Origin of the sequence: Shimia abyssi (genome assembly GCF_003014475.1) — a bacterium.
In the GTDB taxonomy this organism is placed as follows: Bacteria; Pseudomonadota; Alphaproteobacteria; order Rhodobacterales; family Rhodobacteraceae; genus Shimia; species Shimia abyssi.
This window is the reverse complement of record NZ_PYGJ01000001.1, coordinates 398,863-456,278: the sequence shown is the minus strand read 5'-3', so window position 1 is coordinate 456,278 and position 57,416 is coordinate 398,863. Positions and strand designations below refer to the sequence as shown.

The 57,416-nt window shown below is 57.5% G+C and carries 52 protein-coding genes and 1 pseudogene (2 of these 53 only partly in view); 13 read left to right on the top strand and 40 right to left on the bottom strand.

Annotated elements, in window-relative coordinates; genetic code table 11:
* The 7 genes from alr to CLV88_RS02190 all read right to left on the bottom strand — a co-directional run.
* On the bottom strand, nt 1-516 hold the 5' end (the start) of the coding sequence (gene alr, locus CLV88_RS02220; RefSeq protein ID WP_106606725.1) for an alanine racemase. The gene continues 522 nt to the left of window position 1, outside the view; the window shows 516 of its 1,038 coding nt (coding positions 1-516); the start codon lies at nt 514-516; its stop codon lies off the left edge, out of view.
* A gap of 44 nt (nt 517-560) precedes the next feature.
* On the bottom strand, nt 561-1,436 hold the full coding sequence (locus CLV88_RS02215; RefSeq protein ID WP_106606724.1) for a pentapeptide repeat-containing protein: 876 nt from the start codon (nt 1,434-1,436) through the stop codon (nt 561-563).
* A 59-nt stretch (nt 1,437-1,495) separates the two neighbouring features.
* On the bottom strand, nt 1,496-2,308 hold the full coding sequence (locus CLV88_RS02210; RefSeq protein WP_106606723.1) for a DUF2182 domain-containing protein: 813 nt from the start codon (nt 2,306-2,308) through the stop codon (nt 1,496-1,498).
* 2 nt (nt 2,309-2,310) lie between these two features.
* A complete protein-coding gene (locus CLV88_RS02205) occupies nt 2,311-2,946 on the bottom strand; it encodes a DUF1326 domain-containing protein (RefSeq protein ID WP_106606722.1) in 636 nt (211 codons plus the stop codon).
* Nucleotides 2,947-3,152: 206 nt separating this feature from the next.
* Nucleotides 3,153-4,655, bottom strand: coding sequence for a replicative DNA helicase (locus CLV88_RS02200; protein WP_106607060.1), 1,503 nt, complete (start codon nt 4,653-4,655; stop codon nt 3,153-3,155).
* Between the two features lie 275 nt (nt 4,656-4,930).
* Nucleotides 4,931-6,940: a phenylacetic acid degradation bifunctional protein PaaZ gene (gene paaZ / locus CLV88_RS02195; protein ID WP_106606721.1), complete on the bottom strand. Its 2,010-nt coding sequence runs from the start codon at nt 6,938-6,940 to the stop codon at nt 4,931-4,933.
* A 10-nt stretch (nt 6,941-6,950) separates the two neighbouring features.
* A complete protein-coding gene (locus tag CLV88_RS02190) occupies nt 6,951-8,177 on the bottom strand; it encodes a cytochrome P450 (RefSeq protein ID WP_106606720.1) in 1,227 nt (408 codons plus the stop codon).
* A 109-nt stretch (nt 8,178-8,286) separates the two neighbouring features.
* Here CLV88_RS02190 and paaI point away from each other — a divergent pair, with 109 nt between their 5' ends.
* The 4 genes from paaI to CLV88_RS02170 all read left to right on the top strand — a co-directional run bounded on the left by paaI (nt 8,287) and on the right by CLV88_RS02170 (nt 11,146).
* Complete coding sequence (gene paaI, locus CLV88_RS02185) at nt 8,287-8,712, top strand: hydroxyphenylacetyl-CoA thioesterase PaaI (RefSeq protein ID WP_106607059.1); 426 nt, start codon at nt 8,287-8,289, stop codon at nt 8,710-8,712.
* 30 nt (nt 8,713-8,742) lie between these two features.
* Nucleotides 8,743-10,053, top strand: coding sequence for a phenylacetate--CoA ligase PaaK (gene paaK / locus CLV88_RS02180; protein WP_106606719.1), 1,311 nt, complete (start codon nt 8,743-8,745; stop codon nt 10,051-10,053).
* Nucleotides 10,054-10,056: 3 nt separating this feature from the next.
* Nucleotides 10,057-10,653 carry a TetR/AcrR family transcriptional regulator gene (locus CLV88_RS02175; protein WP_106606718.1) on the top strand — a complete coding sequence of 199 codons (597 nt, stop codon included), beginning with the start codon at nt 10,057-10,059 and terminating at the stop codon, nt 10,651-10,653.
* 109 nt (nt 10,654-10,762) lie between these two features.
* Nucleotides 10,763-11,146 (top strand): hypothetical protein, encoded by a 384-nt coding sequence (locus CLV88_RS02170; RefSeq protein WP_133169902.1) that lies wholly within the window; start codon nt 10,763-10,765, stop codon nt 11,144-11,146.
* Between the two features lie 23 nt (nt 11,147-11,169).
* Here the strand turns inward: CLV88_RS02170 and CLV88_RS02165 are convergent, their stop codons facing one another.
* From CLV88_RS02165 to CLV88_RS02090, 16 genes are all read right to left on the bottom strand, one after another.
* Nucleotides 11,170-11,934, bottom strand: a complete 765-nt coding sequence (locus tag CLV88_RS02165; protein WP_106606716.1) for a Phenylacetic acid catabolic protein — start codon at nt 11,932-11,934, stop codon at nt 11,170-11,172.
* A 12-nt stretch (nt 11,935-11,946) separates the two neighbouring features.
* Nucleotides 11,947-13,023, bottom strand: a complete 1,077-nt coding sequence (locus CLV88_RS02160) for a 2Fe-2S iron-sulfur cluster-binding protein (RefSeq protein WP_106606715.1) — start codon at nt 13,021-13,023, stop codon at nt 11,947-11,949.
* Between the two features lie 82 nt (nt 13,024-13,105).
* Entirely contained in the window at nt 13,106-13,567 is a 462-nt protein-coding gene (paaD, locus tag CLV88_RS02155) for a 1,2-phenylacetyl-CoA epoxidase subunit PaaD (protein WP_106606714.1), read from the bottom strand.
* A 4-nt stretch (nt 13,568-13,571) separates the two neighbouring features.
* Nucleotides 13,572-14,333 (bottom strand): 1,2-phenylacetyl-CoA epoxidase subunit PaaC, encoded by a 762-nt coding sequence (gene paaC, locus CLV88_RS02150; protein WP_106606713.1) that lies wholly within the window; start codon nt 14,331-14,333, stop codon nt 13,572-13,574.
* Complete coding sequence (paaB, locus tag CLV88_RS02145) at nt 14,333-14,617, bottom strand: 1,2-phenylacetyl-CoA epoxidase subunit PaaB (protein WP_106606712.1); 285 nt, start codon at nt 14,615-14,617, stop codon at nt 14,333-14,335. Before paaB ends, paaC begins: the two co-directional genes overlap by 1 nt.
* Before the next feature lie 31 nt (nt 14,618-14,648).
* Nucleotides 14,649-15,641: a 1,2-phenylacetyl-CoA epoxidase subunit PaaA gene (gene paaA, locus CLV88_RS02140; RefSeq protein ID WP_106606711.1), complete on the bottom strand. Its 993-nt coding sequence runs from the start codon at nt 15,639-15,641 to the stop codon at nt 14,649-14,651.
* Between the two features lie 16 nt (nt 15,642-15,657).
* Nucleotides 15,658-16,875 carry a 3-oxoadipyl-CoA thiolase gene (pcaF, locus tag CLV88_RS02135; protein ID WP_106606710.1) on the bottom strand — a complete coding sequence of 406 codons (1,218 nt, stop codon included), beginning with the start codon at nt 16,873-16,875 and terminating at the stop codon, nt 15,658-15,660.
* 177 nt (nt 16,876-17,052) lie between these two features.
* The gene (locus CLV88_RS02130; protein WP_106606709.1) at nt 17,053-18,975 is read right to left on the bottom strand and encodes a HEAT repeat domain-containing protein; all 1,923 of its coding nucleotides are present in this window, start codon (nt 18,973-18,975) and stop codon (nt 17,053-17,055) included.
* Between the two features lie 12 nt (nt 18,976-18,987).
* Complete coding sequence (locus CLV88_RS02125) at nt 18,988-20,268, bottom strand: BatD family protein (protein WP_106606708.1); 1,281 nt, start codon at nt 20,266-20,268, stop codon at nt 18,988-18,990.
* The gene (locus tag CLV88_RS02120) at nt 20,265-21,800 is read right to left on the bottom strand and encodes a VWA domain-containing protein (RefSeq protein WP_106606707.1); all 1,536 of its coding nucleotides are present in this window, start codon (nt 21,798-21,800) and stop codon (nt 20,265-20,267) included. The genes CLV88_RS02125 and CLV88_RS02120 overlap by 4 nt, the downstream gene beginning before the upstream one ends.
* On the bottom strand, nt 21,797-22,789 hold the full coding sequence (locus tag CLV88_RS02115) for a VWA domain-containing protein (RefSeq protein ID WP_106606706.1): 993 nt from the start codon (nt 22,787-22,789) through the stop codon (nt 21,797-21,799). The genes CLV88_RS02120 and CLV88_RS02115 overlap by 4 nt, the downstream gene beginning before the upstream one ends.
* On the bottom strand, nt 22,786-23,265 hold the full coding sequence (locus CLV88_RS02110) for a DUF4381 domain-containing protein (protein ID WP_106606705.1): 480 nt from the start codon (nt 23,263-23,265) through the stop codon (nt 22,786-22,788). Before CLV88_RS02110 ends, CLV88_RS02115 begins: the two co-directional genes overlap by 4 nt.
* Entirely contained in the window at nt 23,262-24,230 is a 969-nt protein-coding gene (locus CLV88_RS02105; RefSeq protein WP_106606704.1) for a DUF58 domain-containing protein, read from the bottom strand. Before CLV88_RS02105 ends, CLV88_RS02110 begins: the two co-directional genes overlap by 4 nt.
* Nucleotides 24,231-24,239: 9 nt before the next feature.
* The gene (locus tag CLV88_RS02100; protein WP_106606703.1) at nt 24,240-25,220 is read right to left on the bottom strand and encodes an AAA family ATPase; all 981 of its coding nucleotides are present in this window, start codon (nt 25,218-25,220) and stop codon (nt 24,240-24,242) included.
* A gap of 10 nt (nt 25,221-25,230) precedes the next feature.
* Nucleotides 25,231-26,238, bottom strand: coding sequence for an HAD family hydrolase (locus CLV88_RS02095; RefSeq protein WP_106606702.1), 1,008 nt, complete (start codon nt 26,236-26,238; stop codon nt 25,231-25,233).
* 109 nt (nt 26,239-26,347) lie between these two features.
* Entirely contained in the window at nt 26,348-27,946 is a 1,599-nt protein-coding gene (locus tag CLV88_RS02090; protein ID WP_106606701.1) for an arylsulfatase, read from the bottom strand.
* Nucleotides 27,947-28,229: 283 nt separating this feature from the next.
* Between CLV88_RS02090 and CLV88_RS02085 the strand changes: the two genes are divergently transcribed.
* The 5 genes from CLV88_RS02085 to CLV88_RS02065 all read left to right on the top strand — a co-directional run bounded on the left by CLV88_RS02085 (nt 28,230) and on the right by CLV88_RS02065 (nt 35,106).
* Nucleotides 28,230-29,903: a sulfatase-like hydrolase/transferase gene (locus tag CLV88_RS02085; RefSeq protein WP_106606700.1), complete on the top strand. Its 1,674-nt coding sequence runs from the start codon at nt 28,230-28,232 to the stop codon at nt 29,901-29,903.
* Nucleotides 29,903-31,162 (top strand): alkyl/aryl-sulfatase, encoded by a 1,260-nt coding sequence (locus CLV88_RS02080; RefSeq protein WP_106606699.1) that lies wholly within the window; start codon nt 29,903-29,905, stop codon nt 31,160-31,162. Before CLV88_RS02085 ends, CLV88_RS02080 begins: the two co-directional genes overlap by 1 nt.
* Nucleotides 31,159-33,243 carry a TRAP transporter permease gene (locus CLV88_RS02075; protein WP_106606698.1) on the top strand — a complete coding sequence of 695 codons (2,085 nt, stop codon included), beginning with the start codon at nt 31,159-31,161 and terminating at the stop codon, nt 33,241-33,243. Before CLV88_RS02080 ends, CLV88_RS02075 begins: the two co-directional genes overlap by 4 nt.
* 58 nt (nt 33,244-33,301) lie before the next feature.
* Nucleotides 33,302-34,279 carry a TAXI family TRAP transporter solute-binding subunit gene (locus CLV88_RS02070; protein WP_106606697.1) on the top strand — a complete coding sequence of 326 codons (978 nt, stop codon included), beginning with the start codon at nt 33,302-33,304 and terminating at the stop codon, nt 34,277-34,279.
* Nucleotides 34,280-34,341: 62 nt separating this feature from the next.
* Nucleotides 34,342-35,106: an SDR family oxidoreductase gene (locus tag CLV88_RS02065; protein ID WP_106606696.1), complete on the top strand. Its 765-nt coding sequence runs from the start codon at nt 34,342-34,344 to the stop codon at nt 35,104-35,106.
* Here the strand turns inward: CLV88_RS02065 and CLV88_RS02060 are convergent.
* Nucleotides 35,091-35,897, bottom strand: coding sequence for a helix-turn-helix domain-containing protein (locus CLV88_RS02060; protein ID WP_106606695.1), 807 nt, complete (start codon nt 35,895-35,897; stop codon nt 35,091-35,093). The two genes, CLV88_RS02065 and CLV88_RS02060, sit on opposite strands and share 16 nt — an antisense overlap.
* Nucleotides 35,898-36,954: 1,057 nt before the next feature.
* Here CLV88_RS02060 and CLV88_RS02045 point away from each other — a divergent pair.
* Together CLV88_RS02045 and CLV88_RS23720 are read left to right on the top strand one after the other, a co-directional pair.
* Nucleotides 36,955-37,328, top strand: a pseudogene (locus CLV88_RS02045) (urocanate hydratase); the annotation flags it as partial.
* A 12-nt stretch (nt 37,329-37,340) separates the two neighbouring features.
* Nucleotides 37,341-37,520 (top strand): hypothetical protein, encoded by a 180-nt coding sequence (locus tag CLV88_RS23720; protein WP_106606692.1) that lies wholly within the window; start codon nt 37,341-37,343, stop codon nt 37,518-37,520.
* A gap of 257 nt (nt 37,521-37,777) precedes the next feature.
* Here the strand turns inward: CLV88_RS23720 and CLV88_RS02035 are convergent, their stop codons facing one another.
* On the bottom strand, nt 37,778-38,293 hold the full coding sequence (locus tag CLV88_RS02035; RefSeq protein ID WP_243403539.1) for a DUF3299 domain-containing protein: 516 nt from the start codon (nt 38,291-38,293) through the stop codon (nt 37,778-37,780).
* A gap of 25 nt (nt 38,294-38,318) precedes the next feature.
* Entirely contained in the window at nt 38,319-39,362 is a 1,044-nt protein-coding gene (locus CLV88_RS02030; protein ID WP_106606690.1) for a hypothetical protein, read from the bottom strand.
* 257 nt (nt 39,363-39,619) lie between these two features.
* Here CLV88_RS02030 and betC point away from each other — a divergent pair, with 257 nt between their 5' ends.
* On the top strand, nt 39,620-41,152 hold the full coding sequence (gene betC, locus CLV88_RS02025; RefSeq protein ID WP_106606689.1) for a choline-sulfatase: 1,533 nt from the start codon (nt 39,620-39,622) through the stop codon (nt 41,150-41,152).
* Between the two features lie 22 nt (nt 41,153-41,174).
* On the opposite strand, the gene CLV88_RS02020 is transcribed toward betC, so the two are convergent.
* A complete protein-coding gene (locus CLV88_RS02020) occupies nt 41,175-43,772 on the bottom strand; it encodes a hybrid sensor histidine kinase/response regulator (protein WP_106606688.1) in 2,598 nt (865 codons plus the stop codon).
* A gap of 17 nt (nt 43,773-43,789) precedes the next feature.
* The gene (locus CLV88_RS02015; protein WP_106607058.1) at nt 43,790-44,281 is read right to left on the bottom strand and encodes a putative pterin-binding protein; all 492 of its coding nucleotides are present in this window, start codon (nt 44,279-44,281) and stop codon (nt 43,790-43,792) included.
* A gap of 298 nt (nt 44,282-44,579) precedes the next feature.
* Between CLV88_RS02015 and CLV88_RS02010 the strand changes: the two genes are divergently transcribed.
* The gene (locus CLV88_RS02010) at nt 44,580-45,179 is read left to right on the top strand and encodes a response regulator transcription factor (protein ID WP_106607057.1); all 600 of its coding nucleotides are present in this window, start codon (nt 44,580-44,582) and stop codon (nt 45,177-45,179) included.
* Nucleotides 45,180-45,233: 54 nt separating this feature from the next.
* Here CLV88_RS02010 and CLV88_RS02005 read toward each other — a convergent pair whose 3' ends face one another.
* The 12 genes from CLV88_RS02005 to CLV88_RS01950 all read right to left on the bottom strand — a co-directional run.
* The gene (locus CLV88_RS02005) at nt 45,234-45,878 is read right to left on the bottom strand and encodes a sugar transferase (RefSeq protein WP_106606687.1); all 645 of its coding nucleotides are present in this window, start codon (nt 45,876-45,878) and stop codon (nt 45,234-45,236) included.
* A 25-nt stretch (nt 45,879-45,903) separates the two neighbouring features.
* Nucleotides 45,904-47,961 (bottom strand): SMC family protein, encoded by a 2,058-nt coding sequence (locus CLV88_RS02000; RefSeq protein ID WP_106606686.1) that lies wholly within the window; start codon nt 47,959-47,961, stop codon nt 45,904-45,906.
* Between the two features lie 4 nt (nt 47,962-47,965).
* Nucleotides 47,966-48,814, bottom strand: coding sequence for a glycosyltransferase family 2 protein (locus CLV88_RS01995; RefSeq protein WP_106606685.1), 849 nt, complete (start codon nt 48,812-48,814; stop codon nt 47,966-47,968).
* Complete coding sequence (locus tag CLV88_RS01990) at nt 48,811-49,353, bottom strand: glycosyltransferase (RefSeq protein ID WP_106606684.1); 543 nt, start codon at nt 49,351-49,353, stop codon at nt 48,811-48,813. The genes CLV88_RS01995 and CLV88_RS01990 overlap by 4 nt, the downstream gene beginning before the upstream one ends.
* 27 nt (nt 49,354-49,380) lie before the next feature.
* Nucleotides 49,381-49,848, bottom strand: coding sequence for a glycosyltransferase family 28 protein (locus CLV88_RS01985; RefSeq protein ID WP_106606683.1), 468 nt, complete (start codon nt 49,846-49,848; stop codon nt 49,381-49,383).
* Between the two features lie 92 nt (nt 49,849-49,940).
* Complete coding sequence (locus tag CLV88_RS01980; protein ID WP_243403538.1) at nt 49,941-51,221, bottom strand: glycosyltransferase family 4 protein; 1,281 nt, start codon at nt 51,219-51,221, stop codon at nt 49,941-49,943.
* On the bottom strand, nt 51,188-52,123 hold the full coding sequence (locus CLV88_RS01975) for a glycosyltransferase family 2 protein (protein ID WP_165798786.1): 936 nt from the start codon (nt 52,121-52,123) through the stop codon (nt 51,188-51,190). The genes CLV88_RS01980 and CLV88_RS01975 overlap by 34 nt, the downstream gene beginning before the upstream one ends.
* Nucleotides 52,124-52,146: 23 nt before the next feature.
* Entirely contained in the window at nt 52,147-53,454 is a 1,308-nt protein-coding gene (locus CLV88_RS01970) for a hypothetical protein (RefSeq protein WP_106606681.1), read from the bottom strand.
* Nucleotides 53,455-53,457: 3 nt separating this feature from the next.
* Nucleotides 53,458-54,435, bottom strand: a complete 978-nt coding sequence (locus tag CLV88_RS01965) for an acyltransferase family protein (RefSeq protein ID WP_165798785.1) — start codon at nt 54,433-54,435, stop codon at nt 53,458-53,460.
* A complete protein-coding gene (locus tag CLV88_RS01960) occupies nt 54,432-55,691 on the bottom strand; it encodes a Coenzyme F420 hydrogenase/dehydrogenase, beta subunit C-terminal domain (protein WP_106606680.1) in 1,260 nt (419 codons plus the stop codon). Before CLV88_RS01960 ends, CLV88_RS01965 begins: the two co-directional genes overlap by 4 nt.
* Complete coding sequence (locus tag CLV88_RS01955; protein ID WP_106606679.1) at nt 55,688-56,926, bottom strand: oligosaccharide flippase family protein; 1,239 nt, start codon at nt 56,924-56,926, stop codon at nt 55,688-55,690. The genes CLV88_RS01960 and CLV88_RS01955 overlap by 4 nt, the downstream gene beginning before the upstream one ends.
* Nucleotides 56,927-56,930: 4 nt before the next feature.
* Nucleotides 56,931-57,416: the end of a polysaccharide pyruvyl transferase family protein gene (locus CLV88_RS01950; protein WP_106606678.1), read on the bottom strand. 762 nt of this gene lie beyond the right edge of the window; only the last 486 of its 1,248 coding nucleotides appear in the window; the start codon falls outside the window, past its right edge — the gene reads right to left on this strand; its stop codon occupies nt 56,931-56,933.

Genomic DNA, 57,416 nt, shown 5'->3' with positions numbered 1-57,416 from the left:
GGCGGTGAGCTGTTGGCCGTTCATCGGGTGGCTCGGATCGTCGGCGCAAGCAAGGTGCGACATGACCAGTGTCGGGTTTTGCGACAGAAGAAGATCGCGCACGGCCTCCCATTCGGTGGCCTCAAGCCCGAGGCGGTTCATGCCGGTATCAAGCTGAACCCCAAAAGGATGGCCCGGCAATGCTTCGACATGGCGTACGATCTGGTCCATCGAGTTGAGCATCGGTGTGAGGCCAAGATCGCCGATCATGTCGGTATCGCCCGCCATGTGGCCGGAAAAGACGTTGATCTCAGCGTCCTCACCAATGGCATTTCGCAGCGCTGCGCCCTCCTCGGCCACAGCCACAAAGAAACGTCGCACGCCAGCGCGCATCAAGGCGCGTGCCACACGGTCGGCGCCAAGGCCATAGCCGTCGGCCTTGACCACGGCGGCGGTCTCGCTCGCAGAGTGGTCATTCAGAGTGCGCCAGTTAGAGATCAGCGCATCGAGGTCAATTGTCAGGGTCGCAGTAGCCATGCGGTGTTTGTTGTCGGATGGGGGGCAGAGGTCAAGGGGAAAGGCTATTGTCCGGATCGCGGATCGGCGCCGTTTTGCTCTGCCCACTCCTGAAATCCGTCGGGCGCATTTTGCATCCCGTAGATTTTGGCATCTGTGATCGCAATGGTTCGCCAGTTCTGGACGCCATCGAAATTGGCAAACCGCAAGTCGGCGCGCACCATGTTGGCGCCGTTCAGGTCCGCGTTCTGAAAATCAGCCGTCGTGAGATTGGCGCTGTCCCAGAAAGTATTTGAAAGGTCGGAATTGTAGAAATTGGCCTGTTCCAGTTTGGCAAAACGGAAGGCTGAGCCGGTCATATCGATCCCGGCAAGCACGGCTTGCCGTAGATTGGCGTTACGGAAGCTGACATTGCGCAGATCGAAGTTTTCGATGTGAATTTCCGCGAGGTTCGCGTCGTGCAGATTGACATAATTGCTTTCAAACACGTTTTCTTCGTTGGCAATCAAGCTTCGTTCAATGACAACAAGAGTGCGCACGGCTTCGGCTTTGACGCGGGGATTTTTTGTAAAGTTTGGGCCATAGATAACTTCGATGGCGCGGGATCGATCGTTTTGTAAAGATACGCGGTTTTGATCCTGAATCTGGCGTTGCTGTTGAGAAATTTGCTCGCGGAAATAAGTGTTTTGCTCAACGATCAGCGTGTTTTGCCACACCAAAACAGCGAGTGTTGCCAAGCCGATCAAACTTCCGGCGACCGCGACAGTTCCGGGAGAAAAGAACAAGCTCCAGATGAGGGCCTTGGCAGCGGCGTCGCGACGCGGATCACCGGTTGGCCATTTCGGGCGTTCCACAAAGAAGTTCTGCAAGATGGTGAAAAGGCGATGCTCTTGTGCCACGAGACGTGTCTCGACGTCGATGAGGCGTTCTTCGGGGGACATTCGGCAAATTTCCTGAAACCAATTGGTTTAAAGAGTTTATGCCGCGCGGCGGTGCAGGGTCAATTGATCAGCCAGAGCGCTAATACGATGAGACCCAAGCCAGTCACTTGTGAAACTGGCCAGTGGCGGGGCGCGAGCTTTTCTACCGCTACGTAAACCGCCAAGCCAACAATCCAGTAAAGGTTCATGATGCCGCCTACGAACAAAAGCGCCATCAGCGCCCAGCAACACCCCGTGCAGTAGGCGCCGTGCAGAACACCCATTCTGAATGCGCCCCACAAGCCGGGCTTTTGGTGCGTTGTCAGAAACTTGGCTGGTGATTGGCAGTGGCGTAAGCAGGCCGTCTTGGCCGGTGTGAGTTGATAGAGGCCGGCGGCCGCGATAAGCGCGGCGGCGAGCTGTGGTGAGGCGAGTGTCATCATCGCGTTGGCCATGAGGCCGTAGTGGCTGAGTCCCCATTGCAGGATGGTTGCAACGATTGAAAACACGCCCCAGATCGCGAGATAGCCAGAGAGGAAGCAGAGTGTGGCGGTGTTGGCTTGGTCGCGCGCGGGGCCTTGGCGTTTGAGGGCGCCAAAGAGCAGGACAGCTGGGGCAGCGCTGGGGGTCATCATGGCGACCATCATCACCGCCCACATGAGAAACACAAGCAGCGCATAGGTGGGCGTCCAGACAGGCCCGGCACCCATCAGCATGGGCTGGCCAACTGGGCGGGCCATGGCTGTCATCTCGATCGAGGTCATAGACATGCCAATGCCCAACACCGTGTAAAGTGCGGCAAGCGAGGTTATCGCAATGAGGGCGGCGGTCACCACCCAGCCTTGTCGGCGCAGCAGACGTTCCGCTGCGCCGGGGCGTTCTACGTCAGCCATTGTCAGGCAGCGACGCCCTGGCCGGTCAGGTGCAACGCTGCAAAATGCGCGTGCGTGTCGCTGTTCTTGGTCAGAGACAGTGCACCGTTGCCGGTTTTGGTGCGCCCGCTGGCCATTTCGGCATGACGGAATTCGAACCCGTGCGGCAAGTTGATACCAATACGGTGCGGATCGCCGGTGACAATATTGGGGATCGGTTTGGCCGATATTTCAAAGAAATCGCCAACGGTGGCGGACCCCTGACGCGCATCCCTGTCCAGCGATGCGGTGATGGGTGCGCGCAATGTGGCGTGTTTGGTCGGCGACATGGCCGAGAAGACAAACCACATTGTGCCCATTTCGACAGTATCCTGCCCGGTCATGATCGCCTCAATGGCGGCGACCTGCGCATCAGATGCGCTGTCGTCCACAATGAGGACCATTTCGCCGTTGCCCTCGTGGATGGCCCCTGGCCACTTATAAAGCGCACCGACACGTAGCCCGTCGAGCCGTGTGTCGCCATAGTGGCCACTTTCAATATCGTAGATCACAGCAGCCTCGCAGGTGCCATCGGTTGGCAGAACGCCAAATTGGCACGGGCAGCCATAGTTGCAGTTACAATTGGCCAGTTCTTCGGCCTTAACTTCCCAATCAATCATTTTAGTTCCCCTTTGGGTTTGAAAACCGCTCGATAGGGGTACAGGTTAACGGCGCACCTCGGCGGTGCTGTAATCGTAATCAGAAAAATGTCAGTCTTTTTGTATGGCCAGCGGTGTAACACAAATCGTTCGAAAATGGAAATATTGGCCGCCAGCTTGTTCGCCTTGGGATCGAAGCCGCAGGCTTTTGCGGCGAATAAGGCAGCTTAGAATTCGCCGCCGTCGCCGTCTTGTTGCCAGGGTTTCACAAGGTTGCCAAAGCGGGTGAACTGGCCTTCAAAGGAAAGTTCAACTGTGCCGATAGGGCCGTGGCGCTGTTTGCCGACGATGACTTCGGCTTTGCCGTGCAGGCGCTCCATGCGTTCCTGCCACGCCGCGATTTCTTCGAGGCGCTCGTCAGAAGGTTTTTCACGTTCGACATAGTATTCTTCACGGAACACAAACATCACCACGTCAGCATCCTGTTCGATCGACCCGGATTCACGAAGGTCCGAAAGCTGGGGGCGTTTGTCATCGCGACTTTCGACAGTTCGCGACAGCTGAGACAGAGCGACAACTGGGATGTTGAGCTCCTTGGCAATAGCCTTCATGCCCATGGAAATCTCGCCAATCTCCTGTACCCGGTTTTCGGCGGTGCCGCGGCAAAGCTGGAGATAGTCGATGATCAACAGGTCAAGCCCGTGGGTCCGCTTGAGGCGGCGCGCACGGGCGGCCAGCTGGGCGATGGGCAGGGCGGGCGTGTCGTCGATATAGAGTGGGCAGGCTTCGAGCGCCTTGGCGGCATCAACAAAGCGGCGGAACTCGGTCTCGGTCATGTCACCACGGCGAATCTGTTCGGAGGGCACCTCGGCGGCCTCGGACAGAATACGCGCGGCAAGCTGTTCGGCGCTCATCTCCAGCGAGTAGAAGCCGACAACACCGCCTTCGATAGCGCCTTCGGTGCCGTCTGGGCGGGTGCCGCGCTTGTAGGCCTTGGCGACGTTAAAGGCGATGTTGGTCGCCAGCGAGGTTTTGCCCATCGATGGGCGACCGGCGAGGATCAAAAGGTCGGATGGGTGCAGACCGCCAAGTTTCTTGTCCATGTCAATCAGGCCGGTAGAGATGCCCGCAAGCCCACCTTCGCGCTGATAAGCGGCGTTGGCGGTGTTTACGGCACCAGTCACGGCCTTAAGAAACGAGACAAAACCGCGTTCAGTCTGGCCCTGTTCGGACAGTTTGTAGAGCGCCTGTTCGGCCTCGACGATCTGTTCCTTGGGTTCCAGTTCGACGTCGGCCTTTTGCGCCTTGGTCGAGATATTGTTGCCAAGGCCAATCAGTTCGCGGCGTATCGCCATGTCATAGATCATCTGCGCATAGTCCCGCGCAGCAAAGGCCGAAATCGCGGCACCGGCAAGACGCGCAAGATAGGCAGGGCCGCCGAGTTCCTTGAGCCCGTCATCATCCTCAAGAAACGCCTTGAGCGTTACGGGTGAGGCAAGGTTGTTTTTGGCGATGCGGGCGGCGGCAATTTCATAGATGCGGGCGTGCACCGGATCATAGAAATGTTCAGCCGTGATAATTGAGGCGACGCGGTCAAAAATGTCGTTATTGGTCAGGATCGCGCCAAGCAGCTGCTGCTCGGCTTCGATCGAGTGGGGCATGGGGTCAGATTGTGCAGCTTCGGTTTCAGCGGGAAGGCCGGATTGATTAATGCTGGAAATCTCGTTCATGTCTGCCCCTTGCTCGCCTGTGCCGGGGTGCATGGTATTAGGCGGTTTTCGCGCCCCTGCGAAAGCCGATTCCGATGCATGATGTCCCCGTGTGGGTCGTCTTAGTACAGGCTATCCGGAAGAGGCAACTTGTATGTTTTTGTGGACCGCCTGTGGATAACTCTGTCGCGGACTATTTTGAGGGAGAGAGGCGGGTTTCGTCAAGATGTTGTGGTTGGCTTGGCAAATCGCCGCCGTCCATGCGGCGATTTTTTCTTGTTTTCTGCTCTGCCTGATTAATAGGCATTCATCGTCAGAAGCTCGTATTCGGCGACAAGTTCGCTCGATTGGTTGCTCAGGGTCACGTGCCAGCGCACTTCACCATATTCGTCATTGCGCTTGGTCTTTTTCTTGACTGTCAGGCGCACTTCGATGCTGTCACCTGCCTCGACCGGTTTCATAAAGCGCAAGCTATCAAGGCCCGTATTGGCGAGGACCGGCCCCTCGTTTGGCTCAACAAAAAGACCGGCGGCGAATGAGAGGAGCAAGTAGCCATGGGCGACCTGACCGGGGAAGAATGGGTTTCGTTTGGCGGCGGCCTCATCCATGTGGGCGTAAAACGTGTCCCCGGTGAAATGAGCAAAATGTTCAATGTCCGCGAGAGTGATTTCGCGCGGCGCCGTGTGCAGGGTTTCCCCTATTACGAGGTCGCCAAAGCGGCGTGTGAACGGGTGATCCGCGGAGGTGATTTCGCGCGCACCCGGCACCCATTTTTCGCCAATTGCGGTCAGGATGTCCGGGCTACCTTGGATGGATGTGCGTTGCATATAATGTTTGACGCCGCGAATGCCGCCCATTTCTTCGCCTCCGCCAGCGCGGCCCGGACCACCATGGGTGAGGTGTGGCAATGGGGAACCGTGGCCGGTGCTTTCCGCCATTGAAACGCGGTTGTTGAAATATAGCCGCCCGTGGAACGCACCGGCGCCAAGTGCGATGGCGCGGGCGGTCTCAGGGTCGCGGGTGATGACAGAGGCAACCAACGAGCCGCCACCGCGATTGGCCAATTCGATGGCGTGATCCGTGTCGCGATATGGGAGGATGGTGGAGACAGGGCCGAAAGCCTCGGTGGTGTGGACGTGCTGGGCGGTGTCAGGAGTGGTGCAATGGAACAGCATGGGCGAGACAAAGGCGCCGGTGTCAGGCAGCACGGCGTCGGGGGTGACGCGCTCGGCCTCGGTGGCGATTAGCGCGGCTTTGGCGAGGACATCGTGTTTTTGCGCTTCGGAGACGAGCGCGCCCATGCGGGTGGCTGTGTCGCGCGGATCTCCGATCACGGTTTTGGCAAGGCGTGAGGAGAGGGCGCTGATCAGTGCATCAATCGCGGTTTCGGGTGCGATAATGCGGCGGATGGCGGTGCATTTCTGGCCTGCCTTGGTTGTCATTTCCCGTGCTGCTTCTTTGACGAAGAGGTCAAACTCAGCTGTGCCGGGAGTGGCGTCGTGGCCGAGGATGGATGCATTGAGGCTGTCGGCCTCGGAGGTGAAACGCACAGAATTGGCAAGGATCTGCGGATTTGAGCGCAGTTTGAGGCCGGTGTCAGCTGAGCCCGTGAAAGCGACCGCGTCCTGGCATGTGAGGTGGTCTAGCATGTCGCCCAAGCCGCCGGATACCAGTTGTAGAGCACCAGGCGGCAAGAGGCCGGATTCGAGCATTAGGCGCACGCAGGCTTCGGTCACGTAGCATGTTGCAGTGGCAGGCTTCACAATGGCCGGGACGCCGGCGAGCAGCGTCGGGGCCAGTTTTTCCAGCATACCCCAGACCGGGAAATTGAAGGCGTTGATGTGGACGGCGACGCCTTGCAGCGGTGTGCAGATATGCGCTCCGAGGAAGGTGCCGTTGCGCGACAGCTGTTCGATATCTCCGTCCAGAAAGACTTGTGCGTCGGGCATTTCCTTACGCCCCTTGGAGGCGAACACCAGCATAGTGCCAATACCGCCGTCGATGTCGATCAGGTGATCGGACTGGGTTGCGCCGGTGTCAAATGACAGGTCATAGAGCGCCTGACGGTGCTCTCGCAGATGCAAGGCGAGCGCTTTGAGCAGGCGTGCGCGATCGTGGAATGTCATTTTGCGCAAGGCTGGGCCACCAGTGGTTCTGGCATGATCGAGCATGGCCTGAACGTCGAGTGCGTCGTTACCTGCACGCGCGATGGGCGCTCCGGTGATGGCGGATGCAATGGCGCGCGCGCCAGTACCGGGCGTGATCCACTGTCCGGCGGCAAAGGAAGAGATGTCAGCAATGGTCATGGCGTGTCCTTTAGATCAGGCTGGCGGGCAGGCTTGCATAGCCGCGAAAACGGATGCGGCCGCCACGCGTCGCGCCCGGTGTGAGGATGTAATGCGGGTAACGTTTCAAGAAACGATCAATTGCGATGCGCCCTTCCATTCGGGCCAGTGTCAGGCCAACGCAGGTATGTTGACCACCGGCAAAGGCGAGGTGCTTGTTTGGGCGTCGGTCCAGTTTGATGGTGTCGGGCGCATCGAACTGGCGCGGGTCGCGGTTGGCGGCACCGATGCATAAATGCAGGTCGGTACCAGCGGGAATGTTATGATCGTGCAGGGTAATGTCGCGCGTGGTCAGGCGATTGCCAAATTGATTTGGGCTTTCCAGTCGCAGGAATTCGTCGACCGCGGTGGTGATAAGGTCAGGGTTGGCGATCAACTGGGCGCGTGCGTGGCGGTCGTTGTCGAGCAGCGCGAGAGCGTTTCCTATGAGGTTGGTGGTAGTCTCGTGACCAGCGTTCAGAATAAAGATACAGTTTTGGATCAACTCGATTTCTGAAAGCGCTTCTCCTTCGGATTGTATCAACCGGGTGAGCACATCTGTTTCCGGGTCGCCGGGGTGTGCTGTACGGTGGGCGATGATGACGCGCAAGAGGGCTTCGAACTCGGTCACAGCGGCATTGCCGCGAGCCAGTTGCTGAGTCGAGAGAGCTGGTTCCAGCGCACCAAGAATAGCGAGTGACCAGTCGCGCAAAGGGGCGCGATCTGCGTGCGGAATGCCCAGCAGGTTGCCGATAATTTCGATTGGTATTGCACCGGCAAATGCCTCGATCAGATCAGGGTTCTGTTGGTCGGAAAGGCTGTCGAGAAGCGTGTCGACAAGGGCTATCAGGCCGGGTTCCAGCTGTGCCAGCGCACGTGGATTCATGGCGCCCACCATAACCGATCGCACGCGGGAATGCAGGGGCGGATCATTGAACACAAGAGAGTTGGTGTGGTGTTCGTAAAGCGCTGAATTTGCGCCGAATTTTGGTGCGAATACAGCCTTTTTGTCCGAGATGAACGTTGTGGTGTCGCGGTAGATCGCGTCCAGATCTGCATAGCGTGACACGATCATTGAGCCGTCCGGCTGTTGGCACAACGGCGCCTCAGAAAGCAGACGCGCGTAGGTCGGATATGGATTATCATGAAAGCTCGGTGGCGGAGAAGTGAGCGTGAGGATATCCGACCCTTTGGTGGGCGATTTTGCTTGGTCTGGCATGTCTCCTCCCAAAGACGTCACTTGCGTTGTGCTATTTATTGACCAACCGTTCGGTTTATGCAAGAACTGAGTCAGGGATCATGCGCGGGGAGGGCCCATGAGCGAAGCTTTGACGCCAGAAGAGCGTGCCAAAAAAGCGGCGGCAGCCATGTGGGCCGAAGACCGGGCGAGCCGGTTTCTGGGTATGGAAATCATTGAGATGGCCGAGGGTCGCGCGGTGCTGCAAATGGTGGTGCGCCCCGAGTTCTGCAATGGGCACGGCATCGGCCATGGTGGTTTGACGTTTTCCTTGGCTGACAGCGCCTTTGCCTTTGCATGTAACAGTCGCAACCAGGCGACGGTCGCCCAGCACAACTCAATCAGCTATGTCGCGCCAGCGCGCGAAGGTGATGTGCTGACAGCGGTTGCGCAAGAGATCAGCCTGACCGGGCGCAGCGGTATTTATGACGTACGGGTCAGCAATCAGGACGGTGCCATTGTCGCGGAATTTCGCGGTGCCTCGCGCGCCATAACGGGACATTTGTTTGAAGAATAGGTTGCACCTGGCGACCAACAGGAGGACCCCATGGAGGAATTGAGCCCGAACCGTGCAGAGCTGGACCCGATCGAGATTGCCTCGATCGACGAGATCCGCGCGCTTCAGTTGGAGCGGCTGAAGTGGTCGGTACGTCACGCCTATGACAATGTGGCGATGTACCGGGCGCGGTTTGATGCGGCTGGGGTGCATCCGGATGATTTGCAAAGCCTGAGCGATCTGGCGAAATTCCCATTCACTTACAAAAACGACTTGCGCGACAATTACCCATTTGGCCTGTTTGCGGTGCCGCGTGAAGAGATTATGCGGATACATGCCTCGTCTGGCACCACGGGCAAGGCGACGGTGGTAGGCTACACGGCGCGTGACATAGAAAACTGGGCGGATCTGGTGGCGCGGTCTTTGCGGGCCAGTGGGTTGCGCAAAGGGGACATGGTGCATGTTGCCTATGGTTATGGGCTGTTTACCGGTGGCTTGGGCGCCCATTACGGAGTTGAGCGGCTGGGTGCGACGGTGATCCCGATGAGTGGAGGCCAGACCGAGAAACAGGTTGGGCTGATCACTGATTTCAAACCCGATGGGATTATGGTCACACCGTCTTACATGCTCAATATTCTGGAACAGTATCATAAGGTTGGGCTTGATCCGAGAGAGAGTTCAATAAAGGTGGGCGTATTTGGAGCCGAGCCCTGGACCGATGCGATGCGTAAGGAAGTTGAAGACGCTTTTGACATGCATGCGGTCGATATCTACGGGCTGAGCGAGATCATGGGGCCCGGTGTGGCCAATGAATGTGTGGAGACCAAGGACGGGCCGGTCATCTGGGAGGACCATTTCCTGCCTGAAATCATTGATCCGGTCACGGGCGACGTGTTGCCCGATGGTGAGATGGGTGAGCTGGTTTTCACGACACTGACCAAGGAAGGGTTGCCGATGATCCGCTACCGCACCCGAGATCTGACGCGGCTGATGCCGGGTACCGCGCGGTCGATGCGACGTATGGAGAAGATCACCGGGCGCAGTGATGACATGATTATTCTGCGCGGTGTGAACGTATTCCCGAGTCAGATCGAAGAACAGGTTCTGGCGACAGGCGGGCTGGCCCCGTATTACCAGATCGAGCTTTTCAAATCTGGTCGGATGGATGCGATGCGGGTGCATGTAGAGGCCATGCCGGACGCTGCTGACAATCTGTCCAAGACAGCGGCAGCGCGGATGCTTACCAAGCGGATCAAGGACATGGTTGGTGTTTCGACAGAGATCATTGTAGGAGAACCCGGCGAGGTTGAGCGCAGTCAAGGCAAGGCCCGGCGCGTTGTCGATAATCGCGGCAAGGAGTGAGATGTGGCCCGAACCATAGCGAAAGACCACGATCAGAAACGTGACCGCATTCTGACGGCGGCGGCGCGGGTTTTTGCCCATGAAGGGTTTGACCGCGCGTCGATGTCGATGCTGGCGCGGGAATGTGGGATTTCGAAGGCTAATATCTACCACTATTACGACAGCAAGGATGCTATTCTGTATGACATCCTTGAGACCTATCTGAGTGCGCTGCGGGACCGGGTTTGCGGCATTGACCTGACCGGGTTGGACGCCGAGGCGCGCGTGCATTGTGTGATCCGCGAAATCCTCATGGCCTATCAGGGAGCGGATGATGAACACCGGGTGCAGATTAACGGGGTCGCGATGCTGCCTATAGACCAGCAAACCGTGCTGCGTGGTTATCAGCGCGATATGGTTGTGTTTCTGGGCGACGTTCTGAACGGTGCGGCACCTGAAGTGTTTGAGGCAGACAAGGCCAAGTTGCGCGCGGCGGTGATGTCGGTTTTCGGGATGCTTAACTGGTATTACATGTGGCAGTCAGGCGCGGGTACGCAGGCGCGAGAGGATTATGCCAAGTTGGTGGCTGATCTGTCGCTGAAAGGGTTGCGCGGGTTGTGAGCCGCAGAAAAGTATTGTTTTCTGAGAGGGTGCCTGAATGTAGCACCCTAGTCGAAGATGTGATTTTTTCTGACATGGTTTTTGGTTTGTGGTTTGAGGTGGTCTCATGATGAAACAGAATTTAGTGTATGCGACATGTTTTGCTTTGGGATTGTCATCGGGGGCCAAGGCAGACCCGGCATTTGGTGTGGGGCTCACCTATATCTTTGGCGGTGATGTAGCGTTTGGCGTTCGAGTGTTTTCAGATGACCGACCCGAACAGGGCGCCTTGGCGCTGGGGCTAGATTACAAGTTTCTCGCAAAATCCTGGCGCCCCAATGTCGGAGCGGCTTATCTTGACGAGGATTTTTACGCGGATTTCAGCGTTGGGCTTGACCTGACAACGCAGGAGTTGGATTTCGGGATCGGGGCGGGCGCGGCGCTTAATGTGCAAAATGTGCCTTCCAGCGGCGGACCCACACCAGGAGCAACGGATCCCAGTGGACCCCTTTGATCCCGAGTAGGGGGGGTGAGACGTCAGTCTGGTGGGCGCAATCCGTGGGCTTCCAGTGCAGTCTGAGCGGCGATTTGCCATTGCGTGGCGAGTTCAGCGTTATCGGTATTGCGTAGACCCATGGTGCGCAGGGTTTCAAATTTTTGGGACTGCATGTCGCCAAAGCTGGTCATCACCCGAGGCCACCAATAGGCAACGGAGTCTTGCAATTCGTTGCGCGCGTCGGTTTGCAAGAGGTGGCTGACGCCTTCTTCAGCCAGTTCGGCGTGGCGGGTTTCGATAGGGGTGATGATGCGAAAGGCTTCGGCAAGGGGTTGATAGGACACGGCCGATAGTTCGGTGAGTTGAACAGATACCGCGTAGCCCATCAAAAGGTTCATGATCACCGCATCGGCCCATCCATTCAGGGGATAGTTCAGGACAGAAAGGCGCATGTCATGTTGTGAACGGGCAGTGCCAATGTCGGCTTCGCGAGGCAGGCGCGCCGTCCACGGGTGGTTGGTGGCGTAGCGATCTGTATTGGCGCCAAACTCACCCATGATGTTCAATACGCGTTGCGCATTGTCGGTTTTCTCAAGCACGATCTTGGCGGCAGCGATGCGTTGTTTGATGCCTGGACCCGAGTTGATAATGTCGGCAAAGCCAGCAGCACCTGCCAGCGAACTGTCGACAAAAGTGGCCATGATCTTCATCAATTCGGCGCGGTAACGCGGGGGTACGTTTGTGGGATTAGTCAGCACCCCGCCCTGTGCGAGATAGCTGTCGATGCTGAGCTCTTCTTGGGTCATCGGGGGAATTCCTTATTGGTCGTAATCGACGGTGACAGTGTCGGTCAGGGCATATGATTGGCATGAGAGAACGTAGCCCTTTTCGACCTCGTAATCCTCGAGCGCGTGGTTTGCGATCATCTCTACTTCGCCAGAGGTGACTTTGCAGCGGCAGGTGGAGCATACCCCGGCCTTGCAGGCGAATGGAGCGTCAAGACTGGCCTGAAGTGCGGCATCGAGGATTGAGACATCGCGGGAAAGATCGATGGTTTGTGTGGCGCCATCAAGGGTAATCGCAGCGGTGGTTTTATGTCCTTCGGTCGAGGCGTTGGAGGCAGCGGCCGGACGCTTAGCCCGACCGGGTTGAGAAGACGCAAAAAGCTCGAATTTGATCTGTGCATCGGTGAGGCCCGCGTTGCGCAGCGCGCGCGCGATGCCCAGCATCATCGGTTCCGGCCCGCAGATAAAGGCGGTGTCGACAGAGGCAATGTCAATCCATCCGGTGTCAAACAGTTGCGCGCATTTCCCTTCGGTTACGAGGCCAGTGAAGAGATCGATTTCCTGTGTGTCGGTTTCCAACACATGGATCACATTGAAGCGACCCATGTAGGTGTTCTTGAGATCCTCAAGCTCCTCTCGGAACATGATCGTATTCACGCCCTTATTGGCGTAAATCAGAGTGAAGGTGGAACGGGGTTCTGCGGCCAGCGTGGTTTTGAGGATCGACAAGACCGGGGTAATGCCAGAGCCACCAGCAAATCCGAGGTAGGATTTCTGCCGATCAGCGTCGAGAGCCGTATGAAACGTACCCATTGGCGGCATGGCCTGAACCGTGTCGCCAGTTTTGAGCACCTCATTCGCCCATGTGGAAAAGGCGCCACCGTCGATACGTTTGATACCAACTTGCAAAACTCCGTCGCCTTTGCCTGCGCAAATTGAGTAGGAACGTCGCAGTTCCTCGCCATCAAAGTCGCGGCGAAAGGTGAGATATTGGCCTTGGGTAAAGTCAAAGTCAGCCTGGGTGCCGTTGGTGGGAGCCAGCGTCACAACCACCGCGTCGCGGATTGTCTTTCGGATATCTGTGACCGTAAGGTCGTAAAAACGGGCCATTGATGTACCTCCCTCGGGTCTTGACGGGCCGGGTGCATGGCGGGCTTGGGGCGGTTGACACCCAAGGTGTCGACCCAAACGGTTAGATGCACTTAAAATATTCAAACGGTTCCAGACAGGATCGACAGCGCCATTGCGCTTTGCAGGGGGTCGAGCCGAACTGGCTTAGTTTTTCGAGGTCATTACCGGCGCAGCGTGGACAGCGCGCAGGGCCACCTGCCGGTTGCGGTGGTGCGATGCCGTATTTTTCAAGGGCCATGCGGGCACGTGGTGACATCCAGTCAGTTGTCCATGCTGGGGCAAGCTGTTGTTTCAGCTCTATTTTGCTGAGCCCTTCGTCGCGCAGGCGGGTTTCGATATCCATGTTGATCACCGACATGGCCGGGCAACCGGAATAGGTGGGCGTGACCGAGACAACGCAGGTTTCACCGCGAAAGACGACATCGCGGATCACGCCGAGATCGACCAACGTAATCACCGGGATTTCAGGGTCTGGGATCGTCGCGAGCCAATCCCAGACCTGTTCTACGCTTGGCCTTAGCATGTCGTTACCACTCGCACCCAGGATAGGCGCGTTGCAGCCATTGCATGGTGGCCAGAAGGTGGCCGAGATGTTCGGTATGCATTTCCCCGGTACGCCCGCCTTTGTGGCTGAAGCGGCCGCCGGGGATGGTCAGCGTTGCGTCGGTGAGGACACGGGTTACAAGGGCATGAAATTCGTCGCGCAGGGTTGATGGTTCGGGGGCAATGCCTGCGATAGCCATGGCGGTGTCGGTGTCGTCTGAGGTGAACATTTCGCCCACATACGGCCAGAGATAGTCAAGTGCCGCCTGCATGCGTTCATGGCTTTCAGCTGTGCCATCGCCAAGCCCGACAACTGTGTCGGCAGAGCGTTCGACGTGATAGGCAACTTCTTTGCTGGCCTTTGCGGCAATGGCGGCGACAGTGTCGTCGGAGGATTTGATCAGACGGCCCATCAGCACGGATTGATGGGCATCAAACAGGAACTGGCGCAGCAAAGTGCGGCCAAAATCGCCGTTGGGCAGTTCGACCAAGAGGATATTGCGGAAATCCCAAGCGTCGCGCAAGAACGCGAGATCGTCGGCAGATTTGCCCTCAGCCTGTACTTCGGCGGCATAGCCGAGCCACATTTGTGTCTGCCCGATAAGGTCAAGCGCCGTGTTGGCAAGCGCGATGTCCTCTTCCAGTATGGGAGAGTGGCCGCACCATTCAGAGACCCGATGGCTGAGGATCAGGGCATTGTCGCCCTGACGCAGCAGGAATTGCAGGAGGTGGTTCTGATCAGTCATCACATATGCCCCACGTCGTCTGGAATGTCGAAGAAGGTTGGGTGGCGGTAGACTTTGGACTCGGACGGCTCAAACAGCGGGCCTTTGTCACCGGGTGCCGTGGCGGCGATGTGGCGGGCCTCCACCACCCAGATAGAGACGCCTTCATTGCGGCGCGTATAGACGTCGCGGGCGTTTTTGATGGCCATTTCAGCGTCAGGCGCGTGCAGGGAGCCGACGTGGCGGTGCGCGAGGCCGTGTTGGCCGCGAATGAAAATTTCCCAGAGGGGCCATTCGTTTTTCATTTATGTTCTCCGTATGTTAGGAGCGGATGAGCTATTCGGCGGCGTGTTGGCGCGCGGCTTTCTTGCGGGCGTGGGCCATCAGGCCATCACGGACCCATTGACCGTCATCCCAAGCTTTGACACGGGCGTTCATACGGTCGGTGTTGCAGGGGCCGTTGCCTTTGATCACGTCAAACAACTCGGACCAGTCGGGTTCGGAAAAATCATAGTGGCCGCGTTCCGCATTCCATTTGAGCCCGGGATCGGGCAGGTCGAGGCCGAGATATTCGATCTGTGGCACGGTCTGGTCGATATACTGCTGGCGCAGTTCGTCATTGGATTTAACCTTGATCTTCCAGGCCATCGATTGCTCGGAATGTGTGCTTTCGCTGTCGCTTGGACCAAACATCATGATCGAAGGGAACCAGAGGCGGTTGAGCGCGTCCTGGGCCATTTTCTTTTGCGCGGGGCTGCCGAAAGCCATTTTCATCATGGCGTGATAACCTTGGCGGGCATGGAAGCTCTCTTCCTTGCAGATGCGGACCATGGCGCGCGAATAGGGCCCGTAGGAGGTGCGCTGAAGCGCAACTTGGTTGACGATGGCCGCCCCATCGACCAGCCAGCCAACTGCACCGATATCGGCCCAATTCAGTGTCGGGTAGTTGAAGATCGAGGAGTATTTCATCCGCCCTTCGTGCAGGAGACGTACAAGTTCATCCCGGCTTTCGCCGAGAGTTTCGGCCGCGGAATAGAGGTAAAGACCATGTCCCGCTTCGTCCTGAACCTTGGCCAGAAGGATCATTTTGCGTTCAAGGGTGGGCGCGCGAGTGATCCAGTTGCCTTCGGGCAGTTGGCCAACCACCTCAGAATGAGCGTGCTGACCGATCTGGCGGATAAGGGTCCGGCGGTAATCGTCTGGCATCCAATCACGCGGCTCGATCTTGATGTCCGCATCGATTTTGTCCTGAAAGGCGCGTTCCTGATCGCTCATTTCTTCACGCGGTTTGACGCCGGAGTTGGCGGTCTTGATCATCTGTGCGTACATCGCGTGTTTCCTCCCTTTAAACTCTTTCAAGGATCAAGGCGGTGCCCTGTCCTACGCCAACGCACATGGTGCAGAGCGCATAGCGCCCGCCAGTACGTTGCAATTGATAGGCCGCGGTCAGCACAAGGCGCGCGCCGGACATTCCAAGTGGGTGCCCGATGGCGATGGCGCCGCCGTTTGGGTTCACGTGCGGCGCGTCATCCGGGACACCCAGTTCACGCAAGGTCGCGAGGCCCTGTGCGGCGAAGGCCTCGTTCAATTCTAACACATCCATTTGTTCAATGGTGAGGCCCGTACGCGCCAGAAGTTTGCGGGTGGCGGGCACAGGGCCGATGCCCATTATACGCGGTTTTACACCAGCGGCGGCCATGCCGACGATGCGCGCGATGGGTTTGAGGCCATTCTGGGCGGCAGCGGCACCTGTAGCCATCAGGATTGCTGCAGCACCGTCGTTGACACCGGATGCATTGCCAGCGGTCACGGTCAGGTCGGGGCCGTTGATACCGCGCAGTTTGGCGAGCTTTTCTGCGGTGGTACCGGGGCGAGGGTGTTCGTCTGCGGTGACGACGGTGGGCGCGTCCGTACGGTTGCGCCCAATGTTCGGCACAGAGACCGGGGTGATCTCCTCCAAAAACACCCCGGCCTCTTGTGCCGCCGCCCAGCGAGCTTGGCTGCGAGCGGCGAAAGCGTCCTGATCTTGTCGACTGACGCCATAAACTTCGGCGACGTTGTCGGCTGTCTGCGGCATAGTGTCAATGCCGTAATTGTGTTCCATCTGAGGATTGACAAATCGCCAGCCAATCGTCGTGTCAAAAACTGTATTGTTGCGCGAAAAGGCGCTGGTCGCTTTGGGCATGACGAAGGGTGCCCGAGACATGCTTTCGACACCGCCTGCAATGGCCATGTCATAATCGCCCGCGCGCAATCCGCGTGACGCCATGCCGACCGCATCCATGCCCGAGGCACAAAGCCGGTTGATCGTTGTGCCGGGCACATCAGTGGGCAAACCGGCCAGCAAGGCGGCCATGCGCGCCACGTTTCGATTGCTTTCTCCGGCCTGATTTGCGTCGCCCACGATAACGTCGTCTATACGCGTCCAATCAACTTGGGGGTTACGCTTGATTAGTGCGGCGATGGGCAACGCGGCTAAGTCATCTGTGCGGATCGAAGAAAGCGCGCCGCCGTAGCGACCGATTGGGGTGCGGGTTGCGTCGCAGATGAAGGCTTCTGTCACGTGTTTCCTCCTGCCGGTCGGATGGGGGCGGTTTGATCAGCCTCAATAATCGACCGATTGGTTGGTGATATCTTGCGCGGCGATTCGGCGCAATCATTAAGTTACCGAAATTGACTAAATTCGAAAAATCAGTAACGTGTTTGGCTGTGTGTCGACGTTAGCTCGAAGCATTGCGAGTCAGAGTTGGGAGGCGAGTTCGAGCAATCCCGGATGGTTTGGTGCGTTGCGCAAGGCTTCGTTCAGCACCTGACGCGCGGCTTCGCGACCACGTTGCGCGGCGGCAATGCGCACAAGCAATGTCCAGGCATCGCCCTGTTGCGGATCCAGTGACACCGCCATGCGGAAGGCCCGCTCAGCCGAGGTGAGGTCACTTTGTGTCAGAGCAATGCCGGCGATTTGCATGTGCGCCTCGGGGAAGTCGAATTGGTTTCTGAGGAAAGTGGCAAGCGTCGAATAGGCGGCGCGATAGCTGGCGCGCAGCGCGTCCGTTGCCTGTGCCGAAGGGATCGAAAGGATGGCGCGCGCCGCAGACAGGCGGACGTTCTGCGATGGATCCTCGAGTGCGGTGGCGAAGTAGGGGGCCGACAGCGTTGTTGGAACAGCGCGCAAAGCGGAGAGCGCATTTGCGCGCAGCAACGGATCAGGATCGTTTAGGTAGGGTGTCAGATCGCTGAGTGAGACCGTGTCACCCGCGTTTGAGAGCAGCCAAAGCGCTGTGGCGCGGGCCAATGTGTTCTGGTCATCATCGCGCGCAAGGATGAGAAGATCATTGGCTGCGCCAACCGGGTCGGCGCGACCATTGGCCAGTGTTTGGCCAAAATGTGGTTCGGTCCAGTTGCCGTTTGGGTACCATTCGGCGATGGCGGCGGCCGCCCAGTTTGCGGTCTCGTCAACGTGGCAATCGGTGCAGGCGTTTGGTGCGCCGGTTTGCGCCGCCAGATCGGGACGTGGGATGCGGAACGAGTGATCACGGCGCCCGTCGACACCCATATAGGTGCGTTCAATCATGTGACAATTCTTGCATTCAGCGCCCTGGCTGTCAGCGGCATGGTTGTGGTGCGCAGTGCTGTCATAGTCTTTCAGCGCCAAAGTCGGGAAGTCATCATTCCCGGCGGGTGAATGGCACTGGGTGCAGAGCGTGTTGTCTTCGGCCAGCCGTTCGCCGGTGTGCCCGTCATGGCAATTGGCGCAACCAACACCTTTTGCAAACATCTTGGACTGTAAGAAAGAACCGTAGACATAGACCTCGTCCAAGATCTGACCGTCGGCGTGATAAGTGCCAGGACGCAGGAGGGCGAGGTTATAGGCATCATGAAAACCGGTGCCTGGGCGCGGCGAGCCGTTGCCAAAGGCTTCGCGGCGCGAGTGGCATCCGGCGCATTGCTGCATTGCCGCTTCTGTGTCGTCAAAATCGACATTGAAACCGTAGAGCGGTGGCATGGATTCTGGGCGCGTGTCCGCTGACACAAGTTCGATATGGCGCGCGCCGGGGCCGTGGCAGGCCTCGCAACCGACGCCAATTTCGACTTGAGTGGACTTGTAGGACGCGGCGGGCGCATCAAAGTTTTTGTTATAGCCGGTGGCGTGACATTCAGCGCAGCGCGCATTCCAGTTTTTGTAGGGGCCGGTCCAGTGCAATCCGTCGTTTGGCGGCAGATCCTGATCCGGGTAAAGGTGATACCAGCGCTGGTTTTCTACGTCCCATGTGACGTCAAAGCTCTGGAGATTGCCGGGCTTGGTTTCCAGAATGAGCTGTTCCAGCGGGGCAACACCGCCCACGGAATGCACGGGGTATTCCGTGGTGACGCCGTCTTTTTCGGTGACACGCACCATTCGGGTGTCACCGTCCATCCAGAATTCGGCACGCATACCGTCATGTTCAAACACCTCGCCCTGAAAGGCCCCGAGCAGCATGTCCGCGTCTGGCCAGCGCCAAGCCTTAGCATGGTGCGATTGCTCCCATGCTTCGGTTTCGGCGGTGTGGCAATCGACGCAGGCGTCAGAGCCGACATAGCCGCGTTGCTGGGCGGTGGCAGCTAAGGTTGAGAGGCCAAAAAGCATTGCGCCGATGAAAAGGGCGCGGGAAAAGGCGTGGGGCATCGGCGGCTTTCTTTATAGATGGCGCGGTGTGGCCTGCGGATTGAGGGCGGGCAATGCCGAGCGCGTAAAGCGCTGTGCGTGCTGAGCCTGTTTTGTCGAGTGAAGCAGGCTGGACAGAGTTTGCCAACCGCTCACGTTATCGCGTGTGGCATTTGGACCATAGCGGGCGTGCCCAATCGCAACAAATGCGGCGTCGATCTGTGACTGTTGGGTTGATGTCAACGGCAAAGCGCGTGATTGCCAGAGGGCAAGTGCCGCATGGGTGGCGGGCAGATCGCGATCCTTAAGGGCACGTTCAAGCTGTGTCCATGCGTGCTTGGCGCTGGCCAGTTGTCTGGCGCGACGCCGGGCGAGCGCGGCCCGCACGGGCGGAGTGAGCTTTTTGCCAGCGACAATCCCCAACGTCAGAATGACGAGCGCCATCGCGGCCATTGCAATGACACGGGGCCAGTTGATATCTTGCGCAGTCTGAGCCGAAGCAGGTGGCGCATCAGCCTGCACCGAGATTTCCGCAAGGGTTGCGGTTTCGATCTTTTGCGTTTCGAGATTATACCACTCCAGCGACATCGCCGGCAGGGCGCCCTCAACACCACCCTCCGCAACATAGACTACCTTTTCAGAGCGCGCGCCCGAAACCTTGCCGCGATCTTCGCTTTGGTTCAGGATTGGGCTTTCGGGATAGGCGCGTAGGCCCTCTGGCACCTCGCCTGTCACGAGTTGCGGCAGGAACATGGGTGGCAGGTCACTAAGCTTGGCCGTTACGGTGACTGAGAAACTGTCACCCGCCTTGAGCCCGGTGGTCTCCCCTTCGACCTCGTGAGTCAGAGTGAGCGCGCTGGCCGCAATAAAGGGATCGAGCCCTTCTGCACCGGGTGGGAGTGTGCCGGTCAGAGTAAGGGCATCGATGGGCACTTCGGCGCTGATGGGATCGGTGGCAGGGGGCGCGGCATAGGTTACGCGCATGGTTTGAGCAGGTAGGATAACGGTGCCGGGCACCATGGGAGTGATGCGATAGCGGCGCGAAACGCCAGACCATGTTTCGCCATCAATGGTTTTGCTGGTGGGCGAGCTGGCGCGTTCGGGCGCAGTGACAAGGATGTTGGGCGCTTCAAAGCTGGGCCATTCGGGCGGATCGGGCATCCATGTTGGTACCAGTACGGTGATGCGTAGCGAGAGCGGCTGGCCGGGGATGGCCTCGGTCTCGCTAAATTCAATTTCAACGCGCGGATCGACGGTTTGTGCAGTGGCCAACGAAGTGATCGCCAAAAAGAGGGTCAGGGCGAGACGGATCATTGGCTGGCCTCAGACGCTTCGAGACGAAAGCGTTGCAGCAGGAAGTCGCTGGTTGCGGTGTCGACTGTGTTCATCCATTGGTCAGCGGTCAGCATCGACGGCTTGTCCTCGGCAGGGGCCGAGAGTTCGGTTTCTGCGCCGCGCTGCGCTTCGTTATCAAACACAACGTCATCGGCCCCAATGCCGCTGTCCTCGCCGGTGTCGGATTGTTCGCGCTGAGTTTCGACAAAATCGACGATTTGTTTTGCGATGGGCAGGTTGTTGTTCGCGCCCTGATGCGTCGGATCAATCTCAAGCGCGCGTTCAAAGGCGCGTACACCGTTGCGATAGCCGCGCGATTTGACATAGGCCATGCCAGCCGCAAAGGCTGCGTCGGCTGTGTCGAGCTGGGCAAAGCTTTGTGCGGCGGCTTCGTATTGGCCAGCGCGGTATTGCGCGACGCCGCGCGCATAAGGATCGGCAAAACGGTCAGCGGCGATTGCATAGTCTTTCTTGCGATAGGCCAGCCATCCCTGTTGATCTGGGGTGAAGAACCAGTCGCGCAGTGACTGCGATACGCCCTGAGCCTGAGCGCGTTCGGGTGGGATGGACATAGCCAGCGCAAAGAGCAGCGCCCATCGCATCGTTACGCCGCGCCGGAACCAGAACAGCAGCAGAAATGCCGCGGGCCATGCGAGCCACGCGCCGCGATCCTGCCATGGCTGTGCGGCGTCTTGCAGCTGGGCCTGTTGATAAGCGGCCTGAAACCCCCTTTCCAGCGCGCGCAGGTCGGCGGTGTCCGGGGTGACGGCGACGGTTTGAGCTTGCACTTGGGAGAGTGCGGAAGGTGTGGTGCTGTTGGGCAGCATGGTCAGAAAGGCCAGCGGCGTCCCATTGGCGGATTGCGCCAGCTGGGTCGCGTCGGATGTCGATATATCGTCGAGCAGGAAAAGCACGCCGCCCGCGTTATCGTCGCGTTGCAAGATGTCTTGGGCAAGCGCAAGTGCGGCGAGTGGAGCTGTGCCCTCAACTGGCATAATCTCGGGCGAAAGCCCTTCGAGGTAAGGTTGGATAAGAGCGGAATCGTCGGTCATGGGCACGGCGGAATGGGCGGTACCTGAATATGCAATGAGGGCCGTGCGGGCCCCGGCGCGCATTTCTAACAGATCTCGGATCTTTTGCTTGGCGCGTTCAAGTCGGCTTGGCGCGAGGTCGCTTTCCTGCATGGAAGGAGTGACTTGCAGTGCGATCACCATCGGTGCGGTTTGGGCGGCAAAGGGTTCGGGCACGCGCGACCATGTTGGGCCTGAGGCTGCGAGAGTGAGAAGGGTAAGCACTAGCGTAACAAGATCAATTGGATGAAATCGGGTTGCGCGCTTTGCGCCGATGGTAAGCGCGGATTTGAGGTGTGGCGCAATATCGAGCGTGACGGTGTCGGCGGCCTCAGCCGGGCGACGGATGCGCCACCACAGCAGGGCGAGTGGAATGAGCGTCAGGAGGAACGCAGGGCGGATAAAGTGAAAGGCGGACAGCGCGGTCTCAAACGGGGTCATGGCGTGGCCCTCCGCGACGCGGGGGAGAGATGGAGCCATGCCAGCGCGACCAGGCCGATCAGGGCCGCAAGGATCAGCGGAATATGTGCAAGGTTCTGGCGCGGGCGGTGCGATAAGGTTTCGACATCGCGAGGGGCAAGGGAGTCGATCCGGTCGTAAACTTCTTGCAGGTCATTTGTATCCCCTGCAAAGAACGCCTGCCCGCCGGTACGCGTTGCGAGGCCAGTGAGTAGTGCCATGTCAAGGCGGTTTTCGCCTGAAGCGTCAGGGCTGCCAACGCCAATTGCGTAGATTTCAACACCACGGTCGCGCGCAATCTCGGCGGCATTGATCGGCGACATGGCCGAGGCTGTGTCGTTGCCATCTGAGAGCAGGATTAACAGGCGCTGATCGATCTCGGACGCTTCAAATGTGCGGATAGAAAGGCCGATGGCGTCGCCCAGAGCGGTGTGAGGACCAGCCATACCGACAGAGGTCTGGTCCAGCAGGGCGAGCACCGTGGCAAGATCGGTGGTCAGGGGGGCCTGGACAAAGGCTTTGCTACCAAAAACGATCAGGGCCATGCGGTCGCCGCCGTCATCTCGGGTTTCCACAAAGCCCGCCACCACGTCGCGCACGGCGGCGAGGCGCTGTTGGTTTTTGTCGTCAGGGCCGGGAAAATCAACCGTGTCCATTGAACCAGAGATGTCGATGGCCAGCACAACATCGCGCCCAGCTTTGGTGATTTCGACCGGCTCTCCCAAGCGTTCGGGCGTTGCCAGAGACAGCACGAGCAGCGCCCAGATCAGTGCAGCTGAGATCATTTGAAGGCGCGAACGCGACAGGACCGCAGCGCCGGAGCGCGCGGTCGTGCCGGTGGCGGTGGTGAGGTCACGAAAAAACGGCACGCGCAACGACGCGCTACGTGTGCGTTTGGGGGGAAGAAAGCGGTGGATCAGCAGCGGTAGCGGCAAGAGAGCGAGTGCCGCGGGCATGGCGAGGGTGATCATGACACGCGCTCCGGTTTATGCGTGCGTAACCATTGACGGGCGAGGGCGTTGAGGCCCGGCGCCTGAGCGGGTTTAACGGCATAGGGCGCGGTGGCGAGTGCTGTGCCGAGACTGCCGGAAAACCTTTCTTTGTTAGAGGTTTGATTGAGAAAAGTGAGCCAGTCAGAGCCGGTTAGCGGCGCGACACGGTCACGGGGGTAAGCAGCGAGTGCGGCGCGTTTGAGGATTGTGGCGATCTGCACTGGGTCATCGCCAACGGAGGCAAGCTCGGCAAGGGCGGCGCGGCGATAGGCATTAGCGCGGTAATTGTGCACGGCGGCGCGAATGCCAAAGGCGATGCCAGACAGCAGCAGGGCGGCAAGCACAATCCAGCCTTGGGTCTGCGGCCAAAGCGACACCGGCGCGAGGTCTGGAACCTCGGTCAGGCTGTCGATCAGGTCAACGAGGTTTGTGGGATTTGTGGGCGTATCGCTCATCGTGTCCCCATCAAGTGCTGGATTTGGGGCAGGGTATCTTGTGCTGTGGTCAGCGGCAGGATCGACAGGCGCATCTCTAGCTGCCAGTTGTGGATGGCCTTTAACCGGTCGGCAGAATAGCGCAACAGCGCATCGCGGGTGGGGGCGTCGGTTAGGTCAAGTTCGGCCTGCAATGCGCCGTCTGAGGCGGTAAACTGCGTGGAGTCTGGCAACGCACGGGCGGTCGGGTCGGTGACGAGGCCAAGCACCACATCATTGCGCCGAGTAAGACCAGACATCAGGACGCGGGTGGTGTCATCAACTTCTGCAAAGTCGCTGAGGATGATGACCAGGTGATCACGCTTGGCTATGCGTTGCACCGCGCGCAATACATCGTTGAAGGCCAAGGGCGAGGACGTAGTGGCTTGTGCGTGGAGGTCTTGGTTTGCGCGGGACAGTGCGATCAGAAACTGGTCCAGCGCGGCGCGATTGCGGCGCGGGCGCAGCTCGGCAATGCGGGTATCGCCAAAGATGATGCCACCGACGCGGTCGCCCTGATCCAGCACACGAAAGGCGGTGATGGCGGCGGCCTCGGCGGCGGTGACGGATTTCATATTCAGCACAGAGCCAAAGAACATCGACATGCGCTGGTCTACGACAATCAGAGTCGGGCGGTCGCGTTCTTCGGTGAAGACGCGGACATGCGGTTTGCCGGTGCGGGCGGTGACTTTCCAGTCGATTGCACGCACGTCATCCGATGGCAGGTAGTCGCGCAGTTCCAGAAAATCGAGGCCGCGCCCGCGAATGCGGGAGCCGTGGCGGCCATTAAGAGCGGAGTGGGCCTGTTGTTTAGAGGTGAATGTGATCTGGCGTGCGCGGTATTCCAGCGCCCGCAGTGACGCAAGCGAGACATGCACACGCGGGTCATCTACACCCGGTTTGGGCGGAGGCATCAAGCCGGTGCGGGTTCTAGCGGCGCGGTCCATCGGGGGCCTTTAAGGAAGGGCGACTTGGGTCAGGATTTCCTGCACCACTGCGTCCGGGGTAATGCCCTCACCCTGCGCCTCGTAAGTGAGCGTCAGACGGTGACGAAAGACGTCTGGCGCAATGGCGCGCAGGTCCTCGGGGTCGACATAATCGCGCGAATTTAGCCACGCGTGTGTCCGAGAACAGCGGTCCAGCGCGAGAGAGGCGCGCGGGCTTGCGCCGACATCGATCCAGCGGGCGAGGTTTTCGGAGAACTCGCCCGGCGTGCGTGTCGCCTGAACCAGAGTGGCCATGTAGGTTTCGATAGCGTCGGAGGTGTGGATTGCGGCGATTTCCGCGCGGGCGGCAAAAACGGCGTCTTGCGGGATCGGGGCAGGTTTTTTGGTGGATGGTTTTTCAGATTGCAAGTCTTGTTCTTCGGCGCGGACAAGGCGGATCACCTCGACCTCGTCGGCAAGGGGCGGATAGGTGATGACCACATGCATCAGAAATCGGTCCATCTGAGCCTCTGGTAGGGGGTAGGTGCCCTCTTGTTCGATGGGGTTTTGCGTGGCCATGACCATGAACAGTGGCGGCATCTTATGCGTCGTTCCTGCGACTGTGACCTGACGTTCCTCCATCGCTTCGAGCAGGGCGGATTGCACCTTGGCCGGTGCGCGGTTGATCTCATCAGCCAGGACCACGTTGGCAAAAATCGGGCCGGGCTGGAACTGGAACGTGGGGCCGGTGTCGGATTGCAGATACATCTCGGTGCCGGTCACATCAGCCGGGAGCAGATCCGGGGTGAACTGGATGCGCGAGAAATCGCATTCGAGGTTCTTGGCCATCGCCTTGATCGCGCGGGTTTTGGCAAGGCCGGGCAGCCCCTCGATCAGGAGGTTACCATTGGCAAGCAGGCCGATCAGCAGTCGGTCGATCACGTCGCGTTGGCCAATAATCGAGCCGCCAATGGCTGTGCGCAGGGCGTTGATCTGATCAAGGGGTGTCATGTGCGGAGCCTTAGTTCTTGGGGTCGACAGGGAAGATGGTTTGCCAGTCCTGGGCCATGTCGACCAGCAGCCAGCCGCGGGCTTCGGCCTCGTCTTGACCGCGGTTGAGTACACCTATGTGACCTTCGCGATCATAGGCGAATTCGCGGGTCGCGTCGGTGTGATGGATCAGCAGGCCAAGGCGCGCGCCATCACCGGCGGTCGTGTATTCGAGCATCTCGAAATCACCGTCAGAATTGCCACCCGCGAGAATTGGGCGACGGCCAATGTGATGGGTGATTCCAACCGGCTTACCGCCCTTGTCATCGTTGAAGAACAGAGCGTCTCCCTTGATGATCATCGGCACGCCGTCAACCACCTCGTAACTTGCGGTCAGCGAGCTGCCGACAACCTGTTCGGGGGGGATGCCATATACCTCGTCTGCAAAGACGCGAATGAAATCGATCCCACCACCCGATACGATGTAGGTGGCAAAATCCTCGTCCCGTAGGTAGCTGAGCAGCTCTAACATGGGCTGATAAATCATCTCGTCATAACGCAAACCGGTCGTGGGGTGCCTTGATGTGTCGAGCCATGCGGCGACGTTCGATTGGAATTCTGAGAGGGGCATATCGGCATGGGAGGTCTTTAGCACCTCGACCAGACCTTCTTTGCCGGTGGCCAACAAAGCGTTCATATCGCCGGATGCGGCGGCCTTGAGCGCGTCACTGGTCAATATTGCAGGATCCGCTTCGGCCATTTTGGCGACTTGTTCAACAGCGTAAATCAACTGGAAATATACCGGCTGTTCGGCCCAGAGCGTGCCGTCATTGTCAAAAGTGGCAATGCGCGCGGCGGGGGTGACGTAGTCGGGCGAGGCGGGGTCGGTCACGGCCTCGACAAATGAAATGATACGGGATTTGGCATCAGTATCGCCCCATGAGGGGAGCGGATCAGCGAGGGCGGTGACGGTCGTGGCCAACAAGATTGCAGTGCCCGACAACGTGGCACGCAGTGGGCAACGGGTAATTCTGGGCATGGGCAAGTGTCTCATGTCACGACCTCGGCAAATGGATTGGAAATATGCGTTCTAAATGGGTGGGCAGCGCTGAGCTGCCCACCCGAATTTCAGGTCGACTACCGAGAGATTACGGCGAGCCGGGAGGGGCCGTAAGTTTCTCCATAACCTGTTCGAGGCTGAAGCTCGCCGCCTTCTGACGCGGCGGATACTCTTTGAAGGTTTCGAGGAACTGGCCAACGTACGCTTGCGCCGGTACCAGTAGATACGCACGGTCGATCAGCCAATCCCAATAGGTGTTAGAGGTGCGGTAGCTGCGCTCATAAGGATCGCGGCGCAGATTGAATATGAGGGGCAACCGCAACTCCGTCCATGGCTCTGCCCAGGCGCGCAGTGTGGTATATGCTTTCTGCTCGAGGAAGATGAGCTTCCAGTCATTAAAGCGCAAAGCCGTCAGATCACCGTCGTCAGAGAAATAGAAGATCTCACGACGTGGTCCTTCGTCTACCTCACCGGCGAAGTACGGCATAAAGTTATAGCCATCCAGATGGACGCGGTAATCGCGACCGCCGCCGACTTCGGCTACAGTGATGCCGTCCAGCAGCTCTTCCTTAACGGTCGGACGTCCAGCTGCAGCCAGATAGGTCGGAAGCCAGTCCATATGGTGCATGATTTCATTCGAAATACTGCCCGGTTCGATCAGGCCCGGCCAACGCACCATTGACGGCACCCTCCAGCCACCTTCCCAATTGGTGTTTTTCTCACCAAAAAAGGGCGTCATAGCCGCATCTGGCCATGTGTTCATATGCGGGCCGTTGTCGGTCGAGTAGTGCACGATGGTTTCATCCGCGATGCCTAACTCATCCAGCAGGCTGAGGAACTGACCTATGTGCATGTCATGTTCGATCATGCCTGCGGTGTATTCATCGACGTTCTTGCCCGCAGTGTCATTGGCCATCTGACGGCGCTCTTCGCTGACATGTGTGCGGAAGTGCATCCGCGTGCCTGACCACCAGACAAACCACGGCACGCCCTCGTCTTCCTTGCGTTTGATAAAGTCAATCGCAGCGGCGACGGTTTCGTCATCTACGGTTTCCATCCGTTTTTTGGTCAGCGGACCTGTGTCTTCGATCTCGCCATCTGCAGAGGATTTGATCACACCACGGGGGCCGAAGGTCTCTCGGAACGTGCGCCCGTCGGGCATTATGGCTTCGCCAGGATAATCGATATTTTCCGGCTCCTCCTCGGCGTTGAGGTGGTAGAGATTGCCGAAGAATTCATCGAAACCGTGATTTGTCGGTAGATGCTCGTCTTTGTCGCCAAGGTGGTTTTTACCAAATTGCCCGGTTGAGTAGCCTTGCGCCTTCAATAGGCCGGCAATGGTCGGATCTTCTTCCTGCATGCCAAGCTCTGCGCCGGGAAGGCCGACCTTGGACAGCCCCGTCCGGAAAACAGACTGGCCCATGATGTAAGACGACCGTCCGGCGGTGCAGGACTGCTCTCCATAATAGTCGGTGAAGATCATTCCTTCGTTCGCAATGCGGTCGATATTTGGAGTTTGATAACCCATCAGGCCCATCGTGTAGGCCGAGATATTGGATTGGCCGACATCGTCGCCCCAAATCACAAGTATGTTGGGCTTGTCCTGAGCCTGCACCGCCGAGGCGAGGCCGCCAACGACAAATGCAGCAGCCAGAACCGGCCGCGTTAAAGTTTTCAGTAGTGTCATGAGCGCTCTCCCAGTCGCTATGGTAAAGTTGGTTTTTTTGAATATTTAGTATCGGATATACGTCAGGATGTTCCAAAAAGGTTAAATTTCAAATACCTAAAAACCATACCTTGCAAATGCGATTGTTGTGTGAACTAGTTGGCGCGGCTTATTTTTCTGAAAATTCATATGATTAGGTGCTTTTGCAAGGTATGGAACGAATGTGCCACCTGGTGGCATACCGGCGAGTTTGGTCTGGAATGTGAATTGAACTCTGGCATGGTTACGTCAGGGAGGACATTGTATGCCAAAGGATGCGCGCCCTGAGGGGCGTCCCAATATTCTGTTCATCATGTATGACCAGCTGCGCCACGACTATCTGAGCTGCGCGGGGCATCCGCATTTGCACACGCCAAATTTCGACCGGGTCGCGGCGCGCGGTGTGCGGTTTTCCAATACATATGTGCAATCCCCGATCTGTGGTGCGTCACGCATGTGTTTTTATACCGGTCGCTACGCGTCGTCGCATGGGGCGCAGTGGAACGGATTTCCGCTGCGGGTGGGCGAGCACACGTTGGGGGACCATTTGCGGCGCGAAGGCATGGCGTGCTGGTTGCTGGGCAAAACGCATATGAAGGCGGATGCCGAGGGCATGGCGCGGCTGGGTCTGAGCCCGGATAGTGAGATTGGCGCACGGCAAGCAGAGTGCGGATTTGACAGCTGGGTGCGTGATGACGGTCTGTGGGGGCAGGGGCCAGACGGATTTTATGACGAAAAACGCTCTCCCTATAACGAATATCTTAAGTCCAAGGGGTACGAGAGCGAGAACCCTTGGGCCGACTTTGCCAATGCCGGGATTGATGGCAATGGCGATGTGGCGTCAGGCTGGATGTTCGCCAATGCAGACAAGCCCGCAAACATTCGTGAGGAAGACAGCGAGACGCCTTGGCTGACACAAAAAACCATCGAGTTTATTGAGCAGGCCGAAGGCGCGTGGTGCGCGCATGTGAGTTTCATCAAACCGCACTGGCCCTATATTGTGCCCGCGCCGTATCACGACATGTATGGGTCAAACCATGTTCCCCAACCGGTGCGCCACGAGGTTGAGCAGGAGGATCCGCATCCGGTTTTTGGAGCCTACATGGAAAACCGGGTCGCGCAGGCGTTTCAGCGTGAAGATGTGCGCCAAAAGGTGATTCCGGCCTATATGGGGCTGATCAAGCAATGCGACGATCAGCTGGGCGTGTTGCTGGATTACCTCGAAGAGAGTGGCAAGATGGACAGCACGATGATCGTGCTGACGTCGGATCATGGCGATTATCTGGGCGATCACTGGCTGGGTGAAAAGGATCTGTTTCACGAGCCGAGCGTAAAAATCCCGTTGATTGTCAGCGACCCGCGGCCCGAAGCCGATGCGACGCGGGGCACGGTGTGCGAAGCGCTTGTGGAATCGATTGATCTGGCGGCGACATTTGTGGACGTGGCCAGTGATCGAGTGCCGGATCATATTATCGAGGGGCTTTCCCTGCTGCCGTGGCTGCGCGGAGAAACGCAAGAATGGCGCGAATTCGCGGTGAGTGAATACGATTATTCAGCAACGCCACAAGCGGTCAAGCTGGGCGTTGAGCCCCGCGATGCACGGCTGTTTATGGTGTTTGACGGGCGATACAAGTTGATGCACGCCGAGGGCGGTTTCCGGCCCATGCTGTTTGATTTGCAGCAAGACCCGGAGGAATTCCACGATCTGGCCAAGGGCGATGCGCATGAGGCCGAGATTGACCGGCTTTATGCGTGTCTGGCGCGCTGGGGGCTACGGATGTCGCAGCGGGTCACAAAATCGGAAGACGATATCAAGGCGATGCGCGGGCGTTCGCTCAGACGGGGAATACTACCGTTCCTGATTGATGGGTCCGAAGTACCCGACGAGTTACTGGAAAAGTACCGCGGTAAGGCAAACAAAAAATACGTGGGGTCCTGATGGCACATCCAGCGTTGATCGAACACAACAAGCAGTTTCCCAAAGGGGTCATAATGTTGGCGCCGGGTGTGTGGAGTGCGGTGGGGTTTGCGGCATCTAACGTTCACATGGTCGAGGGTGCCGAAAGTGTCACCATTATTGATACCTCAGAGAGCACAAGCGCAGCTGAGAATATCCGTGCGGCGTTTGCCGCACATTGCGACAAGCCGATTGGGCGGATCATCTATACGCATTCGCATCGCGACCACATTTCAGGTGCGAGGGTGTTTTCGCAGGGAGGCGACGTGCCGATCTGGGCCAGTGCCACATTCAAGTCTGACCTGATCGGCGTGGATGAGGGGATGATCGCTCCCAACAAGGCACTGGGACGACGCACTCAGGCGCAGTTTGGCATTGGGCTGAACAGTGAAGAACGGGTGTCGCTGGGCTGCGGACCCGGTGATCGCCCGATGCAGGGGTTGGGGGCAGGGTTTATTGCGCCAACACAGCGTGTCGCGACCGATCAGGCGCTTGATCTGGACGGGGTGCGGGCAGAGTTGATCCTCGCCCCCGGCGAAACTGAGGATCATATGATGGTCTGGTTGCCGGAAGTCGGCGTGCTGTTTGGCGGAGACAACTGGTACCACGCCTTTCCAAACCTCTACGCTATTCGCGGCACAGCTTATCGCGATTTTGCTGCATGGGCCGCAACACTGGGGCAGATGGCGGCGCTTGGCGCAGATGTGCTGGCGCCGGGGCATACGCTGCCTGTGGCTGGTAAGGAAAAGGTGCGTGAGGTGTTGGGCACAACGCGCGCGGCGATTGAACACGTGATGCAGTTCACGTCCGATGCAATGGATCGCGGGCTGTCGATGGATGACATTGCCGCGACGATCACATTGCCCGAGGCCTTGGCAGATAAACCCTGGTTAGGCGAGTTTTATGGTAAGATCAGCTGGTCCGCGCGGGCTTTTGCCGCCGGAACTCTGGGCTGGTATGATGGCAATCCGACTAATCTGGGTACGTTGTCCTCAAAGGCGCGCGCGTTGCATGTCGCGGCGTTGGCGGGTGGTGTGGACGCGTTAGTCGCTGCCGCGGGGTTGACGGGCGATTTGCAGTGGAAGCTTGAGATATGTGATCACTTGTTATCGCTTGGCCATCCAGCGGAGCAGATGAAGGCCGAGGCATTGGTGGCGCTGGCGGAGGACGAGATCAATGCAACGGCGCGTAACACGTACCTGTGGGAAGCCAAGCGGCTTATGGCGGAAGGCACGTCATGAGCGCGCCCGCAACCAGCGAACGCAAGGTTGGCGATATCCTGTCATTTGGATTTGTGATTGTGATCCTGATATATGCTGCATCAGGTCCAATCACAGATTTTGTGCGCTGGTTCATTGAGGTCACGACACCGGGGTTTGACGAATTGTCCCGACGGGATCAGCGCAAATTGATGCGCAGTCACTGGCTCGGCGCGGGTTACAAAGATTTTGAGCGTTCGTTCCTGTTGCCGACCGGGTTGATATTGGGCCTGCCGATCCTGTTTTCATTTGCCATTTCGTTCCTGTCGCTACCGATGCGTTGGCGTTGGCTGAATTGGGCATTGGCGGTGTTGTCGACAATGACGTTCATGGCGTGGGTCATGAAGCTGTTTGCCGTGGATGGGGGGGCGTTGCCCGGCGCGGATCCGGTTGATTTTGTGCTGTTTCCGGTGGCTGTGCTGCTGACGCTGTACCTGACATGGCGGCAGTTCGGGACGTTCATCGTGGGGTTCTGCCTGTTTTGGATCATCTACTTTTTTGTAAGGGGTTTGCTGCCGGAATGGACCGGTATTCTGGCCGGGTCAGAGAGCACGTTTGAACAATCCATGCGCTCGATGGTGTTAAACTTCTGGGCCCAAACGGGAGGGATGTTTGGACAGCCCATCCAAGTGGTTTCGGGCAATGTGTTGATCTTTATCGTGTTTGGCGCGGTGATGATGGCGTCGGGTGCGGGTGATCTGTTGATGAAGATCGCAAACTTGCTGACGGGACGATTCACGGGTGGCGCAGCGCACGCTGCGGTGGCGTCATCGGCGTTGTTTGGTACGTTAAGCGGGGCGGCGATATCCAATGTTGTCTCGACCGGTGTGATGACCATTCCGGTGATCAAGAAATCCGGTTTCAAGCCAGCCTTTGCCGCGGCGGTTGAGGCGGCTGCGTCAACCGGCGGACAGGTTATGCCGCCAGTAATGGGCGTAGTGGCGTTCTTTGTGGCCGGTCAGATCGGGCTGGAATATCGCTATATCGTGGTGGCGGCAATTGTGCCGGCGATCTTCTTCTATCTGGGTACGTTTCTGACCGTCTATTTCGAGGCGCGCCGTCAGGGTGTTGGACCTGTACCTGTCGACGCACGGCCCAAGCTGAGCGGACGGGAAATGGCGCAGTGTCTAGTGTTTATCATTCCGCTGGGCGTGCTGAGTTACATGCTGTTTGCGCAACCTTCGGTGCCGCGCGCCGGTTTCTTTGGGTTTATCGCTGCTTTGGCCTGCTCGCTTGTGTTATTTCCGGCATTTCGCAGCCGATCGCGCGTCTATCGCGCCTTTGTCGAGGCAGGGCGGATGTCGGCTTCGATCATCGTGATCGTTACGGCGATTGGGTTGATTGTGGGACTGATTCAGGTGTCTGGCTTTTCCGGGCGGTTGTCGCTGTTGTTGGCGCAGCTGGCGTCAGGGCCATTGTTCACAACGCTGATCGTGGTGGCGATTGGGGCGATCGTGCTGGGCATGGGATTGCCGCCTGGGGCGACCTATTTCATCATCGTTATTGCGCTGAGTTCGGGCATTGAGGCGGTCGGGATTGCGCCGCTGACCTTGCATCTGTTTGTGGTGTTCTTTGCCGTAATTTCAACGGTCACGCCGCCCGTGGCGCTGGCAGCATTCGCGGCGGCACCAATTGCCAATGCCGATCCGGTAGTGACCGGGTTTCAGGCGGCCCGGCTGTCGTTGGCGGGGTTCATGATCCCATTTGTATTCGTCTATCACCCGGCGGTTTTGTACCAGTTGCAAGAACTGTTTGGATGGTTTGGCGGTGAGGTCCCGACGTCAAAGGCGATGATAGACATCGACAGCGTTGGATGGGGCGATCTGGGATGGGTCGTGATGGCGTTTACGATGTCCATGTGGTTGCTGACCTCTGCCCTCACCGGTTTTGAGAAAAACCGTCTGTTTGGGTGGGAACGGATTGCACGTGGTGTGATTGGCGTGGCGGTGCTCTGGCCAAGTATGACCGTCGCACTCCCGGCGCTGGGCGCGGCGGCGGCGCTGATTGTGGGACATAGGTTTTTGAAGGGGGAGCCTTCGGCGGTTGATGTGACAACGGTGTGAGGTCGGCCTGAACTGGCGAAAAAACGAATGACGCGAAATTCTTAGGGAGGAGATAATAATGCGACATCTGATAATTACGGGCCTGACGGCCATAGCGATGGCCAGCCCGGTGGCGGCAGACGATACGACGCTAAAAATGGCGACTATCGCGCCTAGCCTTGGGGCGGCAATTTCGATGGCGACCTTTGCCAACGTGGTGAATGATAACCTTGACGGGGTTGAGATCGAAGTCTCGGGGGGCGGTGCGGCCACATTGCACATGATGGAAGTGGCGCGCGGCAATCTGGACATGTCAATGACCAGCCCGGTTGTCTATAACCTGATGTCGGCGGGCAAGGCGATGTATGCCAAACAGGCGGATGCGCCGGAGCTGGCAAAGAACCTGCAACTGATGATGTGGTATCCTTATGGGGCCTATCACTTTGCGGTGCGCGCCGATAGCGACATCGAACTGTTGGATGATATCGAAGGCGCGTCGGTGTTTCTTGGGCCGCAGGGCGGAGGTGCCTATAACGCTGCCAAGGGGTGGATCGAGGCGACAACCGGAATGGTGCCCGGCGAAGACTACGACGCAATCAAGGCCAATTGGCAGACCGGGTTTCAGGCGTTCATGGATGGCAAGATCGATGTTTATGTGAACGGTTGTCTCGACCCCTGCGGCCAGTTCATCCAGTTTACCGAAACCGAAGAGGTGCGTTTCCTTGCACCGGAAAGCCACGAGGGCGAGGCGGTCGACAAATACCTTGGCAAGTGGCGCTATCGGGCCGAAGTGCCGGCGGGGCTTTATGCTGGTCAAAAGAACGACAGCGCGGTGATGTCGTTTGACACGGCTGTGGGCATTGGTGTGCGGGCTGATCTGGATGAAGAGACAGTTTATCTGATGACCAAGACGTTCTGGGACAACATTGAACAGGTCACGTCTGATGCACCATGGGCCAAGGCGCTGGACATAGAGTTCGCAGCCTCGAAACGCGGGTTGATCGAGCTACATCCGGGCGCGGCGCGGTATTACAAGGAAGTGGGTGTGCTGGACTGATCTGCGACCATGGGCGCCGGGACACCCTCGGCGCCTTTTTTCTTTGACGCGGAGGAACAGGTATGCGGGCAGCAATGACCGGAGCGGCCACAGGGATTGGCGCGATTGTGGCGCAAAAGCTGAAGGCACGCGGCTATGAAGTGGTGGCGTTTGATATTGCCGAGCCAGAGGGCGTGGATCAGTGGGTGCAGACCGACATGTCCGACCCTGCCGCGATTGCGCGGGCGGTGTTAGAGGTCGACGGGCCTTTTGAGTGTTTGATCAACAACGCAGGCTTGCCGCCGCGCGACGGGTTGGAGGAGACTATCCTTGCAGTCAATTACCTTGGCTTGGTGCAGCTGAGCGAGGCGATGTTGCCCAAGTTGGCGCCGGGTGGTGCAGTAGTGAACACAGCCTCACGCGCTGGGGCGATGTGGCGCGACAACTTAGTTCAGGTCAAAGCGCTGATGGCGCTGAGCGGGCCAGAGGCGTTAAGCGGGTTTGTTGCGGAACAGCAGATCGATTACGTGCGCGCCTATAATCTGTCAAAAGAGGCGGTGATCGCGTGGACGCTGGCCCAGACCGAGCGGTTGATCGCGATGGATTTGCGGGTCAATTCGGTCAGTCCAGCGGCGGTGAGCACTGGCATTCTGGAGGATTTCACGGCGGCATTTGGCGAACGTGTGGCCAAGAATATCGCGCGGGTCGGGCGGCCCGGACGGCCCGAAGAGGTGGCCGACTTGATCGTGTTTCTGGCAGGGAGCGATAGTCACTGGATCCGGGGCTGCGATCATGTGATCGACGGCGGCATGTCGGCGCTGGCTCAGACAGATCAGCTGGGATTGTGAGCGACGCGGGTCGCGTCGAACGCGTCGATGTCTTGCTGAATTGCCTCGACGCTGACGCGTAGGTCAGACAGGTATTTCGCGGCAAAATCGTCGGCTTCCATAAAGGCTTTGGGCCAGAGCAGCGGTACTGCCCCCCAGAGAGTGCCGTGTCGGTATAGCGGCAAGGCGATGGCCTGAAGCTTGTCATGCACCACGGTTTTGGTGAACCGCCTGCCATAGCCCACAGTCCTAGTGTGTGCGAGATATCCCAATAAGTCATCCCATGTGATGCCAAACCGGGACGCGCGGAAATTCGGGTCCATGTCGTCTGTTTCAAATAGCGCGCGGGTGCGAGCAATTGGCATCAATGACAGGCAGAGCAGGCCAGAGGCCGAGTAGAACAGGCCAACCTTGTGATCAAGCGGTGCACGGTAGAGATTAAACGGGCTGATGGAACGGGTCGATTCCACGATCCGCATCGAGTGCTCTTCGAGCAGGTGCAGATCCGTGGGCCAGCCAATGCGATGGGTCAGCTCCAGCATGTGAGGCAGAGCGAGGTCCGCCACTTGCGCAGCCGCCGGGCTGATCGGGTCAATAGAAATGTCAGGCAGTGTCATCGTTGCGCGATAGAGTTGGTCAGCCAGGGACCGGCGGACAAACCGACGCCGGGCAAGAGTTGCCAGCAGGCGTCGCAAGGTCGATTTGGGCAAGCCGGTGGCGCGGTGCAGGTCGGCCAGCGACATGGATTGATGCTGGGCCAGTGTTTCCAGCACGATCAGGCCGCGCTCGAGTGATCTGTTCTCCTTGAGCATATTGAGATTGTGACCGCCATGGCCAGGCAGTCAAGCGCAATCAGAGCCGGGTGTTGATACGATAGCCCGAAGCATAGTGCGCTTGGGCCAGAGTGACCGCGGCCATGTGGTACATTCGGCGTTGAAAATCGGCCTTCCGACGGAGTTTTGCAAGAACTCGCCCGTGGAGCCTATAGTGCGGTTGGCAAAAATCGAGAGTTTGAGTTTGGTGATTGGGACATTCTGGATCAACCAAGTGACGGGGCGCTGGCCTAGGGCGGTTTTGACGTTGACCACTTCTTTCAATTGTTCCGCGATATGGTTGTGAACCAGGCCGTTTTGGATAGCGTCAAACAGGCGTGCAAGTTCTTTGGGAGACGCGGTGCAGCGAATTTGGGATTGTGCCAAGATGCGTGTCGGTGGGCATGGGTTTTAGTGAATCTGGACAGGCATTGCGCCGAGCGAGAAACCTGTCGACGCTGTCGTTTGACAGGTGCTGGCCACCCGAAAGCGGCTGTTGGGACTCTCTAGCTTGGGTGTAGAACACGGGCAGGTGCGGGTGGCTGATACCAGGTTTCTAAACAGCTGAGATCAAGCACCCCATCACGCGGGCGTGGTTGCGGAATTGTAGCGGGTCAAGGCACTGCATTGGATGGCAGAGCAGTATGACTGTCATTCTATCCGCTCGAACATTCCTCTTTGTTCGTGGGCGAATTGCCGGTGTTGAACATCGTGACTGATGGTGGCGTGTCCTATGCGGCAGTGACCGTACCGCCAACGCAATATATCGCTGCAGCCTCGGGTTTAACTGCTGTTTTGATCGAACGGTTTAATACGGGGTTGGACGACACGGCATTATGGGCGCCCAGATCATGGTATTCACGCCGGGCAAATGAAGATCTCAAAGCGGGGCAGAATACACGAAACGCCAACTTTAGAATTTGATGACGGCGGGGTGACGCAGTGTCGACCGGTCTTGCTGGAATTGTTGCAGAAAGTAAGTGCGCTGGCGGTGTAAGCCGAGATGAGTGGTAAGCGGAGCAAGACACGAGGGAACTGAACAAGAAACAATTGAGATGTGTATCCACCTACTGGCGCCGAGTTGAAGCCAAGAGCAGGTTGGCGGAAGCACTACAGCGGAATTTGATGAATAATCTTCATCTTGCGGCGGCCGAGAACCCGCATGATATGGTGGATGATGGCGGCATTGGCCGTGCGACGCGCACGTGGAAGGATTTAACTGTCGATAGCCTCAAAGCCTTGGAGACGGACGAAACACTGGCGTAAAATTTGGGCAAGCCGGTCGCGATTGTGGCGATACACAAAGACGCGCCGCGTGAATAAACCGCCAATTCGGATCCTGTGTCGCATTGGGCCATTTGAGCCCATTTCAACGAGATCGATAAGAAAGGGTTAACCTTGAACGGCCAGATCCCTGCTGGTTCGTGGATCTAAGCCGGCCGTCTGGGGATTGGACCGTTCTGTTGGACTGCGCTGTCGGGAAATCTGGAGGAAATTTGCAAGGCAAATGCCAGGGTCGGCCAGCTGTTGCCGGACAACCCACACTTACACAATTGGCAGGGCACGATGCGCAGACGGTTTTTGTTTCAAGGCCTTACGCCGCAGATTTGTGGGGTGGTATAGGTTATAGGCACCGGCTAGGGTTTGCGTTTACCAAAATGGTAGTGAGGATACGGCCGCGCAGTTAGAACGTGTTTTTCCGAATTGACCCGACTTCGAAGGTATGGCGGCATGCAGATACGGGCTATGTAGCTGCCAAGGATTTTGCTCGGTTCAACAGACTGCGCCTGCCGGGCTTTTGGTACGAGCAAGTAGCGCCAAAAATTGAATTGGTTAATCGGGTGCTCGCCCACGCGACAGGTTCACATTCGAAACCGAATTCAGGTGTAGGGTTCGATCTTGTCCGCCGAGAGCGCGTACCCGACTTCGGCCAACTGAGTTGTCGCCGCAGCTGTGCCAAACATGCCGGTGATATAAACCGGTTCGAACAATCCCTTGCTTTCGTAAGGCGTAGGAGAGGTGACAAAAATCAGCTGGTTGGGCGGTGGCGGCGGGACGTGAACACAGGCACCGACATAGGGCACAAGCAGCCCCGCGGTGACACGTTCACCGTCGTACTCCAGCGGCACAAGGTACCCGGGAATACGCACGACCTTGCCATCGTATTTTTTCGTTACCTGGCCGGACGTTTCCTGATCAAACGGTGTGCTCAGTTCTCCGTGCTGTATAACCCCAAGCTCGCGCAGTTTCGCAAGGGTCTGACCGCCGGATTGTGGGACCAGATCGCTCCAATTGAGTTGGATCGGTTCTTCTGTGGCCAGAAGCGCAGTTGGGAGGGCAGCATAGCCTGCCATGGCTGTGGACCGGATCAGCATTGATCTGCGGGAAAGTGTCATTTCGCGTCCTGTGAATGTTTCGCCATTAGTTTTGCGCTGCGGCGTATTCGTCAGCCAAGGCAACGTATTGCGTCAGTGTGAGCATATCCAGCGGCGATTTGAGCTGGCCGCTGCGCATGACCTTGGACATGGCAGGACCAAGGGACCAATCATAGCGAGCGCCAAACTGCCGGGCCACCAACGGGGCTAGCGCGGGGTCTGACAGCAGCGTGTTTGTCACGTGTTTCTGAATGGCATCGCGGGTGTCAGGATCGCCGGTTGTGCTGTGGATGGCAAAAGCTTCGGCCAGCATCTCGCGGCTGAGGGGGATAAGTTCGGCATCAGACAAGTACGTCTCGGCCAAAAACTGCACCGCCTCGGGGCCGCCATTTTCAATGAGCGCCGTTGCGTAGGCCCCAAGCATGGCGCCAGCATAGCGCGTATTGCTGGCGACACCTTGTTTCAACAGCGTATCAACTCCGTCGCCACCCGCCATGCCAAGCAGCAGAATGCGGATCGGTTTTAGCCCCCATTCGGCACGGTTGTTGAGGCTGTTGATCGTATTTTGCACATCCAGCGCAATGTCGATGCTGCGCAACGTGCCGTAATAGGCGAGGTCCAGTTCTTGCAGAGCCAGGGTGCGGACATCTGGGTCGGGATGGTCAATCAACGTCGCGAAATAGCCGAACCGTTGGGGGTCATCGCCCATTTTCCACGTCTCAAGATTGCGCATCACATAATCAAGCACCGGGTCCATGTCTTCGTCAATGTAGGCAACACGTTGCCACGGGCCGTATGCGCCATCGCGTGCAAACAGCACGTGGTTGTCGGCGTTGGCCAGCAGCTTGCGGCGCACGTTGGAATCCACCAAATGCGGGATGTCGACATTATCCTCAGGACCCAGAAGGGCGGTTACATCGCCAAACCCGTAAGGATCAGACGCACTGGGGCGCGCCAGCACGATATGATCGCTGCCCAAGAGCTGCTCAACAAAGGTGACTTGGGGCGTATAGCTGTGAAAGCTGCACGCCAAGGCGGATGTCGTTGTCAAAAGGGCGGCTGTGGCCAAGGTGATAAATGTTTTGCGCATGATGAGAGAGTGCCAGAACCAGAGAATGATTGAAAGTCACGTCCACTTTATCCTGTCACCTGAAGCGGCTTAGCAAAAGTCACATTTGCCATCAGAGCGCCTGTGCAGCGGGAAATTGCCTAGCTGCTGATTGGTAAAACTTTGTTGAACCGATCCTGTGGCATACGTTGCTGAATCGCGACGATGCATACAGGATCGTTGACAGGTCTCTGGCGATCGTGTCCGGTGCTGAAAGGGACAATTGCGGGAGGGTTTTCATGTCGGGCAAAGCGCCAAATATTGTGTTGATCATGGCCGATCAGCTGGCTCCACATTTTACGGGCACATATGGGCATCCTCTAGTGCAAACCCCGCATATGGACGCGCTGTCAGAGCGGGGTACAGTGTTTGATGCTGCCTATTGCAACTCGCCGCTTTGCGCGCCGTCACGGTTCAGTTTTATGGCTGGACAGCAAGTCTCTAAAATTGCCGCCTATGACAATGCCAGCGAATTTGCCGCGTCGATCCCTACCTTTGCGCACTATCTGCGTATCATGGGATATCGAACCTGTCTGTCTGGCAAGATGCATTTTGTCGGCCCCGATCAGCTGCATGGGTTTCAGGATCGTCCGGTGACGGATATTTACCCAGCGGATTTTGCCTGGGTGCCGGATTGGGAAAACGCTGATCAGCGGATAGACGATTGGTACGCCAATATGGACGTGGTCCAACAGGCGGGCGTGGCGGCAACCATGTTTCAGCATGATTACGACGACGAGGTCGCCTTTTATGCGCGCCGCCAGATATTTGACTATGTGCGCGATGGCGATGATCCGTTCTGTCTGGTGGCCAGCTTCATGCATCCCCATGACCCTTATGTTGCGCGACAGGAATTCTGGGATTTGTATGATCCAGATGACATCGACTTGCCGTTGCACCCGATGCGACGGGATGATCAGGACCCGCATGGGCGACGGGTTATGGACGGGATCGAGGCGAGCAAAGTTGAGCCAACCAAAGATGAGCTGAGAAACACGCGGCACGCCTATTACGCCAATGTGTCATTCTTTGACAGCCAGATCGGAGCATTGGTCAAGACGCTGGAAGAGGCGGGGGTGATGGATGAGACGGTCATCATCGTGACGGCGGATCACGGCGAGATGCTGGGCGAGCGCAGCCTTTGGACCAAGATGAACTGGTTTGAGCGGTCTGCGCGGGTGCCAATGATCATCGCCGGGCCGGGCATCGAGGCACAGCGCATACCTAATTGTTGTTCATTGGTCGATATGTTGCCAACCATGCTGGATATCGCCGCCAGTTCCGGAACGGCGTGGCCCGAGCTGGGCCAGCCGATTGACGGGCGTTCCCTGTTGCCGGTGTCGCAGGGGCAGACCGATGAGGTTGATGAAGTGTTTGGCGAATACTGCGCTGAATGTTTATCGCATCCGTTGTTCATGATCCGGCGCGGCAGGTTCAAGTACATCCATTGTGAGGTTGATCCACCCATGCTGTTTGATGTGGTGGCAGACCCAGAGGAGCGCATAAATCTGGCCGAAGATCCGGCCCATGCCGCGCGCTTGAAGGCATTTCAGGCCGAGGCAGAGGAACGATGGGACAGTGAGTCGATCCGGGCGGATGTGATCAAGACACAAAAGCAACGCCGGGCCGTGCATCAGGCCATGACTGCCGGGCCTTTGACGTCATGGGATTTCAACCCGCCGCGCGATGCCAGTCAGGACTATGTACGCAATCACAAGCTTTGGACAGACGTTGCCGACAAAACGCGCCTGCCACGTTGGTCGGGGTCCTGACCCCAGCGCCTTGTGTGAAACGTTAGATATCTGTTTGCGACGGCAAAAGTTCGGCAAGCTGGCTTTTCTCGCGTATCCACGCAGCACTCAGGTCTTGCTCCAGGTGCCGCAATTCCGCTGAAACCGATTGTAATTCATCTTCGAGAAGACCGAGCAACCGCGCTACCTCTTCGCAACCCAGAACCGACGCGGAGCCGGCGCATTTATGGGCCAAAGCCGCAAATGCTTCGCGCTCCAGTTGAGGTATCGCGGTCATGGACACCTTGGCAAGGACTTGATCCATGCTGTGAATAAATTCAGTAACCAGTTTTCTAGCCGCGTCTGGGCCCTTACGTGCAGCCAACACAGCCAAGACTCCCTGAAACTCTTGACTGTGCGGCGAAACATTTCCACTTCCTGCAGCCGCATGTGTTTTGATGGCCTGCATCAGCACGCTGCCGGTTAAAGGTTTTACAATTGTCTCGGAAATTCCCGCGCGATGAAACCTGTCCTGATCCTGAGGAAGCGCGTGTGCTGTCAAAGCAAGGATCGGAGTGTTGCGATTGGGGCCGTCGCCATTACGAATGATGCCGGATGCCTCAACCCCGTCCAGTTCCGGCATACTGATATCCATTAGTATCAGGTCATAAGCTTGTGTGTTCGCCATTTGGACACCTTCGACGCCATCATGGGCGACGTCTGGCAAATGGCCAGCCTGCTCTAGCATATCCATGGCCACCAGGCGGTTGATTTCATTGTCTTCAACAACCAGAATTTTCGCGGGCGTTAGTGCCTGTGGGGCTTGGGCCGTGGTGGTTTCATCAATGTTAGCGGCTTGTAGATCCGTATCGTTGTCAACGGGCTTGCCGATTGGCAATCTGATCCAGAAGATGCTGCCGACGCCGGGTTCGCTTTCCAATCCAATTGTTCCGCCCATGGCAGAGACGATACGCCGTGATATCCCCAGGCCAAGCCCGCTGCCTTCGGCCATCCTGCCATAGCTTGTGTCCAATGTGCGAAAATCTTCAAAGACGGTTTCGTGATGCTCGGGGGCGATGCCTATGCCGGTATCGGTGACTCGGAATTCGACCGTCTCGCCGTCAGACAGCTGGTCACAATCCACCGATATTTCGCCGTTTTTGGTGAATTTATTCGCGTTCGCAACAAGGTTAAGTACCACCTGCAACAACTTGACCCGATCGACCCAGATCCGGTTTGGCGCATGGTTGGCATCATACACAATGTTGTTGCCGTTCGCGGTGAAGGCCGGGCGCTGGCTCTCAACCAATTCTTCCAAAAATTCAGTGGGTTCGAGCTCTGAATTTTTGATTTCCATAAGCCCGGAATCTGCGCTCGACATGCTCAGTACACCGTTTACGTGATGCAAAAGCAGGTTGGCGGACGTTTCCATTCCCGAAAGATATTTACTTTGTACAGTGTCCAGCCCGGTACCGCCCAACAGTTCCATTGTGCCGATCAGACCGTTCAGGGGTGTGCGCATCTCATGGCTCATGACGGCAATCAAATCAGCTTTGGCTTTCTCGCCCGCCACGGCCTTGTCCCGCGTTTCGATCAGCTCCTTTTCTACCTCAACACGTTTGGAAATATCGCGCAGATAAGACACAAAAATAGCCTTTCCATTGGCCGTGGCCGAGGAAATGGAGAGTTCAACCGGAAAAACGGAACCGTCTTTGCGTTTGGCCTCCAAAAGCAGCAAACCCTGTCCGACGACACGATGTTCGCCGGTTTGTCGATACCGCGCCATGCCGGCTTCGTGTGCCTCTTGCAGATGCTCTGGAACAACCAGTTTGCTCATCAATTGGCCAATCGCCTCTTGCCGAGTGTAGCCAAAAATTCGTTCGGCGGCACCGTTGTAGTCGATTATATGGCCATCCGTGTCGATGGTAAGAATTCCGTCAATTGATGTCGAAATGACCTCTTGAATGTGGTTGCGGGATTCTGCGGCGGCGGATTCCGCCTGAACGCTGCGCTGTACAAGTTTGAGCAGAAACAGCACCACAACAAAAAAGATCGCGACAAGAGCAATTGTCAGAAACGCGATCCGCCCCAGTAAGTTACCAACAGAATTTCTGTGAGCGTCCGAGCGTTTTGCAAATTCGCGAACACCGGTCAATGAGAACCGACGAACATCAGGTGCAATGTTGTGCAATTCCTTTTCTATCTCTGGAAGTCGCTGGCGTAGGAAAGCATCTGAGTTGTCAAAGATAGGGGCGAACGTGTCCAGAAATCCGGTCAATATTGCCAAAGCGGCCTTGGCGTCTGGTTCGTTACGGATTCCTGCGAATTGTTGGCCAGAGACCATCGTGGCCACACGGCTGTAAAAAATATCGAACCGATTGCGCAGTTCGTCCAAACCTGTGTTTTCGTCATCTCTGGCGGCCAAGACCGCAAATTGTAGCCGCCTGAGATCTACCTCGGTTTGGGCAAGCGACCATTGCGATGTGTCTGCCGTTGCCGTCGCTTGATCATCAATTTTCTGCCTCAGGCTCCCGGCGACAATAAAGATCATTACGGCAATGACTGCGATCGCGGCGGCAGAAGCCACCAGGCCAGCGCCCTGAAGTCTGCGAATTCGAAATTTGGAAAGGATGTATTTCAATGATTTCAAAACTTTCGGCATGGGGGCGGCCGGCGAGCCTAGTCACTCACCATAATCCGATCAAGTTGCCATATGCTTTGCGAATACACAATTTCCGTGCGGAATTTTGCGTCTGAGTCATAAGGGTACACGATCCAGAGAGGCCCTTTCTCGCGCACTGACATTTGTTTGTCATTTCTCAGAAACGCGATGATTGGCCCATCCTGCAAGGCATCGGACATCGGGATTTCAACGGCATAGTCGTTGACGGCGGTTGCCATCAGAACGCCGGATTGCAGGTTGAGCGAAGCCACAAGTTTCGACAGAGGCACGCCGGTAAATGTCTGTTCACCCTCGGTCCAGGGGGTTGTCGTGGTAAAGCTGACTTCTCCAATGTCGCGCAGCTGGGCCAAGTCATACTCCTGTACCCTGAGCGCGCCTGAATCGGTCGGGATGCCAGAGACCGTTAAAATAGTCTCGTTGGCCATTGCCGAAATCGCGGTGAAGAAAAGAAGCGTTAGCGCCATCACACCTTGCAATAAATTCCTCATAAGTCGTCCCCATGCCTGATTGATGATGGCGCTGAAGGTGCCATGAACATTCGCGCAGGTCACAGGCGCATAAGTTTGTTCGCACTCTACTTTCGTATAGGTGACATGGCGAATTTGCCAAAAATGCGTGCTTTTGGTCAGAGGATTGCGGAAATCGCCCATGCTATACCTTTGATTAATAGAAATCCAACACAGACTCTAACGAGTGCAAATTGGCAGAGGACCAGCTATGCATAATCTACATTCAGAAACGCCACCGCGTGTATATTCTCAAGCGGTTCAAGCAGGTAAATTGACGATGCGAGTACTTATTGCTGACGACCATGATCTCGTACGCGAAGCAATCGCGTCTTTGTTGGAGCAAGAGGGGATCGAAAACGTTGAGACGGTTTCGGATTTGAACCAAGCAATCGCGCGTGTGAATGACAGCGGCGCATTTGATTTGGTGCTTTTGGATTACAAAATGCCGGGTATGAATGGCCTTGATGGTTTGGCGAAGATGAAGGTTGCGAATGGCGGCAAGCCTGTTGCGCTATTGTCAGGCAATATGTCCCGCGCAGCGGTTCAGGATGCCATCGATCAGGGCGCGGCAGGGTTTGTGCCCAAGACGATGTCGTCAATGTCCCTGAGCAATGCGGTGAAATTCATGATCGCCGGGGAAACCTTTGCGCCTTATAATTTTATGCAAGACGCGGATTCCGCCGTTGGTAATCTGAGCACACGCGAAACAGAGGTGTTGCGCGGTTTGTGTGATGGTCTTTCCAACAAAGAGATTGCACGTGATCTGGATCTGCAGGAAGCGACCATTAAGCTGCACGTCAAAACCTTGTGCCGAAAGCTTGAGGCGCGAAATCGGACCCATGCAGCCATGATCGCGCGGGATCAGAATTTGCTGTGATATGCGAATGGGGCCTGAATACGTTTTTCTTACTGGCCCCAACCCAAACCTAATTCAATAGGCACCTCGCCCGCCAATCACTGCACTCACCGTTCGCAAGAGAATGTGGATATCCGTCGCGACAGATACCTGCCGCACATAATCCAGATCCAGAGCGATCATGCCGTCAAACCCGATCTCGGCGCGGCCCGAGACCTGCCAGAGACCGGTTATGCCGGGCAGGACATTGTGCCGTTTATGGGCGATTTCCGGGTATTGCGCGACTTCACATGTCAATGCCGGGCGCGGACCCACGAGTGACATATCTCCTTTGATCACGTTGAGGACCTGGGGCAGTTCGTCCAGTGACCAGCGGCGTAAGACCCGGCCAATGGGTGTTACCCGAGGATCGCGTTTCAGTTTCAGACAGATGCCCTCGCGGTCGCTTTGTTTTGCAACCTCGCTGCGGCGTTGTTCTGCGTCTACATACATGGATCTGAATTTGAGCATTTCAAAGGTTCTGCCGTCTAACCCCACGCGTGTTTGCACAAAAAATGCAGGGCCACGTGACGATGTTTTTACGGCTAATGCAATGAGTGACAGAACAGGGGCTAGGACCGGCAGCGCGATCATGCAAAGCGCAATATCCATCACCCTTTTGGATTTCCAATGCACCATTTTTGGCTTGGTGCAGGCTTGGTTCACGGTCGTCATTGTCATTGGGAAACCTCCATACGTGGGAAACTCAGGTACGCACCGCCAGCCAGGGATCACCTGGCAGGGCGTTTCGCATCACCGCGACGCTGCCATTGGTTGGCAAACTGTCGAGCTGATTGGCAAGGCTCTGGACTGTCGCGTGGTTTTCGCCGGGCGTGATATACAACACGCCCACGTCGGCATTGGACAGAATGAACTGAGCGGACAAACTGTCTTGCATCCCACCTGCGGAAACGATCACAACATCAAAGGATTTTGCCGCGCGTTTGAGAGCTGATTGCACCATCGGGGCCGACACGCTGCAGTCGTCAATATGACGTGTTGCGCCGTTGCTGACAGTCATCAGTCCGGGGTGTTCGCGTGTGTAGTTCGGTTTGATGGCTGACCCGAGCAGCAGTTCGCGCCAGCCCGCTGTCGCGGCGCAGTCTTGTGCATTTGAGATATCCGCATCAATGAGCAGCACTTTCATGCGAGCGCGAGAGAAACTCTCTGCAAGTGTTCTGGCGCATTCCGTGCTTTCGCCGGAATGAACACTGGTGATGGCAATAATGGGCGCCGTTCCGACCAATCGCGGCTTGCGCAGGGATTGCAATTGAAGCTCGTTGCGCAACAGATCAGCCGCATGTGAATCATCCGCGCTGGCGTCGGAGACCTGACAGATGGGCAGCTTGTTTTTGACCGAGAGCAGATGTTCGGCAAATCGAACACGTTTCTCGCGTAGCCCGAGCGCCAACATGATGGCCAGCGCAAGGCCAGCGCCACCGGCAAACCCCGCCATTGTCATCATCTTGCGCGTATCTTCAGCGGGCGCGATGGGGCGCGACGGTGGTGACATGACAACCGCATATCCCGGAAGCGCGCGGCCAAACTCCAGGCGGATCACTTCCAGAGCGCGCCGGGTTTCTTCCAAAAGCCGTTCGGCGGCAGTGATCTCAGACTCGATGCCATCCAGATCAATACGACGGCGATTGAGGTCTTTGGCTTCGAGGCGGGCATTGTCCAATTGCGTCGAAACCTTTTCGAGCAGGGATCTGATTTCGGCTACGGTAGTATCCTCACCGGTGTTGCTTGCAGCCGTCAGGGCACCGGTTTGTCCAAGTACGCGTATCTGGTCGCGACGGTTGGACATGGCCTGTTCGATAACGGCAATTTCATCGATTTTTGAGTCCACTCTGCGTTGGAAGCGCAGGTTGCTCTGGTCGCTATAACCGGCGCGTAATCCGGCCAGCTCACTTTTCAGCTTTGCCCGCTCAAAGCTAAGGTCGGCCATTGCGCGATCAAGCAAGGTGGCCCGCATTATTTCCTGATCGGAAGTGTCCGCCGAAGAAGACACGTCATCAGTCTCAAGCGCGGCCAAGGTTGCGGTAACCTCGGATTTGCGAGCGGCCAGCGCATCAACCTGGGCAATTTTTTCAATGTGTGCTTTGGCCAAGGCATTCAGGCCAAATTCGCCGCCGGTCTCCAGTTGATCCGCGCGCAACGTTGCGAGCCGCTCGATAAGGTCTTCTTCGCGGTCGCGCAGTTCGGACAGCCTCACCGAAGTGCGCACTTCTTCCGCCTCGGATTTGAGAGCAAGATAGGACGCAATCACCGCGTCTAGCTTTTGACTGGCAAATTCGCGGTCTTTGCTGACTGTGGTTAACACGATCAAGCTGTCGGAGCGCTTAATTTTGACCGAGCGGGACATGTCGGTGGCCGTCAGCCCTTTGGCCAGATCAGGACGGGTAAGCGACAATTCCTCGACGGAGCGCTGCATCACAGGATGTGAGGCGACATAGGTTGCCTCTGCCTTGACGAAACTGGAAAATATCTTGAGAACCGAGTCTTCACCGGTGGAATAGAGGATGTTGGATTCTTGTGGAAAGACACGCAAAATGGCTTGGGAATCATAGAGTTGCACGCCCGAGACGTATCCAAACATCGCAAATAGCGGCGACAGTATCGCGCCAAGCGCCATTGTCCGGAGCCATCTTCCCCGCATCGCACGCACAACTGCCGCAAATGGATTTGCCTGAACTGTTTCTTCGACGACGGGGGATTGAGTTTCATAAACGTCTTCAGAGTTGACTGCGGCAACATGCACCATTCCGTTACCCCGCCGAGCGGGTTGTCAGATCCCGCTCCCAAATGCCGCTGTTTTCCGATGCCATCGCGTTTGAGAACAGCGACAGTCGCGACCAGGCGTTGACGCAGGCGTAGACCAAGATGGGAAAAGCTATCGATGGAGTGTGAACAGCACGCTTTAGGACGGTACCAAGGCTACCAGTTTCCGGACTTGGAAGCCCCATAGACGTGATCGTGCGTGCACCACGCAAGCTGCGACGCCGCACGGCGACCAAACTGCTCAGCGTTTTTGGTGCGCGCGCAGTGAAACGACAGTTCGACACAAACGCGATTTCGTCGCGGTGTAGGCTGCGGCGGATGTATTCGTCATCAGCCGTAAGGTAGGGCAGGGGGAACAGGCGCGCAGCCGCCTGAGCGGACAGCGCAAAAAGGCCGCCAAATTTGCCTTTGTCGAAATAGGGATTTGTGCGCCATCCTTTGTAGTAGGCCCGAACAAGCGATGTTGCCTCGTTGGCCCGAACATCCATTTGCCCGCAGGCAGCGTGTGATGAACCCTCACTCAAAGATGCGATCAACGCCGTCAGGCTTTCCGATGTCACGTCAAGGTCCGCGTCAAGGCAGATCACTGGTTTGTCTTTGGCGGCGAGCTGATAGCCAATGTTGAGCGCGATGCATTTGCCCGGCGTGTCGGTTTCAACAACCATTGCTCTGGGCTGTGCGGACATGGCTTTGCTTGCGGTGGCATCACTGCAGGCATTGGCGATGACGACAATGCGAAACCTGTCCATTGGCAACCCGCGCGATAGGTGTTGCAAGGTGCGCCCGATAACCTCGGCTTCGTTGTAGGCGGGGATCAGAATGGTCGCTTCGATCATGTTGAGACCGCCCCTTTGTGGAACTGAACCGGGGCCTCTTTTGAAGGTACTGCCCAAACGAAATCGCGAACGACGTCGATCAATCCTTCAAGCTGGGCCGGGTGCGTTTCGTGCTTTGGGCTTTGAGTGCACAGCCGCTGCGACATCGCCGTGTTCAGCGCTGCGTGCAAGGCGGCCTCATCTTCTGCAATCATCACGTTGGACAGTTTGGCCATCTCACGCGCTGTATCGCTTTGATGGTCGTTGCGATGTTCGTTCAGTGCGGCCCGTCGCGGCATCAGGATGACAGGCTTGCCAAGCTCGGCGGCCGTTAGAATTGTGCCCATTCCGGCGTGGGCAACGATGAGCGAAGCAGAAGCGAAATGGTGACGAAAAGCGCTCTGGCTAAGTGTGGGGGTTGTTTTGATATGTGGCACCTTGGCGGTGCTCAGCCCACATTGCGCAAACACGTGCATGTTCGGATTGCGTGCCGCCCAGCTGTCCAGGTTGGTCAACAGGCGGTCAAACGGTAGTTGTGTGCCGACAGTGGCGAAAATCATGACATTACCCCAAGTTTGTTTTGAAAATCAGATGACTGCGCCGCGGTATTCGGCACCGGTCTTGGCCGCCACACCGGGCCATTGCGACAAGACATGATCCGCCACGTTGAGCGCCAAATGCGCTGAGACCGACAGGCGGCGGGCGTTTGCGATCGAGTCGATGAACATTGTCCGCGCGCCGATCAGGCGCCCAATCCGGATCGCGAGAAATCCACCCGCAGCACCTGTTGACACGATCACGTCCGGACGCACGCGCAGGACGATCCAGACCAGTGAGAGAACACACAGCATCAGGCGGATGGGCGTGCTCTTGTTCGCATCCGGATAGACGTAAAAATTGTGCGCGCCGACCTGCTCAGATGCGGAGGCGTCTGTCGTGGCAAAGTGAACGTCAGCCCCAGAAAACGCCGGAGCAAGCCGTTGCATTTGTGTCCAGTGACCACCGCCAGAAGAGACAGCAAGGACGACAGGCGCGGTATTCTTTTTTCTGAGCATCTTAGGCGTTCCACTTTGCAGACAACATGATCTGAAACCAGAATACCCGCCATTAAGGCATTGATGTTAATGTGGAAAAGGTGTGTTGTGGGTCACAAAGGAACTGTTTGACTACCCAAAAGTGGTAGGTGTGGGGCAATTGGATCATGCACCACTGACCGATAGAGAGCGACCAGCCTGTCGGCCTTGTGATCCCAAAGCCCTTCGCGCAGAACTTTGCCGTGCGCGCCAGCGCCAAGTGTGGCGCGGATCGCCGGATTGAGCGCCAAACGGCGCAATGATTCTGCGATGCCGCGCGCAAATGTTTCGGGGTCGGTCACCGAGATACGGATGCCAGAGGTGTCATCGACGATCCAGCTCGGCCCGCCCCGATCAGCGGTGATTATAGGCAACCCATGGCGCATGGCCTCGTAAAGCACGCCACCAGCTGGTTCGCGAAAAGAGGGAAAGCAAAAAACGTCATGCGCTGCGTAAAGCGCTTCGACCTCTTCGCGCGGGATCCGACCCAGAAAGGTCACCCGGTCCTCAATGCCCAGACGTGATGCCTCGGCTTTGCACAGATCGATTTCTTCTCCCGCTCCGGCGCTGGTTAATGTGATGCCGGGCACATCTTTGAGGTGAGCCAGGGCGCGCACTGTATCGCGCAGGCCCTTGGTGCGCACCGCGCGCCCGACATGAACAACGCGCAGCTGGCCCGCTGTTGCGGACCGCTGGCGCATGGGGGCAACATCGTCAATTCCCAGTTCAAGCACAGGCTCAAATCGGTGCAAGGGCACGTCCCGCAAGACGTCTTGCACATAGGGGGCCACCCCGAGAACGCAGGCCGCGCGTTTGTACGTTTCGCGCAGAAACGGATCGTGCTTGAACCGAAACTTGTCCAATTGCCGCAAGCGGGTAAAGAAAGGCGCGCTTGTTGCCTCGGGCTGAAAGTGCGCAGGCGTGTCCAACGCGCCGCCCAACGGACCGATGATGTAAGGAATTGAGAAATGGCGCAGCGGAGACGCATAGCGCGCGGCCTGCGGCATGAGTTGATGTGCCAGATCAAAATGCGCGCCGTCATTGAGCGAGCTGCGCAGCCAGCGCCGGACATGGTGGGCAAAAACCGGCCATGCAGGTTTTAGCATCGCGTTGATCCGCTCATTCTTGCGGGCCCATGCCGGTTCGGGCCATGTCACCACATTTGCCGATGGCAGCTGTGACGCCAAATCCGGGCGCCCCGGTCTTTGGAAGGCCAAAACGGTCAAGTCGACACGCGTAGACAGTGCGGCCGCCCATTTGTAGGCCACAAAGGCCTCACCCACATCGGTTGCGTCAATATTGGGTGCGATCAGCAGGACTTTCATGTTCGCGCCGCCGGTTTCTGTGTGGGCCATGCATGGCGCAGATCCCCAACCACCCGCGAAAAATGCCGCGCGCGCTCCATTGCACCGGGACGTTTCAACAGGCCCATGGTAGCCCAAAACACCGCGCGAGAGGCATTATGCGCGGCCAGCATGAGGTAACAGGTAACCCCAGCCAGCAACCCGCCGTGTTTCAGATGCAACCGCGTCGTGCCTTGGGTCATGAGCACATCGCGTCGGTGGTTGAGTTTGCCAGCGGACCCGTTGCCAAAATGTGTGATCTCGGGAATGGGCGTAAAGACGACATCCCAGCCGATCGACTTGAAGCGACGACACCAATCGGTTTCTTCGCCATAAAAGAAAAATGCTTCGTCCAGCAGGCCAACCTCTTTCATGGCCGAATGGCGCACGAACATTGCAGCACCGGAAATAACGTCCACGCTGCGCTCGGAGGCGCGGTTCCATCCGGTCATGCGGTACCTGTCAAATCGCCGAAAGCGCGTGAGCCCTGCCGTTTGCAGTGCTAGATTGCCCAAGGTGGGAAAGGCGCTGCAAGACGGCTGAATCGTTCCATCAGCGTTGAGAACCCGAGGGCCCATGATTCCGGCTTTTGGATGAGCGTCCATCCATGTGACCGCAATTTCAAGCACGGATCCATGCACAAGCGTGTCGGTGTTCAACAACATGACATGGCGGCCCATTGCCTGACGTAGCGCCACGTTGTTGCCGCCTGCAAATCCAAGGTTCTTGTCACTTTCAATGAGGTGTACCCACGGGAATTCGCGCTCGACCATGCGGGGCGAACCATCGTCTGAGGCATTGTCGACAACCAAAACTTCGGTTTGCAACTGGCCCATCCCATCCTCGACCGAGCGCAGGCAGTCGCGCAAGAGATCTTGGGTGTTCCAGTTAACGATGACGATAGACAGATCCATGAGAATTCCTTTGCGTGTCAAGGTCAGAAGAGGCGTGCTGGGCGGCAAGTGGCAATCGGGACAGGACGGCGCGTTTTGCGCTTTTGGCGGCTGGGCTGAGCGTCCAGCATCCATGCGCCGGTTCCGATCAGGAAGAAAAAGAGCACAAACAGCGCATTCCAGAGGTGCACCGTGGCCGCGGCGACGCTGATGCCAAACAGAGTAAACGCCCAGGCGTGTCGAGCGCGCCGCCAAGCGGGTGGGAAATTTGGTCTTTGACCAACTGCCCAAACCATCCCGAGGAGCAACCCGACCTGAAGGAAAAACGCGGGCAAACCATAGCGCACAGCTGTTACAAGCCAGAAATTATCCATGCTTTCGGACATCCAAACCGGGCGGATCCAGTCGCCCAGACCAATGCCAAACAGAGGGTTTCGTGCAACCTCGGCAGTTCCGTATTCAAAGATGATGATCCGGTTATAGGCTGACTGCTTGGAAAAGGTCAGGTATTCGACAAAGACATGGAATGGTGTTCGGTTCGACAAAAGATCTATCGCCAGATAGGCGATTGCGAAAAATGAAAAGAGTGCAGCCCAGCGCCCTTGAACCGTACCCAGAACCCTTTCCCACGCGCAAACAAATATCTGCGCCATTAGCACGACATAGGGGCCGCCAGAAGCAGACATGAACGTCGCCAGCCCAACGCCGACAACTTTGGAAACATTGGAAAATTTGGTTAACTTGCGCTCAGCGATCACGAAGTAGGCCAAGGAAAAGGCCGACGCACAGAACACGCCATATAGGATAGGATGATCAAACGGCCCAAAGGTGCGTTCAATGCCCATGCGCGGTTCGATATAGGCTGCTTTGGGGCCACCAAAGGCGGAGGCGAGACTGTCGTGTAGAATGTGAATTCCTGTCAACGCTTCGGGCACGGTGAACACGAGGGTCGCAAGCACAAGCCCAACATAAGCCCGCGCCATGGCTGCGAAGTCTTGGTAAGAGCGGATGTAGAGACGCCCCATAAGATAGGCACCCGCACATTCGATGACATAGATCCCGCCGGATTCCAGCCCCTGTGCAAAGCCGCCCCATTTGATCAGCGCCAGCAAGGCCCAAAAGCAATGTGTCAGGAGTAACGCATCAAAGATATGCAGGCGGCCGCGCTGATTGGCCAATAGTTGGAACAGCATTGGCAGGAACATAACCAAGAGCACGAGCCGGTATGCAGAAAGGCGCAAGCCGCCAAGGTTCAGCGATACGGCTGTTGGTAACATCATCGCGAACAGAAAACAGGCGACTGGCACCGGCACCCCGAAAACAGTTTTAGATTTTGCGCGCGCGATAGTCATGGTTTACACGCCCACCCGTTGCCACGTAACACCGGGACGCTCTATCAAAGTCCAACTCATCCAAGCGAGCGGGTAGGTGGCCATGACGCTGGCAATGGCCAGAAATTCTGGGCGCATGCCCGGCACCAAGGCGACGATGGCTTGGGCTACGGGCCAGCCGTAGATATACATGCCGTATGATACATCTTTGATCGGTGGAAGAACCGGCGCGCACAGTATCAAGGCCACAATGGCACCTGCCACGATCCCGGTCGCGATTGTCCAAGGCAGCAGCAAGGCCAAGGTTATGGCGGCAATCGCGCGCCAGGGGCTCAGGTTGATCCGATCCCGAAACACATGCGCCGCAATCCCGCAGGAAAAGGCGGCAAAAAGGGGTGCAAAGGTTGAAAGCCGCCCCGGCAGAGCCTCATGCGCAAACGCAGCAGCGCCTGTTGCCAAGACCAAGGCAATGACCATTGGTTTTTTGCGTGATCCTCCGGCCAGAACAAACGCCGTGCAGAACACGTAGGCGACCACCTCGTGAAACAGGCTCCATAGCGGGCCATTGACAACATGGGGAAACGGGTTCTGTGCAAAAGCGCCCGGCAGGCGGTGTTCTATCGATACCAGCGTGAGTGCCCGGACATACCATTCGACCAGTTGTTGTGCAGTCGCGCTTGCGCCGCTGGCCACGGCAAGCGCACCAGTGAACACCAATGCCACCGCCAGCCCCGGCAGGATCCGACGGGCGCGTGCGGACCAAAAATATGCGAAGTCTCTGCGCTCTGCGCTGGCGGTTATGAGCAAGCCAGAGAGAAAGAAAAAGGCCCCCACAGCCCATCCCCCAAGAGACCGCCCGGTCAGGTGCTCGAGTGGTTCACGGGTCGTGGGACCAAGCGCAAGGGGCCACGCATGGCTGACGATGACGGCAATTGCCAACAGGATGCGCAACGTGTTCAGGTTACGCGATTGCGGGGATTGCAGCGCTTCGCCCAAGGTCATCGCGGTTCTTCGGAAATCGAAACCCCGCGCCAGAGCCGTTCGCGGATCACCCGCTTCCATGTGCCAAGGAAGGACTGAACTTTTTGCTTGGCAGGTAAGCGCATCCAATAAGGAAACAGGCTTTGGCCCTTGTCCTTTGGCGTGTCCAGACCCGCGATACGCATCGCCACACGTCGCCCCCAGACGGCGCTGTTGGTGGCCAGCAGATTAGGCTGGGCGCGTGCAATCACGTCCCGATCCGTGGAATGTGCAACCAGCGTGCCTTGGTGGATAGCCTCTTCGATAAACCGCTGACCACGAAACGTGCGTGCAACTATCAATGATTGACCAGCATCGGTTTCACCTTTCGGCGGAGTGTGCCATGGGTCTCCGACAGAGATGTCTGCAAAGGCGCCGGTGTGATCGGTGCAGATGCGGCATCGCCAGCGACGACTGGATTGCAAGATCGTGCCCCATCCTTCGGCATAAGAGATACCCTCGCTGGTTTGGGTGTCACCGCGCGGTGTTTTCCACCAAGCTTGCATCAGACCGGGCCATCCATTGCCGCGATAGCGCAGGTCCGTCAGTTGCCCGTCTGTTGGGACGGCCAGCCGATCCAGTAATTTGTCTGTTGCGGCCAAATTGGGGGCCCCAGCGCAGAAAATTGCAATGGTCAGAGGAATATTGCGCCCAAATGCGGGGTCGTGTGTCATGGCTTTGTTGACCGATGCAACGTCGCAAGGTTTTCCAACGAAAACATACGTTTCATCGCTTTGTTGGATCTGAGGTAATGCCTCTGCTGGGCTGGCTTGGGCATAACGAGAGCCAGCCCCACGCAACAACCCGGCCCGGTCCCTGCTGATGACGGTTTCGTTCAGGCGGGGATCATCCTGACGGGCAGCAATGTGAACAACGCCAGAGGCGTGCCCGCTTGTCAGCGCATACATGGCCAAGGCTGTTACAGCGCCGCCGGATGAGCCGCGATGCCGAATCTCGTTGTCCTCGGCATATCCTTGCCACACCGCGCGTACCGGTCCCCACGCCTGATCGACGCTGTCGTTTATCGCCAGTTGGTCCCAGTTGTTGGCCGTGCCGGCGCAACGTGGCAGGGCGGCCTTTGAGGCGCGCATACCGTCTGCCGTTTTTCTTACAACTGGGCGCCGCCCGTTTTTGGGATCATCCACCATGCGGATCAGCCCGTTCTTGCCCGTCGCGCAGGCACCGCAGCCGGTGCACAGGTTTTTTGCCACAATGGAACTGATGGGATCTTTACTCATACCAATACCTCTTGATGTGTGCCGGCCCGTCTAGTTTCGACGGCCAGAAAGAACGCTCGGAGGGTAGCACCGGCTTCGCCGAGCGCTGCGGCGGCTGCGATTGCGATCAGCGGGAACCCGGCCATTGCAAAGCCCAGCGCCGGAATGACCGCCAACGCCCGAATGAGATTTGCGCGCGCTGGATCAGACGTGCGGCCAACTGCGATTGAGAATTGCGAAAAGGGCGTGCGCAGGATGCGAAACGCGGCGGCCAGTGCAAAAGCCACGGCCAAGCCGATGTCAGGGCGCAGGTCTGCACCGTAAGCTAGCACGATGACATCTGGCGCAATTGACGCAAATCCGATCACCATGATGGCTGCCATGATGGCGTGCGCCATCAGTATGCGCGGCCAAACCTGTGCAAAGGTGCCATCGGACAGTGCGATCCGGAAACGCGGCAACACCAAAGACCCCGCCGCGCGCCCGACAATTTGCGCAGGCAGCATCGCCAGTTGAAGTGCAACGCCATAAAGCGCCAGCACGCTCCAGTCAAAGGCGCGCGCGACGATCAGGCGATCCGCGTAGAACGTTAGAAACATCAGGCCGGCGTTGAGGATAAGGGGGGCACCAAAGGTCCAAGTGCGGCGCAGAAAGCTCTGGCAGAATATTACACGATAAGGGCGGAGAGCCACCACATGAGACAACGTCACAAAGGCACACGCGTGGGCGATCAAGACGGCGGGCATGGCCCTGTGATCCGGGAAAGACCAAAGCGCCGGACCAAGGGCCAGCAGCATTGCGATGGTCGCACCACCCTCGACCCATGCCAGCCGCGTGTACGAAAACTGCCGCTCTGCACGTTTGAAATCAAGATGCGCGCATCCACGAACCAAAGGGATGATGGCCAGCACGGCATATGTACCCGTCGTGGGGCCATCTGCGAACATCAAGGCCAGTACCGGGGCGAGGATAAGCACAAGCCCGCATCCAAAGACGCCGCGCAACACCGAAACACCATGCAGGGCCGATTGAAAGTGCACGTCATCGCCATCGGATGCCTGAACGAGCAGGCGATCAATGCCCAGATCGCTGATCATTTCTACCAGACGGATTGTCAGCGCCAGAACCATCGCGCGCCCCAGCTCGTCCGCGCCGATGGCCCACGCAAAAGCAATGGATCGGCCCAGTGCGGCCGCCTCTGCCACGATTGGAACGGCCCATGCCAAGGACCGACTTGAAAAGGAGGCGCGCTTCATCTCCTCAGATCCCAGCCTGGGACGCGATACAATCCATTTCGCGCGTGGCGCGGTTGTGAATGCTTGATAGATGCGACTTGAGCTGACCTCGTACTGCGCACCGTTCAGCAAAGGAGGACGCTGCGCGTTCAGCAAGCGCGCCGGGCGTCAGGCGGCGCAGATCGGCGACGTTTTTACCAATTTTGCATTCGTCAAAAACACCCTGTGCCTTGTCAGTGTAACCGAGGCCCAAAGTGGGCACACCAGAGGAAAACGCGCCGATGGTTGCGTGCATACGTGCACCGGCGAACCAATCCAGTTGTCCAAGCACCCATTTCAGCTCCATCGCGTTTAGGGGGGCTTCGACGAATTGAACACGGCCTTTGGCAATGGGCCCCAACCTTTGCACCAGTTGACGCGCAGCCGCGAGATCGCTTTCCACCTCGGTTTCAGACTTGTGGACATGGGGTATCAAGAGCAGGCGCAGATTTGGCTGAGTGTCGAGCAGAGC

Excerpts from the sequence above, each read along its gene's own strand:
- CLV88_RS02080 (WP_106606699.1), top strand. The coding sequence starts at position 29,903 with ATGGCACATCCAGCGTTGATCGAACACAACAAGCAGTTTCCCAAAGGG.
- CLV88_RS02095 (WP_106606702.1), bottom strand. The coding sequence starts at position 26,238 with ATGCCCAGAATTACCCGTTGCCCACTGCGTGCCACGTTGTCGGGCACT.
- paaB (WP_106606712.1), bottom strand. The coding sequence starts at position 14,617 with ATGAAAAACGAATGGCCCCTCTGGGAAATTTTCATTCGCGGCCAACAC.
- CLV88_RS02160 (WP_106606715.1), bottom strand. The coding sequence starts at position 13,023 with ATGGCCCGTTTTTACGACCTTACGGTCACAGATATCCGAAAGACAATC.
- CLV88_RS02170 (WP_133169902.1), top strand. The coding sequence starts at position 10,763 with ATGAAACAGAATTTAGTGTATGCGACATGTTTTGCTTTGGGATTGTCA.
- CLV88_RS02010 (WP_106607057.1), top strand. The coding sequence starts at position 44,580 with ATGCGAGTACTTATTGCTGACGACCATGATCTCGTACGCGAAGCAATC.
- CLV88_RS02000 (WP_106606686.1), bottom strand. The coding sequence starts at position 47,961 with ATGGTGCATGTTGCCGCAGTCAACTCTGAAGACGTTTATGAAACTCAA.
- paaA (WP_106606711.1), bottom strand. The coding sequence starts at position 15,641 with ATGTACGCACAGATGATCAAGACCGCCAACTCCGGCGTCAAACCGCGT.
- CLV88_RS02190 (WP_106606720.1), bottom strand. The coding sequence starts at position 8,177 with ATGCCAGACCAAGCAAAATCGCCCACCAAAGGGTCGGATATCCTCACG.
- CLV88_RS02065 (WP_106606696.1), top strand. The coding sequence starts at position 34,342 with ATGCGGGCAGCAATGACCGGAGCGGCCACAGGGATTGGCGCGATTGTG.
- CLV88_RS02005 (WP_106606687.1), bottom strand. The coding sequence starts at position 45,878 with ATGACAATGACGACCGTGAACCAAGCCTGCACCAAGCCAAAAATGGTG.
- CLV88_RS02015 (WP_106607058.1), bottom strand. The coding sequence starts at position 44,281 with ATGAGGAATTTATTGCAAGGTGTGATGGCGCTAACGCTTCTTTTCTTC.
- CLV88_RS01965 (WP_165798785.1), bottom strand. The coding sequence starts at position 54,435 with ATGACCTTGGGCGAAGCGCTGCAATCCCCGCAATCGCGTAACCTGAAC.
- CLV88_RS02105 (WP_106606704.1), bottom strand. The coding sequence starts at position 24,230 with ATGGACCGCGCCGCTAGAACCCGCACCGGCTTGATGCCTCCGCCCAAA.
- paaD (WP_106606714.1), bottom strand. The coding sequence starts at position 13,567 with ATGCTAAGGCCAAGCGTAGAACAGGTCTGGGATTGGCTCGCGACGATC.
- CLV88_RS01985 (WP_106606683.1), bottom strand. The coding sequence starts at position 49,848 with ATGCTCAGAAAAAAGAATACCGCGCCTGTCGTCCTTGCTGTCTCTTCT.
- CLV88_RS01955 (WP_106606679.1), bottom strand. The coding sequence starts at position 56,926 with ATGAAGCGCGCCTCCTTTTCAAGTCGGTCCTTGGCATGGGCCGTTCCA.
- CLV88_RS01995 (WP_106606685.1), bottom strand. The coding sequence starts at position 48,814 with ATGATCGAAGCGACCATTCTGATCCCCGCCTACAACGAAGCCGAGGTT.
- CLV88_RS02030 (WP_106606690.1), bottom strand. The coding sequence starts at position 39,362 with ATGCGCAAAACATTTATCACCTTGGCCACAGCCGCCCTTTTGACAACG.
- CLV88_RS02210 (WP_106606723.1), bottom strand. The coding sequence starts at position 2,308 with ATGGCTGACGTAGAACGCCCCGGCGCAGCGGAACGTCTGCTGCGCCGA.
- CLV88_RS02120 (WP_106606707.1), bottom strand. The coding sequence starts at position 21,800 with ATGACCCCGTTTGAGACCGCGCTGTCCGCCTTTCACTTTATCCGCCCT.
- CLV88_RS02020 (WP_106606688.1), bottom strand. The coding sequence starts at position 43,772 with ATGCCGAAAGTTTTGAAATCATTGAAATACATCCTTTCCAAATTTCGA.
- CLV88_RS02070 (WP_106606697.1), top strand. The coding sequence starts at position 33,302 with ATGCGACATCTGATAATTACGGGCCTGACGGCCATAGCGATGGCCAGC.
- CLV88_RS02165 (WP_106606716.1), bottom strand. The coding sequence starts at position 11,934 with ATGACCCAAGAAGAGCTCAGCATCGACAGCTATCTCGCACAGGGCGGG.
- CLV88_RS01980 (WP_243403538.1), bottom strand. The coding sequence starts at position 51,221 with ATGGCCCACACAGAAACCGGCGGCGCGAACATGAAAGTCCTGCTGATC.
- CLV88_RS02200 (WP_106607060.1), bottom strand. The coding sequence starts at position 4,655 with ATGAACGAGATTTCCAGCATTAATCAATCCGGCCTTCCCGCTGAAACC.
- CLV88_RS02125 (WP_106606708.1), bottom strand. The coding sequence starts at position 20,268 with ATGATCCGTCTCGCCCTGACCCTCTTTTTGGCGATCACTTCGTTGGCC.
- CLV88_RS02090 (WP_106606701.1), bottom strand. The coding sequence starts at position 27,946 with ATGACACTACTGAAAACTTTAACGCGGCCGGTTCTGGCTGCTGCATTT.
- CLV88_RS02115 (WP_106606706.1), bottom strand. The coding sequence starts at position 22,789 with ATGATCACCCTCGCCATGCCCGCGGCACTCGCTCTCTTGCCGCTACCG.
- CLV88_RS01975 (WP_165798786.1), bottom strand. The coding sequence starts at position 52,123 with ATGGATCTGTCTATCGTCATCGTTAACTGGAACACCCAAGATCTCTTG.
- CLV88_RS02130 (WP_106606709.1), bottom strand. The coding sequence starts at position 18,975 with ATGCCCCACGCCTTTTCCCGCGCCCTTTTCATCGGCGCAATGCTTTTT.
- CLV88_RS02035 (WP_243403539.1), bottom strand. The coding sequence starts at position 38,293 with ATGACACTTTCCCGCAGATCAATGCTGATCCGGTCCACAGCCATGGCA.
- CLV88_RS02205 (WP_106606722.1), bottom strand. The coding sequence starts at position 2,946 with ATGATTGATTGGGAAGTTAAGGCCGAAGAACTGGCCAATTGTAACTGC.
- CLV88_RS01970 (WP_106606681.1), bottom strand. The coding sequence starts at position 53,454 with ATGACTATCGCGCGCGCAAAATCTAAAACTGTTTTCGGGGTGCCGGTG.
- CLV88_RS02060 (WP_106606695.1), bottom strand. The coding sequence starts at position 35,897 with ATGCTCAAGGAGAACAGATCACTCGAGCGCGGCCTGATCGTGCTGGAA.
- paaZ (WP_106606721.1), bottom strand. The coding sequence starts at position 6,940 with ATGACCATTGCTGACATCTCTTCCTTTGCCGCCGGACAGTGGATCACG.
- paaC (WP_106606713.1), bottom strand. The coding sequence starts at position 14,333 with ATGACTGATCAGAACCACCTCCTGCAATTCCTGCTGCGTCAGGGCGAC.
- CLV88_RS02075 (WP_106606698.1), top strand. The coding sequence starts at position 31,159 with ATGAGCGCGCCCGCAACCAGCGAACGCAAGGTTGGCGATATCCTGTCA.
- paaK (WP_106606719.1), top strand. The coding sequence starts at position 8,743 with ATGGAGGAATTGAGCCCGAACCGTGCAGAGCTGGACCCGATCGAGATT.
- betC (WP_106606689.1), top strand. The coding sequence starts at position 39,620 with ATGTCGGGCAAAGCGCCAAATATTGTGTTGATCATGGCCGATCAGCTG.
- CLV88_RS02100 (WP_106606703.1), bottom strand. The coding sequence starts at position 25,220 with ATGACACCCCTTGATCAGATCAACGCCCTGCGCACAGCCATTGGCGGC.
- CLV88_RS01990 (WP_106606684.1), bottom strand. The coding sequence starts at position 49,353 with ATGATTTTCGCCACTGTCGGCACACAACTACCGTTTGACCGCCTGTTG.
- CLV88_RS01960 (WP_106606680.1), bottom strand. The coding sequence starts at position 55,691 with ATGAGTAAAGATCCCATCAGTTCCATTGTGGCAAAAAACCTGTGCACC.
- CLV88_RS02085 (WP_106606700.1), top strand. The coding sequence starts at position 28,230 with ATGCCAAAGGATGCGCGCCCTGAGGGGCGTCCCAATATTCTGTTCATC.
- CLV88_RS02110 (WP_106606705.1), bottom strand. The coding sequence starts at position 23,265 with ATGAGCGATACGCCCACAAATCCCACAAACCTCGTTGACCTGATCGAC.
- CLV88_RS02215 (WP_106606724.1), bottom strand. The coding sequence starts at position 1,436 with ATGTCCCCCGAAGAACGCCTCATCGACGTCGAGACACGTCTCGTGGCA.